This window comes from Chryseobacterium sp. RLHN22, assembly GCF_051011795.1.
Classification (GTDB): domain Bacteria; phylum Bacteroidota; class Bacteroidia; order Flavobacteriales; family Weeksellaceae; genus Chryseobacterium; species Chryseobacterium zhengzhouense.
In genome coordinates this window covers 1-56,877 of the sequence record NZ_JBPCHW010000012.1, presented here as the reverse complement: position 1 = coordinate 56,877, position 56,877 = coordinate 1, and the positions used below count along the sequence as shown (strand labels likewise).

Genomic DNA, 56,877 nt, shown 5'->3' with positions numbered 1-56,877 from the left:
AATTTTATGACAGAACTCACTAACGATATTGAAAAAGAATTGTTGAAAGCTATGGACGATTACAAAACCATTGCTCAATTGCTTATTGATAAGCTAATTACAGAAACAGACCAACCTGAAAAAGCAGAAATTCAGGCAGGACGTTATTTTGAAATTCAAAATGCAGATTTGTTCAATGGACAAGAACATCTATCAGACAATTGGTGGTTTGATGTTCACGGCGAACATTGCCTGTTTAGAAATTTGATAACAGGACAAACTCTTGAGGTTTCACTTGGAAATGAAGAAAGTATAGCCAATCTCGATCCTTATTTCTTCTATAATTTTCTTGAAACAACGGAAAATTTCAGACATCTGACAAAATATTTCAAAAATCCATTTAACGACACTTTGAACTTGTTTAAGAAATTGGAAAAGAAACAAAAAATGGTAAATATTTATGATGTGAATTTCAGGAAAATATAATCCCAAACGATAGAAATTAAAGATGAAATTGTTAGTTAATTTATTTAAATCATTGTTTGACAGTCCTTTTGTAGCTGGCTGCAGTTTGAATAATGAAATAATAACACTGGAGGTGTCTTTTAAGGATAAAAACTGTGGCTATATAAATATATCAAATGAATATGTTAAGTTTTTAATCTCTTGTGGAATTAAAAGTTTTAAGGGAAATACGGAAAGAAAAAATGTATCTTTTAATTATGAAAATCGTAAGCTGGAAATAACAAATACAGTAACGAATAATGTCATTTTAAAGGTAAAATGCTCTTTAGAAATTTATAGAAAAATAAAACAGGAACTTGACAGGTAGAATTTATAGTTTCATTGGAAACGTAATTGACACCAGCTAATTAAGAGAATACTAATGATTAAAATATCTTTAATATAAGTAACTTCAATATTATTTACTTAATGATATAATCGCCAAACTTAAATAACTATGAAAAACAAAGCAATTATTATCGGATTATCATTGTCGCTCTGCCTCTTTGCCTTTCTGATTAGAGATTGGTTTTTATCGTTTTTTGTAGCTGAAATTACGGGTGAAAATATTTTGTTTAGTGACAGTTCAAACGTAGCTCATCAGATTTTCCCGATGCTGATTTTTATTTTCTCATTTGGAATAATTCCTTTCTTATACCTGATTGCCAAAAATTATTGTAAAATCTATTCGGGTAAACAACAATTATTTTCTCTACTCATTATCATAATTTCAGGATTTCTATTTTTGGGATTGAGAGTGATTTATCTAAAATTTAAAGTTGCTCAAATCAACGACATTTTAAGAAGAGCCGAATTTACTTCCGAAGCTGATATTCCCAGAATTAATTTTCAGGATATGTATTTGGAATATTATCTGTTGGCTGGTTTGGTAGTTGGAACAATACTTTGTATGATTATTTTTAAAAAATCTTCAAATAGTGGAATTAAAAACTAAATTCAAAGAAACTTCTGTATGAAAACATTAGAAAACCGAATATTAAGCTTTGACAATTGGGAGCAACCGTGGACATTTCGTGAATTAGTATTTCAGGATAAAACATTAAGTGATAATGAATTAAATTTATTCAATGAAATCTGGACAAAAGGCGGCGCCTTCGAATTATGGAATGATTACGATTTGGTTTTAGGTTGTAAGGCAAGTCATTCATTTATTGCTGAAAATTACAATTTGGCAGATAAAGCCATTGCGAATATTGTTCGGGCGCTGTCTTATGAGTGGAAATAATATAAAATCAAAAGGTTTTTACATAGATATTAAAGAAAGCATTGAGCAACATTTCGGTTTCCTCGAAGCGTTTGGTTTATAATTACATTCTACTACATCAAAAATAACATTTTATGAAATTAATAAATGCCTTTCCAAAACTAAACGAAAAGTTATTAGCCAAGGTTGAAAGCACCTTAGAGCAGCGATTTGGCTATAAAAACATACCAACCGATTATAAAAATTTTCTGTTAAACAATAATGGTGGTTATGTTTCGCCGGGATATATAGACGATACGGATGACGCTGAACATACACAAGAAGTTATATTTGAAACTCCTTTAAAATGGGTAAGAATGAACAATGCTTCAGTTGAGCCTGCTTTGATTTGCTTTTTTGGAGTTTGGCTGGAAGATGATATGAATGAAGATGAGGTTGAAAATTGGGATTTGCCCGAACTTATTTTATCCAACGTAAATTCTAAGGAAGATTTTGATGTTTTGCCAGATCATATGATGTCGATCGCAAGTTGTCAGCATCCTGATGCTTCCGACATTCTTTGTATTTCGTTAGACGAGCAAGACTATGGATCAATCTATTACAATTACGGTATGTGCGACCATCCTTCAAAATTTCACGACGATTTTTATGAAAAAGCTGTAAATATCGTTCTGCAAAAGCATCATCTATCCAATGAAGATACTTATAATTTAGACGAAGAAAATCCAAATGACAGAAAAATAATCAACGAACTGAAAAGGGCTACTTTCGTAAAAGTAGGAAATTCATTTACCGAGTTTCTGGAAAATTGCAAGATTATTGATGTAGAGCCGGCTTAAAGATTTTGACGAGGAAGAACTTACTAGTGATTTTAAAAACACAAAATATAGAGTTCCGGATTGCTATATGAACTAAATCCATCCAAAATAAAAACAACAAACTATGAAAGAACAGACCATAAAAAAAGTCGCCGATACTTATTTAGATAAATTAGTTAAAGATGAGCTTAACGCATTGCTTATCCATATCGAGCCCGAAATGGCTGGTCAAAGTCTGGATGATGACGACGAAGAGTGGCAAACCTGGATTCTAGAATAAAAATAGGATAGTTGCTTGAGTAGACTTGCCACTTATGACATGAAAAATGTGTTGAAACGTATTCTGATTTTATTAAAATAATTAGATTTCCAGAAACTAATTTTGATTAAAAATCTATTTTGTAAGCAATGATTATCCTGTATTCTGATGATAATAGATGAATTTATATTTGTTGAAGTTATTTTTTATCATAGAGTTGGAAAATATAATTGATCAGATTTAATTATTTGAAAATTAATGTTTTAAAATTCCATTACCACGCTGTTTTTACGAATTTTTACGTCATTATTTATAAATGATTCCAACATAAGCTTGCCAATGAAGTTTTGTGATAATATATTTGACATAGATAAAACAAGATACCAAATCATTATATAAATAATTTTCATCATTCAGTTTTCATGTAGAACATCAGGGTTCAGACATCTAGGGAATGAACCCTGTTCTCTACAATTAAAGAAAACATTTGAGTGAATCTGAAATTAAAATAGACACCAATATTTACATTCTATTAATAGAAAAACAGAGTCTTCTTGAAGACTCTGTTTTCATTTATGATATAGCTGTAAAATAAAATTTTAATTTGGACATTCTATACCTATCACTTTTCTTAAATTATGATCTAATCATAAACAAACATATTTTTAGAATTTTTATACACTAATTAATAAATTTATTATAGAGGAACATTGGCAGGTAACCACAGGATACGAGAATTTCTCATTAACTATACTTTTATAAAAAATAAAACAAAGAATGGATATTGTCATTCTTTTCTTATTGTTTACTCTGATTAATTAGAGATGTATAAAAGTAAAACTAAATTTTTTAAACCAATCACAACGTATAAATGAAAAAGACGATAATTACGCTTGGTCTTTTAATGGGTACTGCAGGTTTTGTCTTTGCACAGGAAAAGCAGACCAATGGTACGGCTAAAGATAGCACGAATAAGACAAAAGATATTGAGGAAGTGGTCATTATTGCTTACGGAGCTCAGAAAAAAGGGGAAGTTACCGGTTCTGTAGGAAGAGTAAGTGCAGAAAGCTTTAAAGACCGCCCGATCGCAAGAGTGGATCAGGCATTAACAGGCCAGATTGCAGGAGTTAAAACCCGTTCTACCACAGGAAAGCCTGGCGAACCTTTAGAAATCAGAGTCCGTGGTTCAGCTTCTATCTCTGCGAGCAATTCTCCGCTTTATGTTGTAGACGGAATGGTTGTAGATGATATGGCAAACGTTTCTCCGGATGATGTGCAATCGATTGAAGTACTGAAAGATGCTGCTTCCACAGCAATGTACGGATCCAGAGGTTCGAACGGAGTCGTGATCATCACAACCAAAAAAGGAGCATCAGGAAAACCCTCTTTCACTTTCTCGCAATACTATGGTGTACAAACCATCGAAAAAAAGCTCGACATCATGAATAGCGCAGAGTGGATTGATTATGCCACAGAAGCGATCAACAAAAGATGGGAGGCTCTTGCTCCAGGTCATTCTGCATCCGATAGTTATGAGACAAGAGCGAATTATTTTAATTTAGCAAATACTTACGATTACAATCTTGCGAACATCACGTATATGATTGATCCGAGATGGGGAACCAATCAGGTTGCGTATATCGATTGGCAGGATGCTTTTTATCGTCCGGCAGCAATTCAAAATTATCAGTTGGCGGTAAGAGGCGGTAATAAAAATATGAAATATGCCATTTCAGCGGCGTACTTTGATCAGGAAGGTCTGGCTTTAAACACAGGTTTCAACAGATTTAATCTAAGCGCAGCCATCGATGTTAATATTTCGGATAAATGGAAAGCCGGTATTACTTTACGACCAAGTTATTCCCAAAGCTACGGAGCTGCAGTAGACGGAAAAGATAATGCAGCGCACAAAATGCTTTCAATGGTTCCTGTTGCAGAATTGTCGGCAGGACTTTACACCAATTTCTGGAAAAATCTGCAGTACAGATGGGCCGGCTCTACACAAAGTCCGATCGGGATTTTAGAAAATACAACGAACGATACCAACGAATTTCGCTTATTGTCAAGCTTATATATGTCGTATGACATTACCCCGGATCTGAATTTCAAAATTTCAGGAGGTGCAACAAATAATTTTAATACAAACAATGGTTACACTCCGACATTTAATTTAGTAACAAATATTCCTGGGCAGGTAAGTATTGCGAGCCGCAGAACGATAAATTATAACCGATATTTAGGGGAGGCTTTATTGAATTATAAAAAAACGGTTGGTAATCATAATATTGCTGCTCTTGCGGGCTATAGTGCAGAAAATTACAGAACGACGTCACAATATAACCGTAATAAAGGTTTTGCCAACGATGATCTGAAAACCTTCAACTTTACACAGTCTGCATCAGTATTGAATTCAGAATATACCGCTTCAGAATGGATGTTGCTTTCGTATTTTGGTCGTGTAAATTATGATTATAAAAAGAAATATATGCTCTCGGCGAGTATTCGTAGAGACGGCTCCTCCAGATTTGGCTGGAATAATCTTTGGGGAACGTTCGCAGCATTCGGTGGAGCGTGGAAAATAGATGAAGAAGAATTTTTAAAGGATAAAAGCTGGTTAAGCAACCTAAAACTTAGATACAGCTGGGGAGAAAACGGGAATAATTCTATCGGAGAGTATAGGGCTTTCGGAACTTTGGCGGGAGGAAATTATTCTTTTGGCGGAAATTTATCAAACGGTTTAATCCCGAATACGATTGAAAACCCCGACTTAACCTGGGAAAAAACGCAATCATCTGATTTCGGTCTTGAACTGGGATTGTTCAACAGAATTAATTTTACAGCAGATTACTACATCAAAAAGACCAAAGATCTTCTTCTGCAGGAGCCGATACTTGCTACAACAGGGTATACAACGATGTGGAGAAATGTAGGTTCTGTACAGAACAAAGGTCTCGAATTAGAATTAAATACAAAAAACTTAACGGGGGCGTTCAGATGGAATACCTCAGCAAATATTGCTTTTAATAATAACAAGGTACTGCAGTTGGGAAATAACAATAAATCTATTCCTACAGGTTTTAGCGACCTTACCAATATTATTCAGGTGGGAGAGGAGTTGAATTCGTTCTATCTTTACGAAGCGATTGGTGTACTTTCTACGGCAGACATTAATAATGCAGGTGTTGCAAAAACAAATGGAGCCATCGCGGGAGACGTAAAATACAGAGACTATAACGGAGATGGAAAAATTGACGAAAACGACCGTCATATCGTTGGAAGTCCTACTCCTGATTATTATTGGGGATTCACCAACACATTTTCTTACAAAGGATTTGATCTCTCATTATTTTTCCAGGGTCAGAAAGGAGGTTACAGTTATGCATTGTTAGGTCGTGCAATCGATCGCACCAGTATGGGAACTACGAACAATGTGATGGGAAATTGGGCAAACCGTTGGCGTTCCGACGAAAATCCGGGTGATGGAAAGACTCCGAGATTAGACGGAACTACAGGAAGTCTATTGGATACAAGATGGTTGTATGACGCAACTTACATTCAGCTGAAAAATGTTACGCTGGGTTATAATTTTCCTCAGGAATTGGTAGAAAAGCTAAAAATTTCGAATCTGAGACTTTATGTGAGTTTAGAAAACGTATGGCGAAAAGATCATTATTACGGAGGTTACAATCCCGAATCTGTACAATCCGACGGTACCGATTACGGAGCATATCCTAATGCAAAAGTGTACATGATGGGCTTAAACTTTAACTTCTAATTTCTAATTAAAAATGAAAACAACTAAAATAAATAAATACCGATTTCAATTAAATTTAAAAAACCTTGGGAAAGCTCTTATTTTCGGAGCATTAACTTTAGGTACTGTAAGCTGTGAAGACGATCTGATGCTTGAGCCGGAAAATAACATAACGCAAACTTCTTTTTATACGACAGAACTACAGATTCAGCAAGCTGTATCAGGGGTGTATTCAGCGATGATTAATTCATCGTCAAGAGGAGGTTTCGATGTTAATTTTTATTTATTGGCTTCTGAAGTTCGTTCTAATAACTATAATGCAATTTCACAAAACGGGAATAGAGATTATTTTGCAATCAACCGTTTTCAGGATACCTCTTCAACTGAAGAAATGTCGATACTTTGGGAAGATGCCTATCAGATGATCACTTATGCGAATAAAATTTTATCGAGAATTGATGAAGTTCCATTTGCTGATGCTGCAGTAAAAGAACAATACCGTTCTGAAACCCGGTTTTTAAGAGCTTATGCTTACTTTGAGCTGATGCGTAATTTTGGTAAAGTTCCTTTGGTTACAAAGCCTGTGAGTCCGGAGGAAGCAGCGCAGATTCAGAGAACAGATCTTACAACACTTTATGATTTCATTACTTCCGAAATTGAAGCTTCTGTTGGAGGTTTAAAAAATATTTATGATAATGCGAATAAAGGCCGTGTTACAAAATCTGCTGCACATGCGATGTTGGGAAGAATTTATCTTACAGGATCGGGCTATCCTTTAAACAACAGTTCTTACGTTGCCAAAGCTAAAGATCATTTGTCTACCGTAATTCAGGGGGAGGGTCAGTTTGTAACTTTTGCACCTACTTATGCCGATTTATTTAAAAGTGCAAATGATAATAAGTACCATATTTTTGAAATACAGCATATCAGTGGTGGTTTATCGCAAGGTTCTTATTTGCCGAGCTATGTTTCACCTAATTTTGGGACTGCAGATCCGTTATACAATGCTCAGAGCAGTTTATACAGCTCAAATGAATTAGGTGTTTCACAATCTTTGATTAATGCTTACGAACCCGGAGATTTAAGGAAAAATGTTACTGTTAAAACCCAATTTATAGCAGCAAACGGACAGCCGGATAATTCCAATTATTTTATAAAATTCCGCGAACCAGGAAAAGTAATTACAAACAGATACGACTGGCCGATAAACTTCCCGATCATCAGATACGAAGATGTTATTTTGATGTATGCTGAAGTATTGAATAATCAGGGAAGTACAAGTGCTGCGGTTCCGCATTTAAACAGAATCCGCCAGAGAGCAGGTCTTGCTCCGCTTTCAACATCAATTTCGGCAGCCGATTTTACAACAGCTCTTCGCAAAGAAAGAAGAGTAGAGTTTGCAGGAGAAGGAGTTTACTGGCACGATCTTGTACGTTGGAATATCGCTGTAAGCGTTATCAATCAGGCTGCAGCAGAACTTAATTATAATTATACCATTACAACGAATGATTATCTGTATCAGATTCCTCTTTCACAGGTTCAGTTGGGGGGATATGAACAGAATCCTTAGAATTTTACAGTTATTTTAAAATTATATTTTCAAATCTCAGGAAATCTTCCGTAACGGAGGGTTTCTTGTTTTTTTCCCGTTATAGTGTAAAAAATTCATGATATTTTTTTAAATTTAAATGATAATAATCTGCACTGATTAAAAAATTCATTCTTATTTCCATTTTAAAAACATGGTTGTTTTCAACAGCCATTTCTATACTGTTTCTTTATTTATATCTGGATTCGATAAGAAAACCTGTGGATGAATATCGTCATATGTGTGATATGAGTGGTTTGGCTTACGGATTAATTATTATGTGGATTTTATTTTTAAGCCTTTTTTCTTTTTCTTCTTTATTGAGCTGCAGAAAAACTTTTCAGAAGCCTGTTTCAAAATTTTTGTGCTGGTTTTTATTACCGATTACATTCTGCATTGCCTTTTTTATAGCCTTTTCTGAAGGTGGTTTAGATAAAGAAAATTTTATCCTTTCAATAATTTCATGTTTGCCTTGGTTTTCCTTTTGGGGATTTTATTATAATCAATTCAATAAAAAAATTATGTGATTTTTGTAAGGCTATAAAACAGGTTGATAACGAAAGCAAAGATGGGCAAATGATGCAAAGAATCCATTTGGAAACATTATTTCATGTCTAATTAAGCTTAATTCAAATTTTAATGAATTATTACGGGTGTATAATTCTTTATTGTAATAAAAGATATTTTATGTAGATTTAGTCAGGACTTATAAAACTAAAAAAAACGAAACCATGAAAATTTAGGTCTGATATTTGTAAGTCTATATCAAACTCAAATGAACCATCGTACTTATGAAAAACATGACTTTGAAAAGATCAATCATTTACACTTTATTTTTCACATTGCTGCTTACTTCATGTAAAAAGGATGAGGTATCGAACAATGATCAGCAACAAAATCAATCTTCAGAAGAAATTGCTAAAAACGCTGCTGATCCGGATTCTATCAAAACAAAACCTGTAAAAGAATCTGCACCACCCATTATGCAGGAAAATGGTTTCTACAATGCTTTTGCCATTCCGAAAGATAAAAAGCTGAGAGATTCGCTGTATGCAATTTTCAGTAAAAAATATAATGAAAGAGAGCGATATGCAATTTTAGCATTAAACCGTTTAGACTCAAAAAGCAAATGGAACTCTGATACATTGGTAGTTCCCGCAAAAATAGATACAACTTTAATGGCGTATTCACCATTTCCGTTACAGCTTGATGTCTTAAGTGATGTAAAGAAATTTGTCATCTTTTCATACCCGATTCAGGCTTATGCGGTTTATTCCAACGGGGCTCTGGTAAAATGGGGACCTACAAGTATGGGTAAAAAATCGGCCCAGACAGACCGGGGGCTCATGTTTGCGAACTGGAAAAAGAAATTAGCAATTTCCACCGTGAAAAGTGAATGGAAACTGCCTTATAATTTCAATATTCATAATACGCACGGAATAGGATGGCATCAATATGATCTTCCGGGTTATCCCGCATCGCATTCTTGTCTAAGATTATTAATGAAAGATGCAATCTGGCTGTACAATTATGCCGATACATGGATTTTGAATCCGGGTGGCGCAACGACGAAGGCAAAAGGAACTCCGGTAATGGTTTTCGGTGATTATCCCTGGGGAAAAAGAAAGCCTTGGAGAAATCTTCTGAATGATCCTAATGCCAATAATATTTCTGTAGAAGAAATGACTAAAATGATTCAGCCAAATGTTGAAAAAATGATTTTTGAACAAACCAATCGTGAGAAAGTTGCTGACTCTATTAAAGCAGCAAAAGCTCAACAGGCAGCAGCTGTTCAGGAAACTGAAATTACAGAAAATTAAATTGTTTTTTCAAATTTTAAAGTAGATTCCTCCGCAAATTTGCGGAGTTTTTTCATTTCATCTTTTGCTTTACTTTGCCCGAATCTTGCGGCAGCATACGTTGCAGCAATAAAAATCAGCATCAGAAATGAAGCATTTAACGCCCATGGATATTCGTTGCTGCTGATCTGATTTTCCACATAATACATCGTGAAAAAAGTCATCCACAAAATGGTGAAAAGGAAATAAAGAAACATGAAGAAAGTCCATACTGCTGAGCTCGGTCCGAAAACTCCCCTTATTACGGTAATGTCTTCATCAAGCTCAGTTCGAAGGGCTAAGCATGGCTTCCAATAATGATCATCTTTAGTCAGAACAGAAATTGTTGCCACCTCTTTATTCACATTTCCTATAAACTCATCTTTATGTTCAGCCAGATAATTTTTCAGATTTTCTGCATATGATTCTTTGCTGAGATGAGTGTACATTTTAAATCTCGGGCGGTTTCTTATTTTGTCTAAAGTAGTTTCCTTGGTTTCCATATTTATTCTTGATAAGGGATCGGGTCTTCTAAAGTAAAGGAGAGTTTCAGTTCTACCCCTTTTCTATCAATAGTCATGCTAATTGTTTTGCCTTCTTCTGATTTCATCATCTCCATTATTTTGTTTAAAGTCATATCTGAAGTTTTCTTTCCGTTGATGACGATTAATTTATCATCTTTTTTCAATCCTGCTTTGTCAGCAGGAGAATCTTTTCGTACTCCCGCAATTGAAAATAGAGGTTTCAAAACAAATTTATACTGCAGATTACTGTTATAAGTTTCTATATTCCCAGAAGTAGACTTTTCATTTGCTGTTCTGAATGTTAAATAATCTTTTTCCCATTGGAGCCCGTCCTGTTTAAAATCAAGTCCGCTCATATTAAAATGGAAAGGATCATCATAGTTTTTGTTTTTTCTTAAATATAATTTTTCGTTCTGATAATCAAAAGCAACAGTGAATCTCCTCATAATATCTCCTCCGAGAGAACCTTTCCTGTCTTTCACAAGACTAAGGTGTTGAATCGAATATTCATCCGGCATTGCGGTTAATGGCTTTTCAAATTTATAATTACCAAGATAAAAATTATGAATACGGCTTCGCTTTCCATAAATATCTCCGTTGAAACCTCTTCCCAGAAAATCTTCAATATTCGGACGGTTGTAAACAAAATCTTTTATCAGTGTAGGAAATAGCCATATTGCATCACTGTTGCCAAGATCGATCAGAAGTTTTGAGGTTTTCTTTTCCTTGGTCATTTCTACTTCTGTTTCAATGTAAGGTTTGTTTTTTTCTACAGAAATAGGGAGTTCATCAAATTTTTGAACTTTTTTTAAAAATAACTCACGGTCTTTGAAAACAGTGATTTTCTTTGAACTGTAATCGATAATTATAGGATAATCTTTAAAAAAATGATACCCTAAAATACCATTAACGGGAATTCCTACATGCGGAGAAATATTAAAGTCCTCATCGAGAATGATGTAAAGCATTAGTGAATAATTGACGATGTGGCTTCCTATTTTTCCTATATTTCGGTCAGATTTAAAACCTTCTATACTGGCGTTTCCTCCAAGTCCTGAAAATTTCATTTTTTCCATTGAACTGAGTGTCATTTCTTTATCTTCCAGACTAAATATAGTGTTTTCTGCTACTCCGGTATCAAGAAGAAACGTGAGTTGCACGCCATTTACGGTCATCGGAATAAAGATCAGGTTGTTGATAAATTTAAAGGGAATGACAACTTTTTTTGCATCTTTAATTTCAAAATTATTCTGGGCATTCATAAAAATGCTTAAAAGTAAAATTGATATTAAAAACCGAAATTTCATTTACTGAATTTAGCAAATTAAATGATATACAACAAAAAAAACATTCTGATGAAAGAATGTTTGTTATTTTAAAAATTAAATAAAAAATTATTTTGAGAAAAATTCCATCAGGTCGATATAGTTTTTCTGATTTACCCCGTGACCGCTCATATATTCTCTGAATGTAAAATACGTGCTCAAATCATAGAGTAAATCTGCAGCTTTTCTTCCCCACTCAAGAGGAATAATGGCATCATCAGTTCCGTGAGAAACAAAAAAACGGAGATTTTCTAATCTCTTTTTATCTTTTACAATATTTGTGAGAAGTTTTTCTTCAGGATAACTGCTTAGGCAGGCAACTTTATTGAATAAATCAGGATATTTTAATGCTAAAACATAACATAAAATTCCGCCCTGGCTGAAACCACAAAGATGTGTTTTGCCTGTAGTAAGACCATAATTATTAACAATTTTCATGATGTTTTCGGTAACCGCAGTCAACGATTCTTCTGCCTGATCAATATCTATAAATTTTTCCGGATTATTAAAATCAATGTCATACCACGAATATCCTTCAAACTGAGTGGTTTTAGGAGCTCTGAAACTTACAATGATCCAGTCTTCCGGAAGGTTTTCTCTGAAGCTGAAAAGATCCTGCTCATTGCTTCCGTAACCGTGAAGCATAAATAAGATGGAAGTATCGGGCGTAATATTTTCAGGTTCTCTTACAATGTAATCTAAATTCATACAGCAAATATAATTATTAATGAGTGATTTTAACTGATAATTTTTAAGTCTGAAGTTTATTAAAATGAAGAAAATAATCCTGTGTGGAATGACGTTAATAAGCAATAAATCTCTTTTGTAGATTTGATATTATTTAGAAATCTTTATTGGAAAATTTGCATAAAAGTTGTTTTTATATTGATAAAAAACCTATATTTGAAACATTAAAAATCTATTTGGAGAAATGAAGCAATTTTACAAATCAAAAAATTTACTTAGACTTTCATTTTTAGCAGTGATATTACTTTCAGTAGCTTCTGTTTTTAATTCTTGTAAAGATGATGAAGAAGATGAGTTTCAGGATCACCTGGTACAGTTTGAAGCAAAAATAATTAACGGAGGTACGGCTCCAACTCCTCCTGTAAGTACATTTAAAACTATTGTCAGTCAGGTAGGAATCAAGCAGGAAACTTTATATGACTCTCCTGGTTTGATATGGACGAGCGGTGAGTTTTTTGTAAATTCAAGCCAATCACAATTAAATCTGGCTGCAAATGCAAACCTTCTGAATTCTGATTCTAAACTGATCGTATCAATTTATATTGATGGCGAAATTGCGGAGACAGATACAATAGAAGGTAGCGGAACCAAAGAAGTCGCTGTTGCGCACAGCTTTCTTGAATTATAATTTAAACTGAATTCTAAATATTGAGCCTTCGGATTTCCGAAGGCTTTTTTTGTTTAAATACTTTCTTTGTGCATCGTTCCCCATTTTTCTAATTCTTGAATAACAGGTTTTAATTTGTACCCTATTTCTGTCAGCTCGTACTCAACTCTCGGTGGAACTTCGGCGTAAACTGTTCTCGTGATAATTTTATCTTCTTCCAGTCTTCGTAATTGCAGTGTTAGCATACGTTCCGTGATGTTCCTCAAGCTTTTCTTTAATTCACCAAATCTCATTTTTCCGTTAATTAAATAGCTGCAAATGGCAAGAGACCACTGTCCGCCGATCAGCTGAGACGCATACAATTCCGGGCATTCATCTGTGAGGGCTTTTTTATTCGCATAATTGGTAGAGGTTTCTTTTATTTTAGTCATTACTTACATTTTTTATAGTACCATACAATCGGTCGCTAATATCGGAAATGTAAGTTACCCCATTTATTTTTGTAAAAGAAATTTAAAAGTATGAAAACACTAATTATTGTAACCCATCCCAAAATGGAAGAATCTCTAATCAACAAAAGATGGGTGGAAGAATTAAAAAAATATCCTGAAAAATATACAGTTCATGAATTGTACAAAAATTATCCTGATGAAATAATTGATGTTAAAAAAGAGCAGGAATTGGTTGAAGCTTATGATAAAATTATTTTTCAGTTTCCGTTTTACTGGTTTAGCAGTCCGCCGTTGCTGAAAAAGTGGTTTGATGAAGTTCTTTTGCACGGATGGGCTTACGGAAGCAAAAGCGGATATAAAGTGAGTGGTAAGAAGGTTGCCTTGGCAATATCTGCAGGTGTGGATTACGAAGATTTCACTGCTGATGGAAAGTATAGACATACGGTGATAGAGTTTACAAGACCGTTTGAACTGAGTTTCGAATACGTAAAGGCTGATTATCATAAACCTTTTGTTTATTATGGCTTAGAGCATAATGTTTCTGCAGAATGGATTGAAAGAAGTGTTCCGCTTTATTTAGATTTTATTGATAATTTATAAAAATTAATGTAAAAACAAACTGCCGGTAATCATTTGTCGGCGGTTTGTTTTATTATCTTTGTTTCATTTTAAACCACTAAAAAATCCGCTTTACTTGAAGAGTCTGAAATATTATTTAGCTGCTATTTTTGCTTTTGCCACATGGGGAACTTTTAGTCTGGTTTTAAAACCATTACATAATTATGCTTCATTGGATATACTCTTTTACAGAGTTTTCAGTTGTGCCATTATCATGTCTTTGGTGACTGTACTTTTCAGAAGAGTTAAATTGAAAGAAAATTTAAAGTATTTCAGAAATTTTGGTAGTAAGAACAAGAAGAAAACAATTGCTTTAAATATTCTGAGCAGCATTTTATTGACGGGAAACTGGTTTTCATTTATTTATGTAATGAACCATATCAGTGTAAGAGCAACTTCGGTAGCGTATCTTGTTTGCCCGATTATTACAACAATTCTTGCCTATTTTATTCTGCGTGAAAAGCTTACCAAGTTACAATGGCTATCAGTTTTCCTGAGCGGACTTGGATGTGTTTTGTTATCTTATTCCAATCTTCTGGATATGGTTTACAGCAGTATTATCGGTTCTACTTATGCCTGTTATCTGATTATTCAGAGTGCCAATTCTAAATTTGATAAATTTTTGGTGCTGAATTTCCATATGATTTTAGCGTCATTAATTTTGTTACCATTTTTTCCAATGTATTCTGGATCGGTTCCGGTAGATTTTAGTTTCTATCTGTATGTTGAAATTATTGCGGTAATGTACACCATTGTTCCTTTGTTGCTGAATCTTTATGCCTTATCGGGAATTGCATCTTCCAAAGTCGGGATGATTTTAAACATCAATCCGATTATAGCTTTCATTTTAGCGGGTGTGGTTTTCCACGAAGCATTGGGAGGCTTGCAGATTGTATCGTATTCTATTATTTTTTTTGCAGTAATTGTTTTTAATGCGAAAGAAATTTTTGGTTTAAAAAGGGTGGAAACCGTTTAAATTTTTGTTTGACCAATCAATTAGAGCGTCTTTGTATTTCATTCTTAAAAGAAGTGGTTTTTGTTTACCTTAAATTTCATCATGTTTAAAAAAGCTTTGCCTGACTTTGCGTTAAAAGGTATCAGCCTACAAATTCTCCTGACAGACAGTTGTCAGTAGTTTATAGTATCTTTATTGCAAAATTTGTTACAATGAGTTATTGTTTAGCAATCGAAAGAATGCAACCTGAAAGCAGAAAGGAATTACATAAAAAATATCATGACCATCATTATGGATTTCCTATTCACGATGATAATGAACTGTTCGGAAGATTGATTATGGAAATTAATCAGGCTGGACTGAGCTGGGAAACTATTTTAAGAAAAGAAGACAGTTTCAGGAAAGCATACGATAATTTTAATATTGAAAAAGTGGCAGCTTATTCAGAAAAAGATCGAGAAAGATTATTAAACGATCCCGGAATTATCAGAAATAAATTGAAAGTAAATGCCGCCATTGAAAATGCAAAAACCATCATTGAATTACAAAAAGAATTCGGTTCTTTTGAAAAATGGCTCGAACATCACCATCCCAAAACATTACCGGAATGGATGAAACTTTTCAAGAAAACGTTCAAGTTTACAGGCGGAGAAATTGTAAATGAGTTTTTGATGAGCATTGGTTTTCTAAAAGGTGCCCATACAGAGGATTGTGCTGTGAATCAGGAGATTTTAAAGCATCGTCCTATGTGGAGAAATTAGGGTAAGGATATTCTCTGAATAAATTTCTGAATTTATCTAATTCCAGAATTTATAATATGAAGTTTCGGCGGCGGCTTAGCCGCCGCCGAAACCCTGAATCTATCTTAAACTTCTTACTGTAACATCAGGTTTTTCTCCCTGTGGAACAATAAAAATTGCATTATCACTAATCGTATCTCCTGAATCGAAATAATAGCTTCCAATCACCGGGAGAATACTCGTTGTCATTTTCCCGGATTTATCATAAGCTGAATACGTCACATTAATCATCTGCGTTTTCATTTTCAGCTGAATCTTTTTTGAAGTAAGCTTTGCTCCTGTTGCATTAATGCAGTCGAGTTCCACAATTCCGGTATTGGTGACGATCTGTGGGTACGATGTTAAACGGATGTTGTAAGATTTTTCGGAAGTATTCTGTACGGTCGCTGCAACTTTATAGCGATCAAATGGTTTTCCGCCAACTTCCACACTTTCTTTGTTGGCGATATTAAAACTGACTTTCATGCCGTTGATATCAATACTTTCACCGTCAGAAATTTTTTGGGCATTTAAAAATGATGTGAAATTTAAAAAAGACAGAATGAAAAATAAGAATGCAGATTTTTTCATGGTTTAAGTTTTTGTGATTGTATTGTAAAGATAATGAAACTGTTTCTTATTTGATATTAAATTTATGGTTGCTAAGTATCAAATAAATATCAATTTACGTTAAATTTTAGCATATGGTAATCACTCAAACATTTTCTTTGTAGCATGAGGAATGATGAAATATAACGTCTCACTCTCTTCTCCATTTTTCATTTCCAGCATATCTATAAAATATCCGTTTTTATCTCTCCCAGAACCCATCTTTCCGATTTTTGCTCCGAAAGCCTTTCTTATTAAATCTTGTCCGTCCGCAGGATTTAAGGCAAACATCGGGGAGTCAATAGACTTTCCGTCTCCGCTGTAAATCATCGCTTTGAAAATCATTTTAGCCTTTTCTAGATAAGAATCTGCAGCAGGCTGGTTACCTTTCTTATGATAAGCGTATGATAACTCAAATAAAGTTTTTAAATCAAATGGATGATGGGCAATAAACTGGTTGCCTTCTTTTATAGCTTCGTCGAATTTTTTGTCATCATTGAGCTGATATAAACTTTTTGTAAATTCCAAATCTTTGTAAGGCTTATAATAAATATTATCGGTAAATCCGATGAGCAGCGACAAAACCTGTCTGTCGGTAAGAGTTGTATCATTTTTAGTAAATCTGACTAACAATTTTTCGTAGTTAAGATCCGAATTTTTATCCTTGGATTCTTTTAGAATATTTTCGAAATCTTTTTTATATTCAAAATTTGCCTGACTGAAAAGAAGAATAGGAAGTAGCAGAAACAAAAAGGAAATATTTTTCATTGCTTTATAATTGTTATCAAAAATAAAAGAAATTTAGATAATAATGGTTTTTATATGCCAAATTTAAACTTAAGAGCTCATTTGCATGTAAACTAATACTTTTAAACCCAAAATCACCCCACCGTCGGCGTATCCTCTTCCTTCAGAATCTTTTTCTCTTTCATGGCAACCATCATTCTTTCGTATTTATATTTCTTCCAGTCGAATTGATTGAGGAAATCGAGGGCGGCAACAAATCCGGCATTAAAAAGCTGTTCTTTTTCTTCTCTTTTCATAAAGAAATTCAGCCAGCTGCTGGTTCCGCAGTTGACGGTTTTAATGCTATACAAATTGTAGAATGAATATTTGGTGAGGAAAGATTTATCGTTAAATCCTTTTAAAGTTTCAATAATATTTCCAGCGTAGGAAAGGGGAGTTTTAAGAATTTGTTGGCTGGTTTTACCTTTCTCTTCATTAATAGTTGCGTCACTTGTCAGTTGTACCCCAAACAACGGAACTCTCGGATAGAAAATATCGGTCACATGAAAAAGGTCAATTGGAAAGTTTGAAATACTTCCGCCATCAATAAAAATTCCTACCGGATAAATGTTTTCTTTCGTGGTGTTCATCCAGAATTTCCAGGCATATTTTACCGAATCATCGTCTTTGTTGATGACCTTTTGCATCGGTTCAAAAAAGAAAGGCACAGACATCGAAGCACGTACAAATTCTGCAGGACTTATGTGTTTCAGTTCTTCTTCAGACCAATACAAATTGGCCATAGTTGGCAACTGTACTTTTATTTTGGCGTTGATGTCGGTTGTGACGACAATATATTCAGATGTAAGCTGGTAAAACGGATTGTTTTTGTAATAATCATTGTTTTCGACGCTTTCAAAATAAATTCTGTAACGGGTTTCATCGATATGTTCGAGATTATTCATTTTAATTTCTTCAATTCCGTTTAAAGCATTGGTGTAAAATTCCATTCCGTTGCCATAACGATAATTGAGATTCAGTTGATTTTCTTTCTGAATGAATTTTTTGTTGAGCTCAGCCACTGTTTTAATACCGAAGTCATCAAGCACTTTTTTCATTGTTTCTTCAAAAACATTTCCGGGATTCAGTCCGCTGTTGCTTTTCGTGAAATTATGATATAACTTTTTGAGAATTAATAGCAGAATAATCAAAGGAATAAGTGGAATCAGAAAGTAAAGTTTGGCTTCACGGGTAGTTTCCGAAGATAAAATAAAGGGTAAACTGATCAATCCGACGGTAAGAATGATGGCAATAATGAGATTGATTTTAAAGAAATTTTTATTGTTGAGCATTGCATGAATGGTGCTTTTTACATAGCTTTTTCCATCCATAAAATCTGCAAAATTCCAGTTGAAAAGAATCTCTTTAATGATTCCGCTTTTGGCTTCTTCTTTGGTTTTACAGGCGGCAATCAGCATGGTGTTGATGGCTCCTGCGCTGGTTCCGGCAACTTTCAGAAAACGAATTCCGAAGATTTCCAATCCGTAAAGATAACCCACCAAAGCACTTCCCCAAACTCCGCCTCCTTCCTGCACAAATTCTATATATTGATTTCCTTCAGCATCTAATAGATCAGAAAATTCTTTTTGTGAAATATTTTCATGCAGTGCTTTCAGTTTTTCTTTGGATTCCTGGGAAAGAATGTCTTCTTCAAGAATTTTTTGGAGGGTTTCGGGTTTCATGATTTTGGTTTGGTGTTTTGTTGGTGTTTTGTTGGTCAAGCGCAAAGGCGCAAAGTTTTTGGTGAAATTATTTTGTAAGGCGCAAGAAAATCAAAAATTTTCAAAATATTCTCAATCAATTTTATCAGAGATAAAATCCTTGCGCCTTAATAGTTTTAAGTTTTATAAATTTCCTTGCGACTTAGCGTTTAATCTATATAATTTTTCTCTCGCAGATTTAGCAAATTAAGCAGATTTCTCATTTATTAATCTGCGAAATCAGCTCAATTTGCAAGAGAGTTATTACCATTGCTTTCTTCTCGCATAAATAAATGTAATAACTACAATTAATAGCATTACGCCTAAAGTGTAAAAATATCCGTGTTTTGTATGAAGTTCAGGCATATTGTCGAAGTTCATTCCATATAAACCGGCAATAAACGTAATCGGTAAAAAGTAAACCGAATAAATCGCCAAAACTTTCATGACCTGATTCGCTTTCTGATCCGATAACGCCAAAAACATCGAAATAAGGTTGGTGATCTGAATATTCAAATGATCAAAATCGGCAACAACATCTTTATGTTTATCTTTTAAATCGACAAATTCAGAATCGGCAAGATTGAGCAATTTAAATTTATCAATAGCGTCTGTAGAAATCGTTAAAACTCTCGAGTTCAAACCTGATTTTCTTTTCAGTTTGTAGAGCCTGCGAATCTGATTGGTGTGATTGGTGTTTTTAAGAAAAATTTCGTTTTCAATATTGTCCATGGTTTCAAATAAACTCAAAGATTCATCATCAAAGCTTTTCATAATGACCAAAGCTATTTTCAAAGCAACTTTTTCGGGAGAACAAACTTCCTGATGTAATGAAAGTTCTTTTTTTGTTTCCGAAATACTTTTAGCCTTCATTCTGTGCACTGTGATAATTGTATTGTCCAAAAGAAAAATTCCGATTTTGGTACTGATATCGCTTATCGTGTTAAGGTTTTTTCTTTCCAGCTCGGTACTTTCGCGCAAGAGGAAAAATTTCACATTTCCGTCTTCCTCATATTTAGGTAAGTGATTGGGATCTAGAGTATCTTCAAGAAGGAGGTTGTTGATTTCATATCGCTCATGAAGATATTTCATGTCTTCTTCAGTAGGGGCTTCCACGTCTATCCATTCGCAACCGGAATCTCTGTAAATTGTATCTATTGGCATAAAGTAAATTTACTGTTAAATTTGAAATAGTATGTATTAAATAAATTTTATCTTTACCAAAATTAGAAAAATCAATATGATTAAAAGTACAATAAAAGGAATTGGTTTTCATGTTCCCGACAACGTTGTTACCAATGATGATTTAGCGAAATTAATGACCACCAATGACGAATGGATTACTGAACGAACAGGTATCAAGGAAAGAAGGTACCGCATCAACCGAAACGACTCTCAGGAAACTACTGCTTATCTTGGTTTCAAAGCTTCTGAAAAAGCAATTCAACACGCTGGTTTAACAGCAAAAGATATCGATTATATTATTTTTGCGACGCTTTCTCCGGATTATTATTTTCCTGGATGTGGCGTTTTATTACAGGACATGTTGGGTTGCGACACCATCGGAGCTTTGGATGTAAGAAACCAATGTTCGGGTTTTGTTTACGCGATGAGTGTTGCGAATGCTTTTATTAAATCAGGAACTTATAAAAATATCTTGGTTGTAGGCGCCGAAATTCATTCTTTCGGACTTGATTTTTCTGATGAAGGGAGAGGGGTTTCCGTTATTTTCGGAGATGGAGCAGGAGCGATTGTACTTTCTGCAACGGAACATGAAAATGCAGGAGACATTTTAGCGATGAACATGCATTCTGAAGGGAAATTTGCAGACGAATTATGCACTCAGTTCCCTGGCTCTAAATTCGGATGGAGTGACAGAATGAGGCTGGAGCCGGAAAATGTGACTAACAAAGAAGTTTACCCGATTATGAACGGAAATTTTGTTTTCAAACATGCGGTGACAAGATTCCCTGAAACAATGCAGGAAGCTTTGAATAAAGCAGGAAAAACAATTGATGATCTGGATATGTTTATTCCGCATCAGGCGAATTTGAGAATTGCTCAGTTTATTCAACAAAAGTTTGGTTTACCGGATGAAAAAATTCATAACAATATTCAGAAGTATGGAAATACAACAGCTGCTTCGATTCCGATTGCTTTATATGAAGCAATAGAATTAGGAAAAATCAAAAGAGGGGATCTGGTTCTTCTTTCTGCTTTCGGAAGCGGTTTTACATGGGGCAGTGTTTTGTTTGAATATTAATTGATTCTTTTCTTTTGTCTTGAAACAAAAGAAGCTAAAATTCAAGACTGGAATTCCGGCTAAAATAAAATTTGCTCGCTAAAAATTCTTAACTCATGCGAGTAGAGATACATTTATTTTCAAGATTTGACTTGCACTCTAACATAAGAATTTTTTTAACGTTCATAAAGTTTATCTTATTAACGCTTCCATTTCTTAATCAATAAAATGAAAATTCCGCTGAAAATACTTTCAGCGGAATTTTTTGTATTTTAAAACTAAAGATTAAAGGCTCTTCAATAGTTTTTCAGTATCTGCAGTATCTTCACCTGCTGCTTTACCAAGCTCAATTGATTTTTGTGCCCAGATTTTAGCATTTTTCTTGTCTCCTATTTTATTGTAAAGATTTGCCAAAGTATCTGTATTGGCATAGCTTTCTTTTTTATTTACAGATTCCTGTGCCCATTTTACAGCAGTTTCTAAAGAAGATTTTGTAGTGACATTTTCAAAGAAGTTCCAAGCTAAAGAATTAAGCTGGTCTGCATTTAAAGCAGAAGTATCCTGATTAAGCTCCAATGTCATTTTCTCGTATGTCGCAATATCTTTGTCTTTTAAAGCTCGGTTTGCTTTCGCTCTTTTCAAGATTTTTTCAGATTCATCTTTTGTAAGGAATTTTTGGCTTTCAGAAAGAAAGTAAGCGTCATCCCATTTTTTGGTATCGGTATTGTAAGCTTTTGCCATCACTGCATTGATTTTTACGTTTTTATCAATGGCAGCGTATTGCTGTTCAGGAACCAATTTGATAATGTCGGCTTTTCTTTCTGTGAAAATTTTGTAGGGAGCGCCTTCCGTACTTTTCATTGCCTGAAAAAGAAGTCCTAAATTATCTTGATTAAATTCAGGCTTTGCAGCAAAATAGCGTTCAATCACTTTATTAGAAAAATCTACATCATTATAAATGGTAAGATTGGCAAGATTTAATAAAAATTCAGGGTCTTTTTCGCCTTTTTCGAATTTTTGTTTCAAAGCAGTCAATCTTTTATTCGGATCTCCTGCATCCATTGCAAACTGGATGAAATCTTTTTCTTCTACGTAACCAATTGTTCTGTGAACTTCTTCACCGTCACCGTTAATGAAAAGATAAGTAGGAAATACCTTAACATTGTATTTTTTTGCCAGCTCAATTCCTTCCCCTTTTTCCATATCGATTTTTGCATTTACAAAATGCTCATTGTAATAATCACCAACAGGTTTTAACGGAAAAATATTTTTTACCATTAATTTACATGGTCCACACCAAACGGCATAAGCATCGATAAAAACAAGTTTGTTTTCTTTCTTTGCTTTTGCTAAAATAGTTTTGAAGTTACTGCCTTCTTCAAATTTAATTCCCTGTGCAAATGCAAGTGCTGCAACGAACAGGAATGATAATATCGCTGTTTTTTTCATGAATTTTTTTTGTTGGATACAAATGTAATAATTAAGTTAAATAATTATTCTCTTTTTAATGAAAATAAGTATAAAGCATTGGAAATTAACCAAAAATAAACCCGTAACGTTATGCTACGGATTATTTGATTATCTTGAACCTCCTACTTTAGTGTTTGGTTTTGTTTCTTTGCTGCTGTAGTCTGTTGGTGAAGCTGCAGTGTCTTTTAAACTTTTCGGGGTGTCGGTTTCAGGAGTTGTTGCTTCAGAATTGGCTGCGGCAGAATCTCCCTGATGATTCCTTAGTGAATCTTTATTGTGCTCTGCTTTGAATTCTTCTCTGTTTTCTTTCTTGTCGGCACAGCTTCCTAAAGTTATTAAAGCTAAAACAACTCCTATTCCTAATTTTTTCATAGTAAAATGTATTTGTTGGTTAATCAAATATAAAAAATCTGCCGAAATTTTTCAGCAGATTTTGTGTTATTCAAAGAAAATTGCCTATTTCATGGGCGTTGTCGCTGTATCAACAGGTATTTTCATCGTATCCGGACTTTGCATAGGTGTTGAAACTGCCGTTGTATCAACTGGTGTAGTTGTAACGTTCATTGAATCTTTATCTGATGACATTGATGGTTCTTTTGAACCACAACTGGTCGCGATTAAGCCTAATATAAAGACTGTTAACATTAATTTTTTCATAATATTTTATTTTTTGGTGTGATTTAACAAACCCAATTATCATTCCAAAAAACGCCATATTTTTATTAAAAATGGATAAAATTTGTTAAATTACTCTTCCTATAATTGATGTATCGTAGTTTTACGACATGAAATCGTAGAATTACTACAAATTTTTAAATTTTGAGCTTAAAACGTAAAATGTATTTCCGCAGGTTCTATCTTTGGACTATAAAAATCAAACAAAAATACTAACGAATTAAAATTTACAAATCATGGCAGCAAATTCAAGAGGAATTTTAAAATTCAACGGCGGCGAAGGACAGAAATTATTAAAGCTGAACTATAGCGTTTCAAGATCTACGGATGTTTCCGGAAGAGTAGCATCCGATCCATCGAATGCGATTATCAAATTAACAGTTGAGGCAACAGAAAAATCTGACATCCTTGAATCATTATTAAACGGAAAATACAAGCCAACTACGGGTGAAGTGACGTTCAACAAATCTCATGAAGAAGGAACATTGATTACTTTAACCTGGGAGAACGGTTATGTGATCCAGCACGAGGTGGAATTTGACGCAGTAGACGAAAACTCAATGCTGATCAGCTTTGTAGTGAGTGCAGAGAAAATCAACTATGGAGGCGGAGCTTACGAAGGACTTTGGCCATCAAGCTAAAATTATTAAGCTTTTAAATATTTTTATACAAAGTAAAGGTTGTCTTTTTTAGGCAATCTTTTTTATTTTAAATTATGAACTCAATCAATAAGACTAATCTCCCCTTGTTAATTTTCCTTAATTTTTTCCTAAAGGGTTCTTAAATTTTATTCGCGCATTTGTGAGATTTTTGTTTAAAAAATTATTAAACCTGTTATTAATAAAGGGATTTAAGGTGTTTTGTTTCCTAATCGTAGTTTTACTACATCAAATCGTAGTATTACTACAAAATATGAGATTTCCCAGATTTGTTCGTCTAAAAGAAATCAATGGCTCTATCTTTGAATCATACAAATCACAAAGTATTAATTTAATTAAAATTTATCATTATGGCAGCAAACTCAAGAGGAATCTTAAAATTCAACGGAAGCGAAGGGCAAAAATTATTAAAGCTAAACTATAGCGTTTCAAGATCTACGGATGTTTCGGGACGTGTCGCTTCAGACCCTTCCAATGCAATCATCAAATTAACTATCGAAGCAACAGAGAAATCTGACATTTTGGAAAGCTTGCTTAATGGTAAGTACAAACCAACTACAGGTGAAGTTACTTTTAACAAATCTCATGAAGAAGGAACTTTAATTACTTTGAACTGGGAGAATGGTTATGTGATCCAGCACGAAGTAGACTTCGACGCAGTAGATGAAAATTCTATGTTAATCAGCTTTGTAGTAAGCGCAGAAAAAATCAATTATGGAAATTCTGCTTATGAAGGTATTTGGCCGGGAGTATAATTTCCTGCTATGATAATGCATAATGTGTATGGGTATAATTATTCATACACATTTGTATTCTACAGCAATTTCTTTCTTAAAGTTAATTTTTCACTACTCAAAGCTTTATTCATGAATCAGAATGACGTTCAAGAATTTCTCGATTTTGGTGCGTTTAAATATGCTTGGTACAGAAATGGAAGATATTCTGTAAATGTGAAGTCATACCTCACTTTAGGCAACGGAAAGGCCAACGAAACGGAAACTGAAGAAATCTGGGAAATCGTTCCCGGAGAATACAGACACCTCGAGATTTTTATTTCAGATAAAAAGTATATTCGTTTTGATTCTCAGATGAAACCTTTTTATGAAATTATCGATCAGGTGAATTCTGCAACAAGTCATCTTTCTGTCTTTTTAGAAGAAGATAAAACCATTGAAAAAGTAGAAAATGAAAACGAAATTACCGAAAAATGGGAGGAGATAAAACGCAAAGAACTGCGTTTTTTGCAGCTGGTGAAAGATTCTTATAACGAAATTATCAGCATTTATGATAAAGAATTCGAAAGAATTGAAGATAATATTAAAGCAAATCTTCTTTATCAGATTATATTTTATCCGTTTCCGGAAGCCGGAGTTAATTTTAAAAATGAAGATGAATTTAAAGAAAGAGAATTTCTTTCAACACTTTTTCCGGGTGAGAAAATTGTTTACAGTTCAGATTATCAGTTTCTGAATGATAAAGATCATTACCGGATGAATGTAAAAGGAAAAGTAAAAAGCCACACCGGAGATTTTGAAGAAATTTATGCTTCGAAATATCAGAAAGCTTTAGATATTCCTTTGGATTATGATTTGATGATGGAAGGAGAATATCATTACAATCATGATTCGGTTTTATCAGAAGTTATTTTTCATGTGAAAGAGAAGCTTAATGATAAAATGTTGTATGTCTGCAGATATCATATTCAATTAATACAATAAATATGAGCCAACTGTATATCGCACAAGAAACTCCGCTGATGTGCACAAGCGGAAGAAGGCTGATCGGAATTGGGGTCAGCTCACAATCCACTGTTTATCTGAAAGGCGGTTCAAAATTGGTAGCTACCGAAGAAGACCGTTTCAAAGATAATTTTATCTGTCCGCAAATGATGGTGGCCGGAGCTGTTGCCGGAATTGGTATCGCTGCAGCTTTTGGAGGAGGTTTGTTCGTTCTTGCGGCGGCAGCATGGGCCGGAAGCGCATTGATTGATGATTGTCTCAATATTTGTTCGTTTCTTACTAAAGGAAGCGACTGGAGTAATACCCATCCGAAAGTAAGAGTAGAAGGCAAAAAACCGCTCCTTCAGAATTCTACGTTAAATTGTTTTTTAGGGGGAACGGTAAAGTTTCATCTTCCGACGGCTGAACAGATAGAAGAGCTGAGTAATGCTGCAGCAATGGCTCAGGATTCTTATAATGAGAACCCGGTTTCGAAAGATAATGAAGAATCCGTAGCTGTACAAATCGGTGACTACACAAGAATCAATACAGATAACCAGGAGGAGCTAGATGCAATTTTTGGTGAAGGGAATCTTAAAACAGAGGATTTTGATACCAATGAAACCGACGGATTCTTTGCATCTCTTTATTATAATGAAAAAACAAATAAATATTTTGTTGCTTTCCGGGGTTCTGAGCCAAAAGGAGCACAGTTTTATCACGACTGGTTTATAGAAGATGGCGGACAGGCATTTGGTTTTCAGACTCCCCAAATTCAAAAAACAATGGATTTAGCCGACAAAATGGATACAGCTACCAACGGAAATGTTGCCTTCACAGGACATTCTCTGGGCGGAGGAAACAGTGCAATGGCTTCCTACTACACAGGATTGCCGGCTTATACTTTCAACACGAGAGGCGTTCATGATAATACGCTTAATTATTTAGATGAACATGGTGCTGTAGGATCAACTTCAAATATTACAAATTACAGTACTAGTAACGATATTCTTAATGCTCTTCAGAACAACAGAGAAGGTCTGTTATCCACACTTGCAATTTCAAGAATTCCCGGACTGAATAATTTAGCACTTTTCGGGGGCTTGACAGGCGCAGTTCCTCGTGCATTAGGAGAGCAAAACGAAATTTTCGGATACATTCCGGATAATGAAGGAATGAATCTGAAAACCTTCGGAAGCGGTCACAGTGCATATGCAGATGCCGTTGAAGCGATGATTGCGACAATTAATATGAATGTAATTGCAACAAACTCATAATTCATGAAAAAAATAATTTTTTTAATCTTTTTTACCATGACCTTATTTTCCTGTCAAGACACCAGATCGAGAAAAACTCAAAATAAAGAGCAATATCCTCCACAAAAATTATTTGAAGGTGCACAACTTGATGCTGCTCAGAAAATTTTTAATGAAGATAATTCTGGTTTAGGAAAGGAATTAAAAGATAATCCGAGTGTGGTAAACCAACTGAGTGATGTGAAAAACTACGGATATACTCTGCTGATGTACGCATCTATTCTTGAGAATCTCGAAGCAATGAAAATTCTTTTAGATAATGAGGCTGACCCGAATATTGTTATTCCTCATCGTTTTATGACTCCGTTATCACATGCCGTGGGAACAAATAATTATGAAATGGCAAAATTATTATTTAACTATAAGGCAAATCCTAATCCAGCAGTAGGTAATAGCCCGCTTCGAGCCGCAATGTTTTTGGGAAATGAACAAACAGAGAAAAAAATGATTGATTTTTTGCTGGATAATGGTGCGGATATTAATCATATTTCTTACTTGGGTGATAATATAATGGAAGCCGCTGCAAGAAGTAATATCGAAACTGCACAATATTTGATGGAAAAAGGAGGTAGCCCGAAAATAAAAGGTACTGAATTTTCTCCGATGGCTCTTTATCTGGATTCTCAGGATAAGAAAGGAACCAGAGTGAAAAATTCTAAAAATGCATCTTATTTTGATAAGATTTCATTATTCAAAAAACAGCTTACAGAAAAATACAATATTGTTTTTCCTGTAAAAAGAGACGAAAAAACAGAAGCAGAACTTAACGTAAAATTATATGAAAATCTGAGCGAAAAAGATAAAAAAACAGCCAATTTTAATAACAATTATGGTGAAAACCGCTATAAAAAAGATAAGGAGATGGCAGCTCAGTAATGTTATGAAAATTAATTAAAGATAATCGTAGTTTTACTACAAAAATTAATTTTAGGATGATTTAATTTTTACGAAAACATCATTATTATTAAATTTAAGATATATAAGATGAGAATGTTAAAGGATTTCGTTTTTTTAAATCGGATTCTGTTGAACTAAAAAATGTCAGAAAAAAACCTCATTCACAAGTATAAAGAAAATTATTATGTTTCAGGATAATACTACAACACCGAAAATGCCGCAAGACGTAATGTCGAATGCTGCGCAGAACCTAAAAGAAGAAGCAACTTCAAACGTTGTAAGCAAATCGACTGAGAAAATTAAGGAAGCTGGGTCTAAGATTACAAAGCCCATGAATTCGGTAAAAGATTCTTCAGGAATGTTTATGAATCAGGTTGCTCAAACAAACAATCCGTCTTTAGTGGAAGATAAAGTCTGGTCAAATCAGCCTACCTCAAAAATTCATAATGCATTAGCGATTGCGACCAGCCAGATTTTAGGCATCAACAGAGTTGTAAAGCTTGATGTGATAGTAGAGGGAAAAGAAATTAAACATTTTAAACATTTTAAACTTCATCAAAGTGCCACAAAACATCATGAATTCAGCATTACCCTTGCTCATGATACTCTTGGCGCACCTGAAAATCATAATCTTGAAGAAGCTCAAAACTTTTTAGGAAAAAGACTTACGGTTATTTTCAAATACAAAGATGTGATCGACGGCCCTGAAAGAAATTTCGTGGGAGTGATTACAGAAGTTGGATTCAGTCAGGAAAAAGGGAGCTTGGGAAATATTGTTTTAAGTGGTTTTAGTCCGACGATATTATTAGATGCAGCACCACATATTCAGAGTTTTGGTGGAGCACAGCCAATCAGCTTAAACAGTATTGCCGATCATGTGATAAAAGAAGGATTAGGCGGAAATAAATTCGATTTCAGAGTTGATGCTCAATACGGGAATGTTTCATATAGTTCTCAATACGAAGAAACACACTACAATTATTTAGCAAGAATTGCCGAAGCTTACGGTGAGCAGTTTTTCTACGACGGTGAAGTTCTCCATTTCGGAAAACTTCCGCCAGCTGAACAACCTGTGAAACTTACTTATGGAAGCAATGTAAGCGATATCAAAGTAAAAATGAAGGCACAGCATGTGAATCCGTCATTCTATGGCTATAACAGCAGCAAAAACGAAAAGCTCACAACAGGAAGTTCAAAAATTACCCATGCTTCAGATATTGCAAAACGGGCTTACGAAATTTCAGAAAAAACATTTACCACGCCATCTTTAAGAGTAGCTCCGATAAAAGCAGCCTCTTTTATGGACATTGACGCTTCACAAAAAGGAACAGCGGGAAGCAAAGCTTCTCAGGTTTTTATTACTTCGGGAGAAACGACGGTTCCGTTTCTGTATCCGGGATGTACGGCAGATGTAGAAATGAGAAAGGCAGATACCAATCAGACCTCTTATTTTACAAAATTGATGATGGTAGAAGTAATCCATGAAGTAGATGCAAGAGGCTATTATACTGGAAATTTCGAAGCAATTGCAGCAGACAGCGGCTATATTCCACGTCCCGAATTTGAAAGCCCGAAAGCTGAAGCTCAGTTTGCAAAAGTGACTGAAAATGCCGACCCTTTAAACCAAGGAAGAGTAAAAGTTCAGTTTGACTGGCAAAGCGGGCAGGATACTTCGGAATTTATCCGTGTAATGACTCCTGATGCAGGAAGCAGTGATAAAGTGAATAAGAACCGTGGATTTATGGCAATCCCGGAAATTGGAGATCAGGTAATTGTCAATTTCGTTCATCAGCATCCCGACAGACCATTTGTGATGGGCGGAATGTTTCATGGTGGAGTCGGCGGCGGAGGCGGAGCTGGAAATAACATAAAAAGCTTATCCAGCAAAAGCGGTAATATCATCTGTCTGAATGACGGAGCTGGAATTGAAATTAAAGACAGGAACGGAAATCATGTTACTCTAAGCGGAACGGGAGATGTTACAACTTTTGTGAGTAATGATAATAAAGAGGATATTGGGAATAATCATACAACAAATGTTGGAACCAAAACTATCATTAATGTAGGTAAAGATCAGAGTATATTGACGATGGATAACGCCGGAAATATTTCTCTGGAAGGAAAAACACAGATCGAACTGAAAGTCGGCGAAAATAAAATTACCATAAAGCAAGACTCGATTACGATTTCTGTAGGTAGCGGAATGCTGGATATGAATTCTCAAGATAATGCATTGCTTGTTACCCAGAATAATCTTAGTCTGCACAGTAAATCAAATACATCGATTAATGCAACAGGTAACACTTATGTTACAGGAACACAAGTGGATATAAATTAAATATGAAAGCTGTAAAATATAAAGTTGAAAAGGGAGAAAATTTAAAATCTATTTCAGAAAAATTTAAAGTAGATGTAGAAAATTTAAAATCATTTCATAACTCGCGTTCGGGTATGTCTAATCTGATCGTGTCTGATGAGTTGCCACTTCATTTAGACAGTATTTTTATCAATCAGAATATTTTTGAAAAAGAAATTATTGAAAACAAGAATTTTGAAAAAACGATGCTAAAAAATTTGGCAAGATACCGCTGTGAGCAACTAAATATAAGTAGAATAAACAATGAAATAATAACATTATCGGCAAACACCTATTCAGAGTTTCTTGTCTCATATTTAGATCATACGAGAATTTTGGGTTTTGACATGACGGACTTTACGTTTTCTGTAGATCCGGTTGTATATGAAAAGGGGGTTTTATTTGCTCAAAAATTAGAAAAATTAAAGCTACCTATTACTTTTAATGTTACAGAAGAAGGTTTATCCGGAGAAATTCTGAACTTCGACGAAATTGGTAAACGGTGGATTAAGTTCCGTGATTTTGACTTAAAAAACGAGGAGATATATCAACAATTATTATCTCAAGCACCTAAACAGGCTGAAGATATTATTGCCACAGGAGATAAAGAATTTTTAGAGAAAAATAATTTTTCGAAAATGCTTGATAAAAATTTGTTTTTTCATGTTTTCCTAAGAGCATATGCCGGCGAAAGCTTACAGAATTATGAAATCACTCAATTTTCTCAACTCTTCCCAAACATAAATCTTAAAACTGATGTAGTGAAAAGTAAAGTGAGTGAAGATTCAGAATTTGTTACTTATAGATTGGTAGGAACTCTTGATAAAAAAAATCTCTCAGAAGAACAGCTGAAAAATATGTATGATACAATTTATAAATCAACCATAAAATATAACTATACGGAGTTTGATTTTATATATCGAATTACTTACACGATTGAAAAGAAAACAAATCTGCTGCAACAAGGAAAAGCCTCTATTGCAGAGAAAATTAAAAATAATTTTGAAGTAATTACAGAATATAATATAAAGAAAGTTGAAGTTTAAAAAATTCTGATGGAAAAAAAGTTTGAATTTAGACAATTTAGCATTTTAGCCTGGGCGGTGACATTGTTAATGTTTTTTGCGGCACTAATCGTCTTTATCAGCACAGATTATATTTACAGCATGGTAAACAGTACGACCCAGCAAACCTACCTTGTAATTTTTGGCTTATCGATGTCGTTGTTTATTATTGTAGGAATCAATTTGTATTTTTCTAAAATAATTTCAATAGCCGTAAAACAAGATTCAATTGTAATTGATGATACCAAAACTAAAACAAATACAATATTACAAAAGAAAAATATTGAAAATTATAATTTTAATATCACCCGAAAAGGAATACTTGATATTTTGAGAATCAAATTAGATAATAGGAATATGTGTTTTTGGTTAGCTGGTATTAGCTTTAATCAGGAAAATAAAAAAGATATCAAAAATAAAGGAAATCTTCGGCAAGAACTCAAAACCCACTTACCAAATAAGAATATAAAAACCTCTTCAGATCACATTATAGTGTTTTTTGCTAATAAATTTCCATTTATTATGCTTTTTGTAGCATTGGTGATTTTCATTTTGGGATTGATTTATATAATTAATTTATGATTAACGATTATTTATGAAGGAATTTTGAATAAAACATAAACTAATTTCTTTACAATAAATTACTGAAAAATATGATTAAAGATACAATTACAATATCTGTATTCAATACAAAATATAGTTTATGGGCTGCAATAATTACAATATTTTTTTTGTTGCCTGCAACTATATTATTTATTAAATTTTTAGATATAAAATATACTACCAATCAAACTCAATTAATCATTTTATGTCTTTGTTTGATATTTGGTTTTTTGATTATCGTAATGAAAAGTACCATGCAAAAAATAGATATTTTAAAAGAAGATAATAATCTGTTGGTAAAGTATGATAGCGGAGAGAAATTATTATTATCACAGAATTTGAATTATAATATCTACAATTACAATTCTAGAAAAGCTTTTATGATAAGAATTTCAGATGGCGAAACAACAAAATTTTTTTTGTCTCCGGATATAAATTTAAAACCAGAAGTTGAAATTCTTTTTAATGGCTATATCAAAAAGAAAAATACGAAAGATTTTAATGCATTAGCATTTCCAATAATTATGTGTTTTGCTTACTTTATAATCAGTGTAGTATTTGTACTATTTATTCCTAAATTTTAAAATTATGGCAGTTTCATATATTCCAGAAAATAAAGTGTTTGCTGTATGTACTTTTCAATTAAGCTCTAAATCTCAGAAATTTTCTCATAGCAGAAGTGCTTTTAATGTATATTATGAGAATAAAAAGCAGCCAGTGCTTACTGTGGATGATAAAAATATTATGGTGGAATTTAAGTGTAAATCTCCTGCAAATATGATAGGTTCTCTATTGGCATTTGGTGCAGGTTTACTCTTATTTGCTACTGGACCTATTGGATGGGTAATTGCTGCTGCTGTTGCAGTTGTTGTTGTAGGTGTAGCTATTGCAATTATTACGCATAAATGTACGGATCCACTGAACGGTGGGAATTGGTTTTTAGCACATAATTCTGTTAAAATCAACAAAGCTTCTGCCATTACTAGATCCTCTATCTTAAAATGTGGTAATCAGGGGATTCTTACACCTTTTTTTGATGAAGCTTCAGCAAATGCTGCTGCAAGCTCTATTGCGAATAAAAACAGATGGGAATTAGGAATCAACATTGTAGCTTCTTTTGGAGCTGGATATTTTCTTCCAAGTTCTTTCGCAAAATGGGGTACAGCATCAGTAGCCGGAAAAATTTGGATGGCGGGTGGAAGATTTATTGCCGGATTTGCAGTTTTTAGTGGAATTAATTATGCATTTAGAGGAGGTATTAGATGGGGACACGAAAACATGGGTGATGTAAGCGATAATATTACGTATGATCGAATGAATAACCACAAAGAAAATGTCATTAATCAGGAAACAGGAAAAGTTGAAGAAAAAGATATTGACCAAAATAGCTTATTTGGCGCTCCTTCAAAACCAGATGATTTTGTACAGGATTCGGAAGATATTATTGAAATTAAAAAAGAAAGTGGGCCATGGTATAAGATTACTTCTTATAAAAGAGGTACTGTTGCAGGTAAAATTACCAATATTGTAGAGTCAAGAAGAGTGCATGTTGATAACGTTAATTTTCAGCGACAGTTGGAAAGCTTAGATGGCCTTAACCGACAACAGTTACGAACTAATCCTTTAGCAAGACAATTATTAAACGATCTCAATAGCGGAAGATATCCGGAATGGCGAAATGCTGCTACACATTACAACAGTGGAAGGATGAATCCCAGTATGATTGATGATGGGAGAACTGTTGCTGCTGAAAATGCAAGAAACAGTTTAAACAGTTTAAAGTCTAATTCAGTACAGGGCGCATTATTTCTAATACCCTTTATAGGAACCATTTTTTCGGAAGAGGCTCGGGTAGATTTGGCACAAGGAATGGCAGCGGATTTAGCAGCTGAGCCTAACGGAAGTAAACTTGTTGCCACTACTCCTGTTGATTAATTTAGTATATATGATCCGTTGATTATTAATTACAGTTGAGAATTATTTCTTCCTCATTCTTATCCTCTAAATCAATAATCTTTTCTGGAATAAGTTTATTGGGCAATAGATTTCCGGCAGGTCTTATCCATTCTTTTACGCCAAAAAGAAAATCCAGTTTTGTATGTGGAGTTTGAAAACTGATGAGTTCACCAAAATGATTAGGATGACCTTTACTTGGGATTTCACCTACAACTTCTGCCAGTTTGTTGTCTAAAACCATTACGCCAAACATCATAGCACTTGAAAATGTATTTTTGCCAACAACAACGTAGGTCTTTCCTTTAAAGCGATTCTTGTTTTCAGAAGGTTTTATATTGCGGGATCTTATTGAATAGTAATCACCATTTCTAATCTTTTCATACTGAAGATCAGTTTTGCCCATCCCTTTTAGAAAATCTGAATATTCTTGGCTCTTTTTGAATTTCCCTTGGTAACTTTTGTATGGCTTATCAGAAAAATAATCAATCAGAAGATTTGCTATTGCAGAATTTCCTCCTGAATTATTGCTTACATCAATCACTAATTTTTCGACATTATCGTTTTTGATCTGCATAAAAATACTGTCAAGTTTTTGCTTCCATTCTTTTAACGGGAAACTCCTGCCTTCATTAAATGTATTTACGCTCAGATAGGCAGAATTCTGAATTTTTTTGTATTCTAAAGGTCCTGAATTTTTGTTTTGAGAAGACGCTTTTTTTTCAGCATCTTTTTTCTGAAGTTCCTGAATTGAAAGACTTTTTATAGTGGTTTTCATTCCACTTTTAAATTCGAATAGATAATCATCTTTAAAGAAATAACAATATTTACTGATAACGGCCCAAAACCGGTCAACCGCTATTGAAATTCTTTCCTCTTTTGTTCCCGGAATGTTCTTCGCACAGTTTTCTAAAATCTCCTTGATGGGAATACTGTTTAAAGCAACAACTTCATCTCCGGTTTTCAGATTTTTGTCGGAATAATCTTCCGTCAAAATCATTTTTTCATTTTCATATTTAAATTTTAATGGCAGTACCTTATTGTTCTTTTTTATGCTGTCTGTTACACAAAAATCACTCATACTGCTGTGTTCATCATTTAGAGTAACAATTAAAGGCTTTGCTAGATAATAAAAATCCCTTTGTGTCATCCCGTCTTTCAGGGAATTTCTGATGTAGGTATATTTCTTTTCGAATTCTTCTTTTGAAATTTCGGTAAACGGACTTACATGTGCATTCAGAATTTTTTCTTTTATAAAATCAACATCCTGATCAAGCTGTTGTTTAGTGAATTTCTTATTGTACAAATCATTGCAGACTTTTTGTGCAGAAATTATATTTATAGTTAGTAAACAAAATACAACAAACGTAGTTTTCATCAAGAGCAATTTCAGATTAATCTTGCGAAAATATAAAATTTGATTTGAATACCAATAAATAAATCTATTTTTAGTGATTTAATTATATCAGGTAAATATTTCTGACCTTAATTTTTCATTCACAAAATTGAAATACGAAACCTTTTCCTTGAGCTTGGTAATCTTAAAATAAACGCCGGGTAGTTTATTATATTGGCTTTATTACTTCAAAAAGATTCATTTTCATAGAAGAATAATCAATTTGTTTTTTAAGGATCATACCATTTTTTATAGCAACATTCTGGGAACTTTTGTTGTTGGGATGAATAATTGAAATTAATCGTTCATGGAAATTATTTTTAAAAGCAAAGTCTTTGCATTTGTTGGCGGCTTCAATTCCGAAACCTTTTCCACGAAACTCAGGAAGAATAGAGTAGGCAATTTCCAATTCAAATTGATTTTCAACTTCACGAACCAATAAACCACATTGACCAATGAGTTCATTAGTCTCTTTTAAGACTAATGCATTTTGTCCGCCAAGATTGTTTTCATAACGATGAAAAGTCCATTCAAACCATTTTTCGCAACGTTCTTTTGGTCTTTTGTAATTATCCATTCCGAGCATTTTTGTGGTGTGTTCGTCTTTGAATAATTCAAGCCAGCTTTCAAAATCCGAATGTTCTAATTTTCGGAAAAGAAGTCTTTGAGTTTGCTGATTAGTAAGAAGGTATTTCATTTTAAAAGAAGCTATTGATGTGACGACAAAAATTTTGATGGAGAGTAATTATTACGAGGCAGTTTTTTAGTTAAAATTGTAAGGATATCCAATTTCGTTCAGGTCTTCTTCAAGCTGTTTCCAGTCTTCAAGTTCTTCAACGATTGATAAAACCATTTTTTTTGTTAAAGTTTTTCCATTATAAACTTCTGTCACCGGTTCCAATGCTATTCCAGTTCCTATGGCGTTTTCATGATAATATTCTGTCGCCCAATCAATATAGGTTTGCGGGTTTCCATCAAAAATATTCAACATTTCTTCTGAATTGTCGTTGTAGTTTTCTACTTGGCCAGTTTTCCATTTTTCATTTTCGGTTGTCCAGATACAAAAAGTTGTTCCGATAGTTTTTACAGGTTCTCCAAAAATAAATTCATTAAAAATTGAAGGTAAGTTTTTTGTTAATTGCTGCTTTTCCTGTTGCGGATATTCATGAGCAAATCCATTGATTACACAACCATCTTGTCTGAATAAAAGTAGTACAAATGCACAATCGAAGCACATCCAGCCCCGCTTTTGGTAAGAACTTGTTATCTGTAGGCTATTTTCACTTCTTTTCTAATTCAACGTCATCATATGATTTATATTCATTTCCAGTTTTGTTTATGTAAATAAGTTTGTCATTTAAAATAACAGATGCGATTCCGTTTGAAAAACTTTTCTCTATCTTATCATATTTTAATTGAATAGCTTCTTGACCATCTCTGTTTACAAACCCATATTTTCCATTTAATTCAACTCCAACCAAATCGTCTGAAAAATAAAAGTTAATCCAATCATATTTTATTGGGATAATGGCATGATTGTTCTTATCGACATACCCATATTTATTATTCAATTTCACTCCGGCAAGTCCATCAGTTAAATACATTGCTACCCAATCGTACTTAATTGGAATCATTTCTCGTCCATTTTCATCAATATATCCATACTTGTTATTTAGTTTTACTTTAGCAAGACCATCTTTAAAACACTCAATTCCATCGTATTTTTCAGAGGAAATAGTTTTTGCATTTGCTAATTCAATAAATCCCCATTTATCTTCGGAGTTAACTTTGAAGTACGTTTTTTGAGAGTTATCAATGTCACAAGTCAAAATTTGCGAGTATTTGACAGGAAAAATAATTTTTCCGGAATTATCAATAATTCCATACTTTCCATTTTTTTGAACAAAAGAAAAATTATTGTCAATCTTGGTAATTTTGTCGTATTTTGATTTTTGTGCGAAACTATTTAGCGTTGATATTATCAAGATAGTGTTCAAAATTTTTGTCATCATTTTTATTTTTTTTTATTTTTTATGTGGCTTTCAAGTAACGTTTCGGGGCTTGCCAAAGGCGGAGATTTTTAGAACAGAAGCTCAACCGAAGAACTTCAGCCCCGCTTTTGGCAACCTTTGTTATATGCCTTTTTTTAGGTCCCTTGGGTAAACATACAAACGATATTTGATTCAGGTTCAATGAAAATATACAAATCAGCTCCAAAAAATTCCATTTTTTCAAAATAGTTTTTATTCCAATCACTTGCAGGAACTATATTACTTTTTTCTGTTTGTGAACCATTATAAATTTGACAAACGAATTGCATTCTTTTTCCTGATTTAGGACATTTAGGAATATAATGCCCTTGAATCCAATTTGGAATTCCTGAGTTGATTTCCAAACAATAATTATTACTTGGTTGAAAATTAAAATTCTGAGGAATAAAGCTAATTTCTGAATTAATATCAACTTCATCTAAAATAGGCGAACATTTCAAAAGCTCATCTAAATTAAATAATTTAGGTTTTTTGTTATCTGAGTAATCTAAAAATAAAATTTCTGCAGCTAAATAAATTGGATAGGTTAGATGTAATTTGTACGGAAGCCAAGAAAAAGTTGGGTCTTCGTTATTTATGTAACCTAAATACTGAAAAGAAGTAGATATTTTTTCGCTTGGTCTATAGAAGTCGTCAGAAAAATCGCCACCAATCTGATGTAAACCACTTGTGCTTATTATCGATTTTAGTATCGATTTCGGTTGGTAAATTGGCTTTCTATAGTTAAGTTCATTTGGGGCGATTTCCCTTTTTCTTCTATAAATGTCTCTGTTGTCTTCATAATATTCATAGACTTCAATTAGTTTTTCGTTTTCAAAAACAATTTCTGTTCCTCTGCCAAGTTCAATAAGTGTCTCCTGATTTGTAATTTGCGTTTCAATAATTTCTTCATAGTACGAATCGCCTGTAAAGTCTAAGGAGTTTTCAGAAATGTAAAAATGTTCTTTTGTCATCGTGTGTTTTTAAAATAGCATATAACGTTCCGGATATTGTCGAAAGCGGGGATTTTTAGCACTAAAATTCAATCGAAATACGAATGTTGAACCTTGCATAAATGCCCAATCGAAGCCGTTCAGCCCCGCTTTTGGCAATATCTTGTTAGCAGATGTGCACTTCCTTATGTTATTTCAAACATTCACAGCTTCTTTCTCGTTCTGTTCCAATGCCTTCACCCATGAGATACACTTCATCTTGATAACCAGAACCATCATAATCTTGGTTAAAATTATAAGTATCATAATAGCATTTCCCGTTTTTTGAATAACCAATGTATGCTTCTACATATCTCCTTAGTATTATTCCGTATTCATTTCGTATTATATTCCATTTTTTTGAAACAATTCTTACTTTTTTAGGTTCTGCTTTAAACCCTTTTGCTTTAAAGGCTTTTAAGATTTTCCCTTCAAGAATTTTATCGTTCATTTGTGCTATTGGCAAACATACATCGGGGTCGTTTAAGTCTATTTTTCTATCTTTTACAATCATATCAATTTCTCCAACAGCAATGCTTTTGTATTGATAATCACTATCGTATCCAGAAGAAGAAGGTGTGAATTCTAATTTCAATTTATGCTTTCCAGGAGTTAATAAATCAACTTTGTTTTTCAGTTCTTTATAAAGAAGTTTGCCAAAATTACTTTCACTTTCATCATCATTTAAAGTTTCATTTATAGATAATGAAGAAATTGCATGTAGTGTCTCCGGAGATTCTGAAGTACGAGTACTTAGAATATAGTTTCCATCTAAATATAATTTCAAGAAATATCTATTATCCAAATGTTCTTTATCCCAATAATTATATTTCATCTCTTTTACTGTTTTACCAGTTTCAACTATACTTATTAGCTTACTATTTAAAATAGATCTAGGAAAAAATCCTCTGACATGTAATTTGTCGCCAAATGTATAGGTTGTAATGAATTTTGATTCAGGACTTTCTCTAGTTATTACTGAATTCGAAAACACTACTTTTCCTACATATTTTCCATGGAGTGTAGCAAAATCGCCTGTTAATTTTTCTTCTTCAGCAAGTGTTAATTTCGATTTTTGTTTCTCAATATCTTTTGAATCTTGAGCTTGGCTAATTGAGAATGATAGTCCAAAGACTAATAAAAGTAGATGTGCAAATTTCATATATTTATTTAATTTAAATTTATTTTTAAAGTTATGTTAATTTAAAATTCTATTTATACCAAGTTTATTATGGTTGCAAGATTTTTCTGCATATTTGCTAACGTTTCGGGGCTTTGCGTTCGGGCGGGAAATCGAAGCACAAATCTCCAATTTTGCACAAAAGTTCAATCGAAGAACTGTCGTTGAACTTTGCAGTTTAGCCCAATTATTGCAAAACCCTTGTTAGCGGTAGTTTTATTCATTTACAAAAACAATGTTGCTAATAAGTTTTTTGCTTGTAAAAGAATGCTTCGAAAGATAGTCAAATTCAACAACTCGGCGGTTCAAATTTTCAATCCTATTTGTGAGATATTCACTACTAGCTTCAAGTTCTTTAATTAAATTATGCTGTTCTTTTAGGATGTTGTTATTTTCAATCATTTTCTCTTGACTTTGAAGAAGTTTTAATCCTTCTTCTACACTTTTTATTTCTAGTAAACTTTCCGCCTTATTAAATTTTGACATCACTAGATTATAAACTAATTGTAAACCAATTTTTTTCCCTTTCATAGGGCACAATCCTTCGTCAGCATAACGCTGAATACTCATTTTTTCTATTCCTTTTGGTGGAATTACTACTATGTCTTCTTCAATATTCAGTTTTTTAAAATAATTGGAACTAGGAATTATTTCATAGACAAATCTTCCCCCACATTCTTTAGCAAATTTTTCAATTGAATTTTGGGTTTGAATTATTTGAAATGGTTTTTCTTCTAGAAAAGGTTCTACAAGTCTGGTGAACAAATAAATTGTATCTTTTGTATTGTTTTTAATTTCATATTCAATTTCAATAATCCCTCGAACTGAAACTCCATCGCTATTTTGGCTTAGAATTTTTCTATCGAGGGTTGCTTTATTTATTGTTAATGTCTGTCCAAACAATGTTATTCCTATTAGAAATAAAGGAATAGTAAAAATTATTTTTTTCATCTTGTATGTTTCAGTTCGGTTTAAAATTTCTGCCAACGTTTCGGGGCTTTTGCAATGGTGGGGCAATCGAAGCAAAAATCTTCAATTTTGTACAACAGTTGAACCGAAGAACTACCGTTGAACTTTGCAGTTTAGCCCCACTATTGCAAAACCTTGTTAGTGGCAGTTTTATTTATATAATTTCTTCAAATAGCATTGCCTCTTCAAATGAAATTTCTTTTGTTATAAAAATATCTTCTATTCTCACAATTATTTTTATTCTTTCAATAACTTGTTCTGTTTTTTCGCTCAGTCTATTGTTTGGTAAAATTTCCTCATAATAACCAATCGCATTGTGCCATTCATTCACAAATTGCAGGTCTTTCAAATTGTTAAGTTTGATAAAAAGGTGGTGATTATTTTCACGAATTATGTTTGAAAGCAATTTTTTAGTGCCGTCCTTTTTTGCCATCTCTATATCATTGTAAAGTTGCTTTATCGATCCTGTAATTCCCGGACAAAGATTTGTAAAGTCCCAATCTGAATTTTTTATTGCATTTATTTCGCTGTTGCTCCAAAAGCTATCGTTGAGTTCATTGATATAAAAACTGTCGTTAGTTTTTCGTATAAATGAATAAAAAGGAAAAGGGAGAAGGTTCGATAATTTAAGTACTTGTTCATCAGTTGCATTTGAAGGTAGCCAGGATTCGGTTTTGAAGTCCAGTTGAAATTCTTGTAGATAAAATACAGATATTCTCTCAAGCAATTCTATATCTTTTGTATAATCGTTATTTGAAAAAATAAAGTCTTTTATATTTGGATTTTTATTTCTTAAAAAATCAATAGTTAGCTCATTAACTTTACTTTCAGCTTCTGAAACAGATGAAAATTTGTCAATTAGTTGCCCAAAGCCACCATATTTGTATCCATCTCCTTCCCAAAATAAGTATGATTTTCGTATTATTATTTCCATAGTATAGTTGTTTAAGCGGTTGGTATAAAATTACCGCCAACGTTTATGGGCTTTGTGTTCGGGCGGGTTTCGGAGCACAAAGCTTCAATTTATTGCTAAAGTTTATTAGAAGTACAAAACTCCAAGTGATACGTCAGCCCGCCTGACGCAAAACCCTTGTGAGCAGAGTTTTTTAAAAGTCTCGAATTTCATCAAACCAATTATTGGTAGTTTCGTGAGATATATTCAGTTTAGAAGTCTCAACTAACTGGATAATTGCAGTTCCTGTATCTTCTCTTTCAACTGTTTCTATGTTCGGTAATTTATTTATGATTTCTACAAGTCCAACAATTGATGTTTTGACTTCGTTTTCTGTCTTAGCTTTTGCAATTTCTTTTAAAGCTGTTTTGTATGCTTTGGTGGCAATTTTTGCATTTTTGGTTTCCCAATTTGTAAATGGAATTCCATATTCTGTTGTAAACCAAATAGAACTTCTCAATTTAGAAACTGAAGAGTAATCTAATTCTTTTTCCTTTGTTAATTGCTTTAATTCTGCATTTAATCTTTTTCCTGTTATCTCATCAATATTCCAACCGATAAAAGATTTAAAATTATCCCAAGAACTTAGAGATGGAAAATTTTCCAAGTTTGGTGCATATCTTATTCCCAAACGCTTTATGTTTTTGAAGTCCTTTAAACAATTTACGTTTGTAATGTTTCCTGACAAGTTTAAATTTTTTAGATTAGGGAATTGTAACAAACCTTCACAATCAAAAGCTCGTCCTAAAGGTTCAATCGTTATGTCGAGCGAAGTAATTGTATCTAAACTTTTTAAAACGGGTAGTTTATATGGCAATTCTGTTTTTCCCTTTTTCGTACTGGGGTTAATTCTTATGTATGGATTAGAATTATTTGATACAATCTCAAAATTTTCGATATTCCCTGATAAGTTAAGTGATTTCAAACCAAATTGTTTGTCGATATTTTGATTATCCAAAATTAGCTTTATTCTATTTTCGTTTGCTTTAATTGAGAAGCTCCGAATTTGGACATTAGTTAAATCAATTGAAATTTCATCAGTAGGGAACCAAAAGAAATCCTCTATTGCTCTCTTTTTTGACCATTCAATAAAACCAATATCGTTTCCATAATAATAAAAAAATCTTGGCCAATGTCCACCTGCTGGTGTGGTAAATTCATCGAACGCATTCCAATTGATTGGTAACTTTTTTTCGACAAGAACATCAAATTTCTTTTTGTCCATACCAATTTCGCCAATTGAAAAACTTCCTTGTCCAAGTGGGATTTTAAAAATGTGGCTATTTGTACTTGTCAATGAAATGTTTATTGGTTTTTCTCTGTCCATATTAGTCTGTTGTTTGTTGTCCGTTCGCTCCTTAAAATTACTGCTAACGTTTTGGGGCTTTGCGTTCGGGCGGGATTTCGAAGCACAAAAGCTGTTTTTATTACTAATGTTTAATTGAAAAACTACTGTTGAGTTTTGCAATTTAGCCCGCCTGACGCAAAACCCTTGTTAGCTGCAGTTTTTATTTGAATATTAGTTTCCCATAAAATATTGGTCGTAATAATGTCATCCATATTGCATTTGAGTTGTTTATACCTTTTATTTCACATAATCGATTATTGATTTTGTAAAGCCCAAAAAGGCGTACAAAAGGAATTAGTAAAATAAAAATCCAAGTAAAAGGCATTTTGCATATTTTGAGTACTGTGATGTCATTCAGAATTGGAATAAAACTCAAAAGTGGATTTCTGTCATTTTCTTTGAATAACATAAACAAACAGAATCTGAAAAACAGAAAGAAATAAAAAATATAGGGTGAAAATAAAAGTCCAATAAAATATGAATATTCTTTATTAGAGAAAATTTGTTTAAGACAAAAAATAGGAAATTCAATGTAAGGGAAAAAGTCAAATTGAGTTGGATAAGAGCAAATATTGTTCTGCATTTCATTCAGTAAACCAGTCAGACCTTGGTTGTTGCTTTCAGTAGGTATTTGTGGACAAAAATGAATAAATATGTTTCCTAAAATGATTTGTATTATTTGTATGAATATTGGAAATAGCAAAACTATCAAAAGAATAAATCCAAATTTTATTTTGTGTTTATACAATCCTTTAAGCAATAAGATAAAAAATATAGCCCGAACTATTGTAAAAACATAGGAAAATTCAAGGTATTGAATTTGAGCGGGAATGACAAGTTTTAAGATGTCTATAAATAATTCAAATATTAAAAGTATAGTTAAGAATTTAGTTATTGTGTTTTTTAATTTCATCATAGGTTTAATTTTGAACTTTATGTTATGTATTTGTCAAGTTAATATTTGATATTCGGTTTTTGTAAAATTGCAGCTAGCGGTTTTGGGCTTGGCGTAGTGGCGGCTTTACAGCACTACCGTTGATACGAAACACCAAAGTTCAAATTTAGCACAAATCTTCGTACGAAGCACTTCGCCCGCCATTACGCCAAACCCTTGTTATGTGCTGCCTTTCTTTCCTTTTGTTGTTAGTGTCGTAGGCTAAACAACTTAATGCACAAAGGTATAAGTCCAATAGAAACGGCTACAAAAATTGCTACTCTTACATAGTTAAGTGTCTGCCAAAGAGAAGTTCGGTTAATTAGGTCTTTTGCAAGAGATGGATTTTCAGCTACTTTTTGAAAGTCTAAAATGTTTGGTGCAAAATAGGAAAGTGTCCAAACCCTAACTGCAAAATGCACAGCAAATAAAATCAACAGCCAATTTCTTACCGGGTCAATTTTCCAACAAAAAACAATCGCAAGTATGAAAGTGATTTCGTGTAATGAATGAAAGACAATCCAAAAAATTTTCAAACTTGTTCCTTGTCCGTCTAATAAAAGTTTGAAATTGTCAGGCGGTGAAGTTGTCCACTTAGGAACAAAAACAAGCGTTTCAAAAATCTGTGCTCCATTCATTAAAAAGTAAATGAGTGTCGTGATACAAAGCCATAGTTCGGCTCTTGTTATGTATGATGCTGTTATGTTTTCCATTTTGTTCATTTTATTTGTTGTTTAAATTGTCGGTTGTTTCGTTCATAATGGTTGTTGCTTCTGTAAAATACCGTTCAATTATTTGAATTTCTTTTTCTGTAAACGAGGCAATGAGGTCAGTCGTTTTTTGTTGTAGTTCGCTGAAAATAGGTTGCAGGAGTTTCATACTGTTTTCAGGATTGGGAATGATTATCACTTTACGTCTGTCGTCTTTGGTAAACTGTCTTTTTAATAGTTTTTTCTTTTCCAAACGGTCTATTAAACCCGTAACTGCACCTGTTGTCAGTCCTGTAAGTTTAGAAATGTCGCCTGCTGTTAGTTCTTTGTGTTGAAGTATAAGTCCCAAATACTTGTGGTCTGCACCCGATAAACCTGCTTTTCGGGCAATGGCTTCGTGCATAAAAATAGAAGCGTCAGAATACTGTCGGCTTGTAGTTCTGAACTTGTCAACTAAGTTGTTTGATTGTTTATTGCTCATCGTCTAAATATCTTAGTAACAAAGATAAATAGTTTCTAAACAATAATCCAAACGCTTTGAGTAATTTTTTTTAGAATGTCTTAAAATTGTCTGTCGGTTGGAAGTTAGTACGCTGTTCGGTCAAGGTTGCACATAACTCCCAAATTTACGCATTGCGTCAATCCAAACTATATATCATTCGGAAAGCCAATTAAAAAAAACTACTGTATTTTCCTTTGGGGTGTTGATTTATAGCTGTTTATGAATAATTTTTACAAAAATATTTTATGGATTGGCGAATGTTTATTATTTTTGAATAAAACATATATTGATGAAATATTCTCAAATTTTCAGACAAAAGCTCGAAGTTGCACGGTACAGCGAATCGACAATAAAAACTTATATTGCTACTTTATCATCATTTTTCAAATCAATTAATGATACTGCTATTGAGGAGGTAGACGAAACTACTGTTGAAAAGTACTTGTATCGTGAAATAAAAGAAAAAGATATTTCTCAGTCATTTCAAAAACATATTTTAGGAAGTTATAAAATTATTTTATGAAATGATGTTCAATAGAAAATTTTCATTGTCACACTTATACCCGAAAAGAGTAGAGTATTCATTGCCAAAATATCTCAGCAAAGAAGAGATTTTAAAAATGATTGAGCTAACTGAAAATCTGAAGCATAAATCGATGATTAGTCTTCTGTACGGATGTGGTTTGCGGGTAAGCGAATTGATTAATTTGAAAATTACAGATATAGATTCAAAATCAGAAAGGATTTCAATAATTCAGGCTAAAGGAAAAAAAGATCGCTATGTAATGCTGCCAAAATCTGTTTTACCATTGCTTAGGGAATATTTTAAGAAAAATTCGCCCAAAATCTACCTCTTTGAAGGCGGTAGTAACGAAAAATACTCATCGAGAAGTGTTCAGCAGGTCGTAAAACAAGCAGCAATAAAAGCAAAAGTACAAAAACCGGTAACGCCTCATATTCTGCGTCACAGTTTCGCAACACATCTTATAGAAAATGGCACCGATATCAGATATATTCAGGAGTTGTTAGGTCACAAGAGCGTAATCACAACTCAAATCTATACGCATGTAACTGATTTAACGGTAAGAAAAATTCAAAGTCCTCTAGACATTTAAGTGTAGAGGACTTTGGATTTGAATTTAAATTGTTTTATCCAAACGCTCTCTTCAGCAAACTCTCCACTTTTGGCTCACTTCCTCTGAAATTTTTATACAATTCCATAGGATCTTTTGTGCCACCGGAAGAAAGTAGAACTTTATATTTTGCAGCAATTTCAGGATTGAAAATTCCATTCTCTTTGAAATATTGGAAGGCATCGGCATCCAGAACTTCCGCCCACTTGTAAGAATAATATCCCGCAGAATATCCACCTTGGAAAATATGCGAAAAACTTGGGCTCATCGCCGTTTCAGGATTTGCCGGATATAATTGTGTCGCTTTCGTATAGTTATCCTCAAACTCCTTCACACTCAAACCCTCCAACTCTCCGACTTGTGTGTGGTAATTCATATCCAACAATCCAAAACCGATCTGTCTCAACGTCTGATACCCTTCCATAAAGTTTTTCGACTGTGCAATTTTCTCGATTTTTTCGTCCGGTAAAACTTCACCTGTTTTGTAATGTTTGGCGAAAGTTTTTAAAAATTCCGGCTCGTAGCAGAAATTTTCCAAAAACTGAGACGGTAATTCCACAAAATCCCATTTTACAGAAGTTCCAGAAAGCGTTGGATATTGAGTGTTTGCCAGCATTCCGTGAAGGGCGTGACCAAATTCATGGAACAAAGTCGTTACTTCCTGGAACGTCAATAAACTCGGTGTATCTTTTGTCGGTTTGCTGAAATTACAAACAATCGAAATATGCGGACGAGAATTTTCACCATCCTTTTGATACTGATTTTTATAGCTCGTCATCCAGGCTCCGGCTCTTTTGCCTTTTCTCGGAAAATAATCTACATACAACAAAGCTTTAAAAATTTTTTCAGGATTGTTACTCCCATCTTCCATCTTCCCACTTCGTACTTCAAAAACTTCATACACTTTTACATCTTCATGATATTTAGGAATGTCATTTCTCTCTTCAAAAGTCAATCCGAAAAGTTGGTTTGATAATCCGAAAACAGCTTCCTGAACTTGTTCTAACGGGAAATAAGGTTTTAATTCCTCGTCATTAAGATCATATTTTGCTTTACGAAGTTTTTCGGCATAAAAAGCGTGGTCGTAAGCTTGCATTTCATCGATTCCGTCAGCTTTTGCCAAAGATTTTAATTCTTCAATTTCTTTGTCTGCATAAGGTTTTGCTTTCACCAAAAGTTCATTTAAAAAATCTAAAACTTTTGTAGGAGATTTTGCCATTCTTTCTTCCAGAACATAGTCTGCGTAATTGGTGTAGCCTAATAATTCCGCTTTTTGTTGTTTTAAATTTAAGAGTTCTTTAATTAAATTCTGATTATCAAATTCTCCGCCGTCAAAAGACTTTTTACCGTTTGCCAACGCAATTTCTTTTCTTAATTCACGGTTTTCAGCATAAGTCATGAACGGAATATAGCTTGGATACTGTAAAGTCACAACCCAACCTTCCAGATTTCTCTCTTTTGCTTCTTCGGCATATTGTTCCAGAATGGCTTCCGGAATTCCTGCCAAATCTTCTTTGTTGGTAATATGTTTAAAGTAATTATTCGTTGAAGCCAATACATTTTGCCCGAACTGAAGAGATTTCACAGACAAAACCATATTGATTTTCTTCAGTTTTTCTTTGTCTTCTTCATTTAATAAAGCACCGCTTCTCACAAAACCTTTATAGGTTTCATTCAAAAGCATTTGCTGTTCTTCATTCAGATTATATTTCTCTTTTTCGTCGAACACTTTTTTGATCTTATTGAAAAGCGCTTCGTTTTGAGAAATTTTTGAAGAATATTCCGTTAAAATAGGAGAAACTTCCTGAGCTATTTGTTGTAATTCATCACTCGTTTCGGCAGAATTTAAATTGAAAAATATATTAGAAGCCACATCCAGTTGCTCTCCTGAAAAAGCCAACGCTTCGATTACGTTTTCAAAAGTTGGTTCTTCTGCATTATTCACGATAGCATCGATTTCTGCTTCTGACTTCCGAATTAATTCTTTAAAAGCAGGAAGGTAATCTTCTTTTTTAATTTCGTTAAACGGTGCAGCGTGATATGGTGTGTTGAATTTTTCTGTTAAAATATTCATGTGGTATTTTTTATTAATGTAAATTTAATTATTTGATTGATACAGATTCTCAATTCACAAAAACAATGCCTTCACCACTGTTTATGACAAAAATGCCTCTCGAAAATTATTCTTGTCATATGAAAAGATGAAATGTGAAGAGAAATATTAATTTTGACAACAGATTTTTAATTTGAATCTATTATTCAGTATAATAAACACAATAAAATTATAAACTTAACGCATCTAAAACTATGAAAACTTTTTTAAAAATTATCGGTGGAATTATCCTCTTATTTATTATTTATGCCATTATTGCAATGTTGGTTTTCGGAGAAAATTATCATTATGAAAAATCAGTTGTTTTGAATGCTCCGAAAGAAAAAGTCTGGCAACAGATCAGTACGATGAAAGCTTTCAATGAATGGAATCCATGGATGAAATTAGACAAAAACATGACAATTACTTATAGCGGAAATCCCGGTGAAGTAGGAGACAGATACTGTTGGGACAGTAAAAATGACGATGCAGGAGCCGGATGTCAGGAAATTAAAGAATTGGTAGTAAATGAAAAGCAAAAAACAGAGATGCTTTTTAAAAGGCCCTTTGAAGGACAGGCAATCTCTGATATTGTTCTGACTTCAGAAGGGAATTCTACAAAAGTGACCTGGAGCATGGATACAAAGCAGGAAACCTGGATGAAAATCATGCACCCAATGATGGATTATCAAATGGGAAAATCTTATGAAGATGGTTTGGATAATCTCAAGAAATTGGTAGAGTAAATTTTGTTGATGAACATTTGGCTTTTAGCCTTAGCTTAATTATAAAAGAATGACTGTTTTTCGATTTGAGAAACAGTTTTTTTTTTGAATTTAAATTAAAACATTATCTTTATGTAAAAGATTACGATGTATGCGGAAGGCGATATATAATAAAAATGATGTACGGATTTTTGTACGAGATATGATTTCTGGGAAAGTAAAAACATTAGAATTTTATTTAAATTTTACTTTGGAAGCCAGTCGCGAAATAAAAAAGACCTCTAAATACGATTCTATTCGGGAAGAAATGCAGGATGAAATTTACCATTTAGATAAGCAGATGGCAAATTTGAAAATGATGCAGATGCAGATGAAAAAGGTTTTGAATACTGAATCAGATCGAGTTGTTTTGGGGTCTTTGGTCATCACCAATAAAGCTCGTTTCTATATTTCCGTTTCTTTGGGGGAATTCTTTTTTGAAGGCGACCGTTTTTATGCCATTTCCCCGGAAAGTCCGATGGCAAAAAAGATGATCGGTATGAAATCTGGTGAAGAATTTACACTGAATAAAATTCATCAGAAGATTGTAGAAATTATTTAAGAGTCAAGTAAAAAGTAAAAAGTAAAAAGAACAAAAATAAGTTGCCACAAATACACGAATAAAATTTTTAAACTTAAAAAAATCGTGCATTCGTGGCATTTTAATAAAATTCACAAAAAATTACCACAAAAATCTTGCGTTAAAAAATTCTCACTTTAATTTTGCTACGCATCCCGCATCCCGCATCTCAAATTCTCCACATTTTCCGTAATTTTGTCTGTATGAACAAAGCAGAAGTTTTAAAAGAGATCATAGAACAGAGAAGAAGTATCTTTCCAAAAGATTACTCAGACACCAAAATTCCACAGGATATTATCAACGAAATCCTTCAATCGGCAACATTTGCCCCAAATCATAAGCGTACAAAACCTTGGCGTTTTAAGATTTTTAAAGGCGAGGAAAAAGCAAAATTGGCTTTAGAAATGCAGGAGATTTACAAGTCGGTTACCGCTCCACAGGTTTTTTTAGAAAAAAAATACAATGATATTGGTTTTAAAATCAATAAAGCGGATACTGTGGTTTCGATTGTTGTTAATTTCAGTGGTATGGTTCCTGAATGGGAAGAAATCGCAGCCGTTTCTATGGCGGTTCAGAATATGTATCTTACGTGTACTGCGAATAATGTCGGCTGTTACTGGAGTTCTCCGAAATTGGTTGACCATCTGAAAGATTCTTTGACGATTGAGGAAAATCAAAAATGTCTTGGACTTTTTTACATGGGAAATTTGGATGATGTAGCAATTTAACAATGTAACAGTTTACCAATTTTGGCAGTAAAGAAAAATTGTGATTTGCAAACAAAAATCATAGCCCTGATTGCAGCGACATCCTTTTGCAACGCAAAAGATACAGCGGAAAGCAGGTTCCCGGCTCCTAAAAATTCAAAATTTCGTATTCATCATTCTATGTTTTAAAATTTTGAATATTAAGTCTTGAATATTGAACTTTTTTGTTATCTTTGCACACTTAAATATTTAATCGGGACGAGTTCCCATAAAATTCAAACATTATGTCAGTAAAAATCAGATTACAGAGACACGGATCAAAAGGAAGACCTTTTTTCCATATCGTGGTTGCAGATTCTAGAGCGAGAAGAGATGGTAGATTCATCGAGAAAATCGGAACTTACAACCCAATTACTAACCCTGCTACAATTGATTTGAACGTTGATTCTGCTGTAAAGTGGTTAAACAACGGTGCTCAGCCAACTGATACGGCTAGAGCGATTCTTTCTTACAAAGGTGCTCTTTACAAAAAACACTTACAAGGTGGTGTTGCTAAAGGTGCTTTCGATGAGGCTGAAGCTGAGAAGAGATTCAACGCTTGGTTAGAAGCTAAAGAATCTAAAGTACAAGGTAAAGTAGAAGGTTTAGCTACTGCTAAAGCTGATGCTAAGAAAGCTGCTTTCGAAGCTGAAGCTAAAGTAAACGAAGCTAGAATCGCTGCTGCTGCACAAGCTGAAGCTGATGCGAAAGCTGCTGAAGAGGCTGCAAATGCTCCTGCTGAAGAAGTTGCTGAAACAACTGAAGAGCCAACTGCTGAAGCAGAAGGAACTGAAGAAACTCAGGCTTAATTCTTTAAAAGAAATATAAATAAAGGCACGATTTTTTCGTGTCTTTGTTGTATAAAATAAATTGATTTCGATTCACATTTTTTAGATTTTTATTATGAAAAAAGAAGATTGCTATTTTTTAGGAAAAATTACCAGAAGGCATGGTCTTGCTGGAAATGTTATTCTTAAACTGGATACAGATCAGCCTGAACTATATAAAAAACTGGATTCTATCTTTTTAGAAATCAACGGCTTATTGGTTCCTTTTTTTATTGAAAAATCTTCATGGAGCAAACTTGATGCTCTGAATATTGCTTTTAAAAATTCTTCAGAAGCTTTGGTAGATCAATCTTTAGGTAAAAGTGTTTACTTACCGCTGACTTCTTTGCCTAAACTTACCGGAAAGCAATTTTATTACCATGAAATCATCGGTTTTGAAATTTTTGATGAAGAAGATAACAACTGTGGAGTAATCAGATCGGTAAATGACCAAACTGCACAAAATTATTTTGTAACCAATTTAGATGGGAAAGAAGTTGTGATTCCGATTATCAAAGATTGGATTCTTGAAGTAAATCGTGATGAAAGATTCATCAAAATGCAACTTCCGGAAGGGTTGATTGATGTGTTTTTAGTGCCTTCGAAAAAGGATGAGTAATTAAAGTTTTTCTTCCCATTTGTAAAATCCGAAAACAACAATTTTGTCTTTAGCAGGAAGTATTTCGTAAACGATAAGGTATCCTTTCACAACTAAATCACGAATATTCTCGTCTTCAAAAAATATCGATTTTCTGTTGATTTTAGGATTCACAGAAATTCCTCTGATCTTGGAGAAGATTGATTTATTAAATTTTTTAGCAGCTAAAGGTTTGTCTGAATAAATGTACTGTACCTGCCTTTTCAGTTTATTTCTAAACTGTTCCGTAACTTCAATCTTCATTTCTTGAGATTGAATTTTCGATATTTTTTTCAGCTTCTTCGACGTCGATTAAAGCAGATTTTCCTGATCTGTATTCGGTGTAATCTTCACGTATTTGCATTTTCAATTCATGAGGGTATTGATTATCTTTTATGTCTAAAACACCGTCTACATACCCTAAGACCCGCTCTAAAACATTTTTAGGAGCGTCTTTCAGTTTATCGGTAATTTCCTTATAAATAGATTGTTCTGTAGTTGTCATTTTTGGAATTTTATCAAAGTTAGAAATTAAATTTTAAATATTTTCCAGATTAAATTTTAAGTTTTTCCTGTAAATTATCAATCTGCTGATACATCTTATTAAAAAATACTTTCCGCTCTCTGTTTCCTGAAGTGTTTAACGATTTTGAATTTTTTATTTCATGTTCGAAGTAAATAATGGTGTCGTTACAGGTGTTTTCATCATTTGTCATCATGTATCCAAACATATTGAAGGGAATAAAAAATGATGATTGATATTCATTTTTAAACAAAATATTATTGCTTAAAATCACCAGATCGTTCACGTAAAAGCTGAAATTAGGATTATGTTGAATTTTATATTCAATATTTTCTAAAACCTTTCTCACTTCATCCAAAATCAGCACAATATCTTTATACTTCAAAAGTCCCATTTCTGAATAAAAATTAACCTGCATCAAAATACTGATGATCGTAGTGTCATTCCAGACTTCGGTTACATTTTGACTTTCATACAAATCTTTCAGCATTTCGTTTTTTGGCGAATGATAGGGCAAATCAAAATCTTCAAATGGACCGAGAAATTTATCTTCATTCAGTAAATTCATCCAAACATAAAATTTAAATCGGGAAAGAATAGTATCTGAAATCGTATAAAAAAACGGAATGTCTTTCGCAGAATAATATACTTTTGACTGGTTAATGCTTTGAAAAACATTCAGAATCTGTAATGAGCTTTCAAAAAAGTGCAATAAATCTTCCTGTGTTTTTACAGGTTGAGTTCTTTTTACCACCAATTGATTTTCTGCTCTCAAAAACTGATCCAGAGAAATCTGATAATATTTTGCCAATTCCAATGCTTCTTCAAAACTGAATTTGGCTTTTAAAGAAGTTCTTCTATGCGCTGCATCATAGCTTATGTTGAGGATGTTTGCAATCTCATCATTCAGAGATTTGTCGCCGATTTTCTTTCTGATTTGTTTTAGTAAAACTTCCTGATACATGGTTTTTGCGATTTTCACAAATGTAGAAATTTATTTTAATTTTTTTTCGCATTCAGAAAAGCGGTTTTCATAAATAGTTTTGAATTATAATTTTAAAACCATGATTATGAAAAATTTAATACTAGTTACGTTGCTTTTGTCCTCTTTCTTATTTAAATCTCAAATTGGAAGTGAAAAAGACTGGAAAATTATAGGATTAATATTGAGTACAAGAATCGAAGCGACATCAATTGATAATAAAGCATTCTTTTCTTTTGGTCCTAAAATTCCTATTAATGAAAATAATTATGTGAGTTTACGCGGTTATTTTAATTGGTGGGACTTACCCGATAGAAAATTTATTGTTATTCCGGAACTGGATTATTTTCGAAAAGTGGCAACATTTGAAGGAGATAAAAATATGATAAAGCATTTGTATGCTGGAGCCGGAATTACACCAAATACAGTTTCACCAAAATTCGGTATCAATTTCTACTACTTTTTTACCGCTGAATTAGGATACAATTTCGAATATAAAACGTACAAATATTTTCCTACAGAAGGTTTTCGGTTTTCTTTCGGAGTTAATCTCGTTTTTTAATTTTTAAAATTTAAATCATGAAAAATATACCTTATATATTAATAGCAATTCGATTCCTTTTGGCTCCAATTATAATTTTAATTTCTTATTTAAATGGTGCCGAATTAAGATTTATAATTCTTACTTTAATGTACATAGGATTATTTACCGATATTTTCGACGGAATTATCGCAAGAAAAGTTGGTGTTTCCTCCGAAAAATTAAGAAGACTCGACAGTCAGGTTGATTTGGTGTTCTGGTTATCATTAGGTTTTGCAGCTTATTTTCTAAATCCGACTCTAATAAAAGATGAGTGGCAAAGCATTTTATTAATTTTTATCATGGAAGCGCTTTGTTATATGATCAGTTGGATAAAATTTGGTAAAGAAACCTGTACTCATGCATGGCTTTCAAAATTATGGGGATTGAGTTTATTGCTGGCTTTTACTTTTTTAATAGGATTCCAGCAGATCGGTTGGGCATTTTATCTAACAATTGCTTTAGGCTTCATTTCTCATTTAGATGTCATTCTCATTATTTTGATTCTTCCTAAATGGACTTATGATGTTCCTAGTTTTTATCACGCTTGGAAAATCAGAAACGGAATACAAAGAAAAAAGACAACTTTTTTTAATTAAAATAATTGATTTTTTAGAATTAAATGTGATTTTTAAATCGAACAGCGTAATATCTAAAATTTACGCTGTTTTTTGTAACTTTGCGGACATTAATTTTTTAGACAAAAATTTTATTCATCAACAAATGAAAAAGCAGACCATTAAAGAAGTCCTTCAGGACTACAAAAAAGTATTACATCATGACATTACAGTTTACGGTTGGGTAAGAACTTTCCGTGCAAATCGCTTTATTGCGTTAAATGATGGTTCTACGATTAATAATTTGCAGATTGTAGTTGATTTTGAAAATTTTGACGAAGAAATTATCTCTAAAATCAGTACAGCCTCTTCTTTAAAAGTAGTAGGAGAGGTGGTAGAAAGCCAGGGAGCAGGACAAGCCGTAGAAATTATCGCTAAAAAAATCATTATTTTAGGAGATAACTTCACAGAAGAAAGAGACAAAACAATTCTTCAGCCTAAAAAACACTCGTTGGAGGTTTTAAGAGAGCAGGCGCATTTAAGATTCAGAACCAATTTATTTGGTGCAGTTTTCAGAGTACGTCATGCAGTGAGTTTTGCAATCCACTCTTTTTTCAACAAAAACCAGTTCTTTTACATCAACACGCCGATTGTAACCGGAGCTGATGCAGAAGGAGCGGGCGAAATGTTTGGCGTAACCAATTTTGATTTAAACAACATTCCAAGAGACGAGCAGGGAGATATTGATTTCGGTCAGGATTTCTTTGGAAAAAAGACAAACTTAACGGTTTCCGGACAGCTTGAAGGAGAAACTGCAGCAATGGGATTGGGAAGAATTTATACTTTCGGTCCGACTTTCCGTGCAGAAAACTCAAACACAACCCGTCACTTAGCTGAATTCTGGATGATTGAGCCTGAAGTTGCTTTCAACAACCTTGAAGACAACATCGATTTGGCGGAAGATTTCCTGAAATATGTGATTCAGTATGTTTTAGATAACTGTAAAGATGATTTGGATTTCTTAGACAAACGTTTTGCAGAAGAGCAAAAATCAAAACCTGAAAAAGAAAGAGCAAAAGAAGGTCTTATTGAAAAGTTAGAAAATGTAATTGCTAAACGTTTCAAAAGAGTTTCTTATACCGAAGCGATTGAGATTTTATTGAATTCAAAAGAAAATAAAAAAGGAAAATTTGCTTATCCGATTGAAGAATGGGGTGCAGATCTTCAGTCTGAGCACGAAAGATTCTTGGTTGAGAAGCATTTTGAGTGTCCTGTCGTTTTATTTGATTATCCAAAAGAGATCAAAGCATTCTACATGAAGCTGAATGATGATAATAAAACGGTTGCCGCAATGGATGTACTTTTCCCTGGAATCGGTGAAATCATCGGTGGTTCAGAAAGAGAAGCAAGATTAGATATTCTGAAAACAAAAATGGCAGAAATGCACGTTGACGAGCACGAATTGTGGTGGTATCTTGATACGAGAAAGTTCGGATCGGTTCCACACGCAGGTTTCGGACTTGGTTTGGAAAGACTTGTACTTTTTGTAACAGGAATGACGAACATCAGAGATGTAATTCCTTTCCCAAGAACTCCGAAGAACGCAGAATTTTAATTCTCAACTTAAAAGATATGAATGTCCTTGAATTTTTTCAGGGACATTTTTTATTGTTCATTCTGATAAAAATCTCTGAATACCGACTTAGGTTTTTGTGAGGAGCTATTTCCAGCTCTCCACTGTATCTTTTGCTCTTCGTTCCTCATCGCAAAAGGATGCCGTTGCGATCTGGGCTAGGGTTTTAGCTCTCCAAATACTGGGTATTCATTCGCCAACAATTTATTCCACACAACTCAAATTTAAATACACATTAAATTTGCTGAACAGTCTATTCACAATATGTATTTACAATATGCAGATTTCCAATTAGCTATTGTCTCCTATTCTACTACTAATATTGAGAAACCTTTGTATCATTCCCATCCACTGGGATTTCATTTTTTTGAAACAAAATGTAACTGTTCCGCACTCTAACCCTTAATGTGGATAACTCAATACTGTAATATAACTACTTGTAAAACAATTTATTACTGTTATTTATTCCGCACAATGATAAAATTTATCACTTTGGCATTTGCTTTGTATTGAAAATCCGTCTTATCTTTGCCGCACTGAAAAACGAGAGAGGTTCAGTAAGCGCAGAAGAGCTTTTAGATAAGCAGATAACATTAAGGAATCACTTTTATTAGAGATGAGAATATAAAATATAACACATCAGATAATAAAGAAACGAATCGAAAAAAAAACTTTTAATTTTCAGAAATAAAAGTTGTGAGTTTTAAAAAGATTTGTATCTTTGCAGTCCGGTAAAACGGGAGCAGGAGTGAGGTTGAGAGAATGGAAACAAGAATTTAAGGTCATCAAA

61 protein-coding genes are annotated in these 56,877 nt (G+C 33.4%); 34 read left to right on the top strand and 27 right to left on the bottom strand.

Annotation, left to right across the window (positions count from 1 at the left end; translation table 11 throughout):
* The first annotated feature begins 6 nt into the window (after positions 1-6).
* The 9 genes from ACR1PN_RS12960 (at position 7) to ACR1PN_RS12920 (ending at position 9,947) form a co-directional block, all read left to right on the top strand.
* Positions 7-465: a DUF6896 domain-containing protein gene (locus ACR1PN_RS12960; protein WP_433980377.1), complete on the top strand. Its 459-nt coding sequence runs from the start codon at positions 7-9 to the stop codon at positions 463-465.
* 22 nt (positions 466-487) lie between these two features.
* Complete coding sequence (locus ACR1PN_RS12955; RefSeq protein WP_433980376.1) at positions 488-811, top strand: hypothetical protein; 324 nt, start codon at positions 488-490, stop codon at positions 809-811.
* A 129-nt stretch (positions 812-940) separates the two neighbouring features.
* Complete coding sequence (locus tag ACR1PN_RS12950) at positions 941-1,438, top strand: hypothetical protein (protein WP_433980375.1); 498 nt, start codon at positions 941-943, stop codon at positions 1,436-1,438.
* Positions 1,439-1,456: 18 nt separating this feature from the next.
* The gene (locus ACR1PN_RS12945; protein ID WP_433980374.1) at positions 1,457-1,729 is read left to right on the top strand and encodes a hypothetical protein; all 273 of its coding nucleotides are present in this window, start codon (positions 1,457-1,459) and stop codon (positions 1,727-1,729) included.
* 113 nt (positions 1,730-1,842) lie between these two features.
* Positions 1,843-2,547: an SMI1/KNR4 family protein gene (locus ACR1PN_RS12940; RefSeq protein ID WP_433980373.1), complete on the top strand. Its 705-nt coding sequence runs from the start codon at positions 1,843-1,845 to the stop codon at positions 2,545-2,547.
* Positions 2,548-2,650: 103 nt separating this feature from the next.
* Positions 2,651-2,806 (top strand): hypothetical protein, encoded by a 156-nt coding sequence (locus ACR1PN_RS12935; RefSeq protein ID WP_433980372.1) that lies wholly within the window; start codon positions 2,651-2,653, stop codon positions 2,804-2,806.
* Between the two features lie 850 nt (positions 2,807-3,656).
* A complete protein-coding gene (locus ACR1PN_RS12930) occupies positions 3,657-6,560 on the top strand; it encodes a SusC/RagA family TonB-linked outer membrane protein (protein WP_433980371.1) in 2,904 nt (967 codons plus the stop codon).
* A gap of 13 nt (positions 6,561-6,573) precedes the next feature.
* The gene (locus ACR1PN_RS12925) at positions 6,574-8,109 is read left to right on the top strand and encodes a RagB/SusD family nutrient uptake outer membrane protein (protein ID WP_433980370.1); all 1,536 of its coding nucleotides are present in this window, start codon (positions 6,574-6,576) and stop codon (positions 8,107-8,109) included.
* Positions 8,110-8,918: 809 nt separating this feature from the next.
* Complete coding sequence (locus ACR1PN_RS12920) at positions 8,919-9,947, top strand: L,D-transpeptidase (RefSeq protein ID WP_378183568.1); 1,029 nt, start codon at positions 8,919-8,921, stop codon at positions 9,945-9,947.
* On the opposite strand, the gene ACR1PN_RS12915 is transcribed toward ACR1PN_RS12920, so the two are convergent.
* The 3 genes from ACR1PN_RS12915 to ACR1PN_RS12905 form a co-directional block, all read right to left on the bottom strand.
* Positions 9,944-10,468, bottom strand: coding sequence for a hypothetical protein (locus tag ACR1PN_RS12915; RefSeq protein WP_433980369.1), 525 nt, complete (start codon positions 10,466-10,468; stop codon positions 9,944-9,946). The two genes, ACR1PN_RS12920 and ACR1PN_RS12915, sit on opposite strands and share 4 nt — an antisense overlap.
* 2 nt (positions 10,469-10,470) lie before the next feature.
* Positions 10,471-11,751 carry a PDZ domain-containing protein gene (locus ACR1PN_RS12910; RefSeq protein ID WP_433980368.1) on the bottom strand — a complete coding sequence of 427 codons (1,281 nt, stop codon included), beginning with the start codon at positions 11,749-11,751 and terminating at the stop codon, positions 10,471-10,473.
* Between the two features lie 132 nt (positions 11,752-11,883).
* A complete protein-coding gene (locus ACR1PN_RS12905; RefSeq protein WP_433980367.1) occupies positions 11,884-12,522 on the bottom strand; it encodes an alpha/beta hydrolase in 639 nt (212 codons plus the stop codon).
* 223 nt (positions 12,523-12,745) lie between these two features.
* Here ACR1PN_RS12905 and ACR1PN_RS12900 point away from each other — a divergent pair, with 223 nt between their 5' ends.
* A complete protein-coding gene (locus tag ACR1PN_RS12900; RefSeq protein ID WP_433980366.1) occupies positions 12,746-13,189 on the top strand; it encodes a hypothetical protein in 444 nt (147 codons plus the stop codon).
* A 53-nt stretch (positions 13,190-13,242) separates the two neighbouring features.
* Here the strand turns inward: ACR1PN_RS12900 and ACR1PN_RS12895 are convergent, their stop codons facing one another.
* The gene (locus ACR1PN_RS12895; RefSeq protein WP_378183553.1) at positions 13,243-13,599 is read right to left on the bottom strand and encodes a winged helix-turn-helix transcriptional regulator; all 357 of its coding nucleotides are present in this window, start codon (positions 13,597-13,599) and stop codon (positions 13,243-13,245) included.
* Between the two features lie 90 nt (positions 13,600-13,689).
* Between ACR1PN_RS12895 and ACR1PN_RS12890 the strand changes: the two genes are divergently transcribed.
* The 3 genes from ACR1PN_RS12890 to ACR1PN_RS12880 all read left to right on the top strand — a co-directional run bounded on the left by ACR1PN_RS12890 (position 13,690) and on the right by ACR1PN_RS12880 (position 15,954).
* Positions 13,690-14,220 (top strand): NAD(P)H-dependent oxidoreductase, encoded by a 531-nt coding sequence (locus ACR1PN_RS12890; RefSeq protein ID WP_433980365.1) that lies wholly within the window; start codon positions 13,690-13,692, stop codon positions 14,218-14,220.
* Positions 14,221-14,314: 94 nt separating this feature from the next.
* Positions 14,315-15,214, top strand: a complete 900-nt coding sequence (locus ACR1PN_RS12885) for an EamA family transporter (RefSeq protein WP_433980364.1) — start codon at positions 14,315-14,317, stop codon at positions 15,212-15,214.
* A gap of 191 nt (positions 15,215-15,405) precedes the next feature.
* Positions 15,406-15,954, top strand: coding sequence for a DNA-3-methyladenine glycosylase I (locus tag ACR1PN_RS12880; RefSeq protein ID WP_433980363.1), 549 nt, complete (start codon positions 15,406-15,408; stop codon positions 15,952-15,954).
* Positions 15,955-16,053: 99 nt separating this feature from the next.
* Here the strand turns inward: ACR1PN_RS12880 and ACR1PN_RS12875 are convergent, their stop codons facing one another.
* The 4 genes from ACR1PN_RS12875 to ACR1PN_RS12860 all read right to left on the bottom strand — a co-directional run bounded on the left by ACR1PN_RS12875 (position 16,054) and on the right by ACR1PN_RS12860 (position 20,231).
* Positions 16,054-16,563 carry a hypothetical protein gene (locus ACR1PN_RS12875; protein ID WP_433980362.1) on the bottom strand — a complete coding sequence of 170 codons (510 nt, stop codon included), beginning with the start codon at positions 16,561-16,563 and terminating at the stop codon, positions 16,054-16,056.
* 120 nt (positions 16,564-16,683) lie between these two features.
* The gene (locus ACR1PN_RS12870; protein ID WP_433980361.1) at positions 16,684-17,349 is read right to left on the bottom strand and encodes a DUF4919 domain-containing protein; all 666 of its coding nucleotides are present in this window, start codon (positions 17,347-17,349) and stop codon (positions 16,684-16,686) included.
* A 113-nt stretch (positions 17,350-17,462) separates the two neighbouring features.
* Positions 17,463-19,049 carry a patatin-like phospholipase family protein gene (locus tag ACR1PN_RS12865; protein WP_433980360.1) on the bottom strand — a complete coding sequence of 529 codons (1,587 nt, stop codon included), beginning with the start codon at positions 19,047-19,049 and terminating at the stop codon, positions 17,463-17,465.
* Between the two features lie 282 nt (positions 19,050-19,331).
* The gene (locus tag ACR1PN_RS12860; RefSeq protein ID WP_433980359.1) at positions 19,332-20,231 is read right to left on the bottom strand and encodes a magnesium transporter CorA family protein; all 900 of its coding nucleotides are present in this window, start codon (positions 20,229-20,231) and stop codon (positions 19,332-19,334) included.
* A gap of 76 nt (positions 20,232-20,307) precedes the next feature.
* Between ACR1PN_RS12860 and ACR1PN_RS12855 the strand changes: the two genes are divergently transcribed.
* Positions 20,308-21,330: a 3-oxoacyl-ACP synthase III family protein gene (locus tag ACR1PN_RS12855; protein WP_433980358.1), complete on the top strand. Its 1,023-nt coding sequence runs from the start codon at positions 20,308-20,310 to the stop codon at positions 21,328-21,330.
* Between the two features lie 264 nt (positions 21,331-21,594).
* On the opposite strand, the gene ACR1PN_RS12850 is transcribed toward ACR1PN_RS12855, so the two are convergent.
* The 3 genes from ACR1PN_RS12850 to ACR1PN_RS12840 form a co-directional block, all read right to left on the bottom strand.
* Positions 21,595-22,758 (bottom strand): thioredoxin family protein, encoded by a 1,164-nt coding sequence (locus ACR1PN_RS12850; protein ID WP_433980357.1) that lies wholly within the window; start codon positions 22,756-22,758, stop codon positions 21,595-21,597.
* A gap of 129 nt (positions 22,759-22,887) precedes the next feature.
* Positions 22,888-23,151: a hypothetical protein gene (locus ACR1PN_RS12845; RefSeq protein ID WP_378183524.1), complete on the bottom strand. Its 264-nt coding sequence runs from the start codon at positions 23,149-23,151 to the stop codon at positions 22,888-22,890.
* An 84-nt stretch (positions 23,152-23,235) separates the two neighbouring features.
* Positions 23,236-23,436 carry a cytochrome C551 gene (locus tag ACR1PN_RS12840; protein ID WP_433980356.1) on the bottom strand — a complete coding sequence of 67 codons (201 nt, stop codon included), beginning with the start codon at positions 23,434-23,436 and terminating at the stop codon, positions 23,236-23,238.
* 254 nt (positions 23,437-23,690) lie between these two features.
* On the opposite strand from ACR1PN_RS12840, the gene tssD (ACR1PN_RS12835) reads away from it, so the two are divergent.
* The 10 genes from tssD (ACR1PN_RS12835) to ACR1PN_RS12790 all read left to right on the top strand — a co-directional run bounded on the left by tssD (ACR1PN_RS12835) (position 23,691) and on the right by ACR1PN_RS12790 (position 34,002).
* Entirely contained in the window at positions 23,691-24,095 is a 405-nt protein-coding gene (tssD, locus tag ACR1PN_RS12835) for a type VI secretion system tube protein TssD (protein ID WP_378183518.1), read from the top strand.
* Between the two features lie 368 nt (positions 24,096-24,463).
* Complete coding sequence (gene tssD / locus ACR1PN_RS12830; protein WP_378183514.1) at positions 24,464-24,868, top strand: type VI secretion system tube protein TssD; 405 nt, start codon at positions 24,464-24,466, stop codon at positions 24,866-24,868.
* Positions 24,869-24,979: 111 nt separating this feature from the next.
* Positions 24,980-25,831: a hypothetical protein gene (locus tag ACR1PN_RS12825; RefSeq protein ID WP_433980355.1), complete on the top strand. Its 852-nt coding sequence runs from the start codon at positions 24,980-24,982 to the stop codon at positions 25,829-25,831.
* A 2-nt stretch (positions 25,832-25,833) separates the two neighbouring features.
* Positions 25,834-27,108, top strand: coding sequence for a PAAR-like protein (locus tag ACR1PN_RS12820; protein ID WP_433980354.1), 1,275 nt, complete (start codon positions 25,834-25,836; stop codon positions 27,106-27,108).
* Positions 27,109-27,111: 3 nt separating this feature from the next.
* A complete protein-coding gene (locus ACR1PN_RS12815) occupies positions 27,112-28,023 on the top strand; it encodes an ankyrin repeat domain-containing protein (RefSeq protein WP_433980353.1) in 912 nt (303 codons plus the stop codon).
* A gap of 205 nt (positions 28,024-28,228) precedes the next feature.
* On the top strand, positions 28,229-30,382 hold the full coding sequence (locus ACR1PN_RS12810) for a type VI secretion system Vgr family protein (RefSeq protein ID WP_433980352.1): 2,154 nt from the start codon (positions 28,229-28,231) through the stop codon (positions 30,380-30,382).
* A 2-nt stretch (positions 30,383-30,384) separates the two neighbouring features.
* Entirely contained in the window at positions 30,385-31,446 is a 1,062-nt protein-coding gene (locus tag ACR1PN_RS12805) for a LysM peptidoglycan-binding domain-containing protein (RefSeq protein WP_433980351.1), read from the top strand.
* 9 nt (positions 31,447-31,455) lie between these two features.
* Positions 31,456-32,046 (top strand): hypothetical protein, encoded by a 591-nt coding sequence (locus ACR1PN_RS12800; protein WP_433980350.1) that lies wholly within the window; start codon positions 31,456-31,458, stop codon positions 32,044-32,046.
* Between the two features lie 71 nt (positions 32,047-32,117).
* On the top strand, positions 32,118-32,651 hold the full coding sequence (locus ACR1PN_RS12795; RefSeq protein WP_433980349.1) for a hypothetical protein: 534 nt from the start codon (positions 32,118-32,120) through the stop codon (positions 32,649-32,651).
* Between the two features lie 4 nt (positions 32,652-32,655).
* Positions 32,656-34,002 carry a hypothetical protein gene (locus tag ACR1PN_RS12790; protein WP_433980348.1) on the top strand — a complete coding sequence of 449 codons (1,347 nt, stop codon included), beginning with the start codon at positions 32,656-32,658 and terminating at the stop codon, positions 34,000-34,002.
* Positions 34,003-34,027: 25 nt separating this feature from the next.
* Here ACR1PN_RS12790 and ACR1PN_RS12785 read toward each other — a convergent pair whose 3' ends face one another.
* From ACR1PN_RS12785 to ACR1PN_RS12730, 12 genes are all read right to left on the bottom strand, one after another.
* A complete protein-coding gene (locus tag ACR1PN_RS12785; RefSeq protein ID WP_433980347.1) occupies positions 34,028-35,398 on the bottom strand; it encodes a S41 family peptidase in 1,371 nt (456 codons plus the stop codon).
* A gap of 187 nt (positions 35,399-35,585) precedes the next feature.
* On the bottom strand, positions 35,586-36,113 hold the full coding sequence (locus tag ACR1PN_RS12780) for a GNAT family N-acetyltransferase (protein ID WP_433980346.1): 528 nt from the start codon (positions 36,111-36,113) through the stop codon (positions 35,586-35,588).
* A gap of 66 nt (positions 36,114-36,179) precedes the next feature.
* Complete coding sequence (locus ACR1PN_RS12775; RefSeq protein ID WP_433980345.1) at positions 36,180-36,653, bottom strand: hypothetical protein; 474 nt, start codon at positions 36,651-36,653, stop codon at positions 36,180-36,182.
* Positions 36,654-36,696: 43 nt separating this feature from the next.
* Positions 36,697-37,428: a WG repeat-containing protein gene (locus ACR1PN_RS12770; protein ID WP_433980344.1), complete on the bottom strand. Its 732-nt coding sequence runs from the start codon at positions 37,426-37,428 to the stop codon at positions 36,697-36,699.
* A gap of 134 nt (positions 37,429-37,562) precedes the next feature.
* Positions 37,563-38,420 (bottom strand): hypothetical protein, encoded by an 858-nt coding sequence (locus ACR1PN_RS12765; protein WP_433980343.1) that lies wholly within the window; start codon positions 38,418-38,420, stop codon positions 37,563-37,565.
* A gap of 169 nt (positions 38,421-38,589) precedes the next feature.
* Complete coding sequence (locus ACR1PN_RS12760; RefSeq protein WP_433980342.1) at positions 38,590-39,600, bottom strand: hypothetical protein; 1,011 nt, start codon at positions 39,598-39,600, stop codon at positions 38,590-38,592.
* 234 nt (positions 39,601-39,834) lie between these two features.
* Positions 39,835-40,569, bottom strand: coding sequence for a hypothetical protein (locus ACR1PN_RS12755; protein WP_433980341.1), 735 nt, complete (start codon positions 40,567-40,569; stop codon positions 39,835-39,837).
* 172 nt (positions 40,570-40,741) lie between these two features.
* On the bottom strand, positions 40,742-41,521 hold the full coding sequence (locus tag ACR1PN_RS12750) for a hypothetical protein (protein ID WP_378183625.1): 780 nt from the start codon (positions 41,519-41,521) through the stop codon (positions 40,742-40,744).
* A gap of 172 nt (positions 41,522-41,693) precedes the next feature.
* A complete protein-coding gene (locus tag ACR1PN_RS12745) occupies positions 41,694-42,866 on the bottom strand; it encodes a hypothetical protein (RefSeq protein ID WP_433980340.1) in 1,173 nt (390 codons plus the stop codon).
* Between the two features lie 181 nt (positions 42,867-43,047).
* Positions 43,048-43,803 (bottom strand): DUF5684 domain-containing protein, encoded by a 756-nt coding sequence (locus ACR1PN_RS12740; RefSeq protein WP_433980339.1) that lies wholly within the window; start codon positions 43,801-43,803, stop codon positions 43,048-43,050.
* A gap of 227 nt (positions 43,804-44,030) precedes the next feature.
* Complete coding sequence (locus ACR1PN_RS12735) at positions 44,031-44,534, bottom strand: transposase (RefSeq protein WP_433980338.1); 504 nt, start codon at positions 44,532-44,534, stop codon at positions 44,031-44,033.
* Between the two features lie 10 nt (positions 44,535-44,544).
* Complete coding sequence (locus tag ACR1PN_RS12730) at positions 44,545-45,012, bottom strand: MarR family winged helix-turn-helix transcriptional regulator (RefSeq protein WP_433980337.1); 468 nt, start codon at positions 45,010-45,012, stop codon at positions 44,545-44,547.
* A 310-nt stretch (positions 45,013-45,322) separates the two neighbouring features.
* Here ACR1PN_RS12730 and ACR1PN_RS12725 point away from each other — a divergent pair, with 310 nt between their 5' ends.
* Together ACR1PN_RS12725 and ACR1PN_RS12720 are read left to right on the top strand one after the other, a co-directional pair.
* Positions 45,323-45,556 (top strand): phage integrase N-terminal SAM-like domain-containing protein, encoded by a 234-nt coding sequence (locus ACR1PN_RS12725; protein WP_433980336.1) that lies wholly within the window; start codon positions 45,323-45,325, stop codon positions 45,554-45,556.
* 1 nt (position 45,557) lies between these two features.
* Positions 45,558-46,148, top strand: coding sequence for a tyrosine-type recombinase/integrase (locus ACR1PN_RS12720; protein WP_433980335.1), 591 nt, complete (start codon positions 45,558-45,560; stop codon positions 46,146-46,148).
* Between the two features lie 34 nt (positions 46,149-46,182).
* On the opposite strand, the gene ACR1PN_RS12715 is transcribed toward ACR1PN_RS12720, so the two are convergent.
* The gene (locus tag ACR1PN_RS12715; protein ID WP_433980334.1) at positions 46,183-48,240 is read right to left on the bottom strand and encodes a M3 family metallopeptidase; all 2,058 of its coding nucleotides are present in this window, start codon (positions 48,238-48,240) and stop codon (positions 46,183-46,185) included.
* Between the two features lie 233 nt (positions 48,241-48,473).
* On the opposite strand from ACR1PN_RS12715, the gene ACR1PN_RS12710 reads away from it, so the two are divergent.
* The 5 genes from ACR1PN_RS12710 (at position 48,474) to rimM (ending at position 51,794) form a co-directional block, all read left to right on the top strand.
* Positions 48,474-49,004 carry an SRPBCC family protein gene (locus ACR1PN_RS12710; protein ID WP_433980333.1) on the top strand — a complete coding sequence of 177 codons (531 nt, stop codon included), beginning with the start codon at positions 48,474-48,476 and terminating at the stop codon, positions 49,002-49,004.
* A gap of 130 nt (positions 49,005-49,134) precedes the next feature.
* Entirely contained in the window at positions 49,135-49,584 is a 450-nt protein-coding gene (locus ACR1PN_RS12705) for a hypothetical protein (protein WP_378183608.1), read from the top strand.
* Positions 49,585-49,805: 221 nt separating this feature from the next.
* Complete coding sequence (locus tag ACR1PN_RS12700) at positions 49,806-50,330, top strand: nitroreductase family protein (RefSeq protein WP_433980332.1); 525 nt, start codon at positions 49,806-49,808, stop codon at positions 50,328-50,330.
* 263 nt (positions 50,331-50,593) lie between these two features.
* Positions 50,594-51,157: a 30S ribosomal protein S16 gene (locus ACR1PN_RS12695; protein ID WP_433980331.1), complete on the top strand. Its 564-nt coding sequence runs from the start codon at positions 50,594-50,596 to the stop codon at positions 51,155-51,157.
* Between the two features lie 94 nt (positions 51,158-51,251).
* On the top strand, positions 51,252-51,794 hold the full coding sequence (gene rimM, locus ACR1PN_RS12690; RefSeq protein ID WP_433980330.1) for a ribosome maturation factor RimM: 543 nt from the start codon (positions 51,252-51,254) through the stop codon (positions 51,792-51,794).
* Here the strand turns inward: rimM and ACR1PN_RS12685 are convergent, their stop codons facing one another.
* The 3 genes from ACR1PN_RS12685 to ACR1PN_RS12675 are packed head-to-tail and all read right to left on the bottom strand — an operon-like array spanning position 51,795 to position 53,317.
* Positions 51,795-52,076 (bottom strand): type II toxin-antitoxin system RelE/ParE family toxin, encoded by a 282-nt coding sequence (locus ACR1PN_RS12685; RefSeq protein WP_433980329.1) that lies wholly within the window; start codon positions 52,074-52,076, stop codon positions 51,795-51,797.
* Positions 52,066-52,317 carry a hypothetical protein gene (locus tag ACR1PN_RS12680; RefSeq protein WP_433980328.1) on the bottom strand — a complete coding sequence of 84 codons (252 nt, stop codon included), beginning with the start codon at positions 52,315-52,317 and terminating at the stop codon, positions 52,066-52,068. Before ACR1PN_RS12680 ends, ACR1PN_RS12685 begins: the two co-directional genes overlap by 11 nt.
* A gap of 49 nt (positions 52,318-52,366) precedes the next feature.
* Positions 52,367-53,317 (bottom strand): XRE family transcriptional regulator, encoded by a 951-nt coding sequence (locus ACR1PN_RS12675; protein ID WP_433980327.1) that lies wholly within the window; start codon positions 53,315-53,317, stop codon positions 52,367-52,369.
* An 88-nt stretch (positions 53,318-53,405) separates the two neighbouring features.
* Between ACR1PN_RS12675 and ACR1PN_RS12670 the strand changes: the two genes are divergently transcribed.
* The 3 genes from ACR1PN_RS12670 (at position 53,406) to asnS (ending at position 56,069) form a co-directional block, all read left to right on the top strand.
* A complete protein-coding gene (locus ACR1PN_RS12670; protein WP_433980326.1) occupies positions 53,406-53,879 on the top strand; it encodes a hypothetical protein in 474 nt (157 codons plus the stop codon).
* A 17-nt stretch (positions 53,880-53,896) separates the two neighbouring features.
* Positions 53,897-54,496 carry a CDP-alcohol phosphatidyltransferase family protein gene (locus ACR1PN_RS12665; protein WP_433980325.1) on the top strand — a complete coding sequence of 200 codons (600 nt, stop codon included), beginning with the start codon at positions 53,897-53,899 and terminating at the stop codon, positions 54,494-54,496.
* Positions 54,497-54,620: 124 nt separating this feature from the next.
* Complete coding sequence (asnS, locus tag ACR1PN_RS12660; RefSeq protein WP_433980324.1) at positions 54,621-56,069, top strand: asparagine--tRNA ligase; 1,449 nt, start codon at positions 54,621-54,623, stop codon at positions 56,067-56,069.
* Positions 56,070-56,877 lie beyond the last annotated feature (808 nt).

Excerpts from the sequence above, each read along its gene's own strand:
- rimM (WP_433980330.1), top strand. The coding sequence starts at position 51,252 with ATGAAAAAAGAAGATTGCTATTTTTTAGGAAAAATTACCAGAAGGCAT.
- ACR1PN_RS12670 (WP_433980326.1), top strand. The coding sequence starts at position 53,406 with ATGAAAAATTTAATACTAGTTACGTTGCTTTTGTCCTCTTTCTTATTT.
- ACR1PN_RS12820 (WP_433980354.1), top strand. The coding sequence starts at position 25,834 with ATGAGCCAACTGTATATCGCACAAGAAACTCCGCTGATGTGCACAAGC.
- ACR1PN_RS12685 (WP_433980329.1), bottom strand. The coding sequence starts at position 52,076 with ATGAAGATTGAAGTTACGGAACAGTTTAGAAATAAACTGAAAAGGCAG.
- ACR1PN_RS12890 (WP_433980365.1), top strand. The coding sequence starts at position 13,690 with ATGAAAACACTAATTATTGTAACCCATCCCAAAATGGAAGAATCTCTA.
- ACR1PN_RS12850 (WP_433980357.1), bottom strand. The coding sequence starts at position 22,758 with ATGAAAAAAACAGCGATATTATCATTCCTGTTCGTTGCAGCACTTGCA.
- ACR1PN_RS12870 (WP_433980361.1), bottom strand. The coding sequence starts at position 17,349 with ATGAAAAATATTTCCTTTTTGTTTCTGCTACTTCCTATTCTTCTTTTC.
- ACR1PN_RS12765 (WP_433980343.1), bottom strand. The coding sequence starts at position 38,420 with ATGACAAAAGAACATTTTTACATTTCTGAAAACTCCTTAGACTTTACA.
- ACR1PN_RS12955 (WP_433980376.1), top strand. The coding sequence starts at position 488 with ATGAAATTGTTAGTTAATTTATTTAAATCATTGTTTGACAGTCCTTTT.
- ACR1PN_RS12810 (WP_433980352.1), top strand. The coding sequence starts at position 28,229 with ATGTTTCAGGATAATACTACAACACCGAAAATGCCGCAAGACGTAATG.
- ACR1PN_RS12845 (WP_378183524.1), bottom strand. The coding sequence starts at position 23,151 with ATGAAAAAATTAGGAATAGGAGTTGTTTTAGCTTTAATAACTTTAGGA.
- ACR1PN_RS12705 (WP_378183608.1), top strand. The coding sequence starts at position 49,135 with ATGCGGAAGGCGATATATAATAAAAATGATGTACGGATTTTTGTACGA.
- ACR1PN_RS12725 (WP_433980336.1), top strand. The coding sequence starts at position 45,323 with ATGAAATATTCTCAAATTTTCAGACAAAAGCTCGAAGTTGCACGGTAC.
- ACR1PN_RS12930 (WP_433980371.1), top strand. The coding sequence starts at position 3,657 with ATGAAAAAGACGATAATTACGCTTGGTCTTTTAATGGGTACTGCAGGT.
- ACR1PN_RS12825 (WP_433980355.1), top strand. The coding sequence starts at position 24,980 with ATGAATCAGAATGACGTTCAAGAATTTCTCGATTTTGGTGCGTTTAAA.
- ACR1PN_RS12750 (WP_378183625.1), bottom strand. The coding sequence starts at position 41,521 with ATGGAAATAATAATACGAAAATCATACTTATTTTGGGAAGGAGATGGA.
- ACR1PN_RS12910 (WP_433980368.1), bottom strand. The coding sequence starts at position 11,751 with ATGAATGCCCAGAATAATTTTGAAATTAAAGATGCAAAAAAAGTTGTC.
- tssD (WP_378183514.1), top strand. The coding sequence starts at position 24,464 with ATGGCAGCAAACTCAAGAGGAATCTTAAAATTCAACGGAAGCGAAGGG.
- ACR1PN_RS12710 (WP_433980333.1), top strand. The coding sequence starts at position 48,474 with ATGAAAACTTTTTTAAAAATTATCGGTGGAATTATCCTCTTATTTATT.
- ACR1PN_RS12665 (WP_433980325.1), top strand. The coding sequence starts at position 53,897 with ATGAAAAATATACCTTATATATTAATAGCAATTCGATTCCTTTTGGCT.
- ACR1PN_RS12805 (WP_433980351.1), top strand. The coding sequence starts at position 30,385 with ATGAAAGCTGTAAAATATAAAGTTGAAAAGGGAGAAAATTTAAAATCT.
- ACR1PN_RS12915 (WP_433980369.1), bottom strand. The coding sequence starts at position 10,468 with ATGGAAACCAAGGAAACTACTTTAGACAAAATAAGAAACCGCCCGAGA.
- ACR1PN_RS12795 (WP_433980349.1), top strand. The coding sequence starts at position 32,118 with ATGATTAAAGATACAATTACAATATCTGTATTCAATACAAAATATAGT.
- ACR1PN_RS12840 (WP_433980356.1), bottom strand. The coding sequence starts at position 23,436 with ATGAAAAAATTAATGTTAACAGTCTTTATATTAGGCTTAATCGCGACC.
- ACR1PN_RS12905 (WP_433980367.1), bottom strand. The coding sequence starts at position 12,522 with ATGAATTTAGATTACATTGTAAGAGAACCTGAAAATATTACGCCCGAT.
- ACR1PN_RS12880 (WP_433980363.1), top strand. The coding sequence starts at position 15,406 with ATGAGTTATTGTTTAGCAATCGAAAGAATGCAACCTGAAAGCAGAAAG.
- ACR1PN_RS12770 (WP_433980344.1), bottom strand. The coding sequence starts at position 37,428 with ATGATGACAAAAATTTTGAACACTATCTTGATAATATCAACGCTAAAT.
- ACR1PN_RS12895 (WP_378183553.1), bottom strand. The coding sequence starts at position 13,599 with ATGACTAAAATAAAAGAAACCTCTACCAATTATGCGAATAAAAAAGCC.
- ACR1PN_RS12855 (WP_433980358.1), top strand. The coding sequence starts at position 20,308 with ATGATTAAAAGTACAATAAAAGGAATTGGTTTTCATGTTCCCGACAAC.
- ACR1PN_RS12730 (WP_433980337.1), bottom strand. The coding sequence starts at position 45,012 with ATGAGCAATAAACAATCAAACAACTTAGTTGACAAGTTCAGAACTACA.
- ACR1PN_RS12780 (WP_433980346.1), bottom strand. The coding sequence starts at position 36,113 with ATGAAATACCTTCTTACTAATCAGCAAACTCAAAGACTTCTTTTCCGA.
- ACR1PN_RS12815 (WP_433980353.1), top strand. The coding sequence starts at position 27,112 with ATGAAAAAAATAATTTTTTTAATCTTTTTTACCATGACCTTATTTTCC.
- ACR1PN_RS12735 (WP_433980338.1), bottom strand. The coding sequence starts at position 44,534 with ATGGAAAACATAACAGCATCATACATAACAAGAGCCGAACTATGGCTT.
- ACR1PN_RS12960 (WP_433980377.1), top strand. The coding sequence starts at position 7 with ATGACAGAACTCACTAACGATATTGAAAAAGAATTGTTGAAAGCTATG.
- ACR1PN_RS12755 (WP_433980341.1), bottom strand. The coding sequence starts at position 40,569 with ATGAAAAAAATAATTTTTACTATTCCTTTATTTCTAATAGGAATAACA.
- ACR1PN_RS12945 (WP_433980374.1), top strand. The coding sequence starts at position 1,457 with ATGAAAACATTAGAAAACCGAATATTAAGCTTTGACAATTGGGAGCAA.
- ACR1PN_RS12785 (WP_433980347.1), bottom strand. The coding sequence starts at position 35,398 with ATGAAAACTACGTTTGTTGTATTTTGTTTACTAACTATAAATATAATT.
- ACR1PN_RS12935 (WP_433980372.1), top strand. The coding sequence starts at position 2,651 with ATGAAAGAACAGACCATAAAAAAAGTCGCCGATACTTATTTAGATAAA.
- ACR1PN_RS12940 (WP_433980373.1), top strand. The coding sequence starts at position 1,843 with ATGAAATTAATAAATGCCTTTCCAAAACTAAACGAAAAGTTATTAGCC.
- tssD (WP_378183518.1), top strand. The coding sequence starts at position 23,691 with ATGGCAGCAAATTCAAGAGGAATTTTAAAATTCAACGGCGGCGAAGGA.
- ACR1PN_RS12695 (WP_433980331.1), top strand. The coding sequence starts at position 50,594 with ATGTCAGTAAAAATCAGATTACAGAGACACGGATCAAAAGGAAGACCT.
- ACR1PN_RS12900 (WP_433980366.1), top strand. The coding sequence starts at position 12,746 with ATGAAGCAATTTTACAAATCAAAAAATTTACTTAGACTTTCATTTTTA.
- ACR1PN_RS12745 (WP_433980340.1), bottom strand. The coding sequence starts at position 42,866 with ATGGACAGAGAAAAACCAATAAACATTTCATTGACAAGTACAAATAGC.
- ACR1PN_RS12920 (WP_378183568.1), top strand. The coding sequence starts at position 8,919 with ATGAAAAACATGACTTTGAAAAGATCAATCATTTACACTTTATTTTTC.
- ACR1PN_RS12740 (WP_433980339.1), bottom strand. The coding sequence starts at position 43,803 with ATGATGAAATTAAAAAACACAATAACTAAATTCTTAACTATACTTTTA.
- ACR1PN_RS12875 (WP_433980362.1), bottom strand. The coding sequence starts at position 16,563 with ATGAAAAAATCTGCATTCTTATTTTTCATTCTGTCTTTTTTAAATTTC.
- ACR1PN_RS12715 (WP_433980334.1), bottom strand. The coding sequence starts at position 48,240 with ATGAATATTTTAACAGAAAAATTCAACACACCATATCACGCTGCACCG.
- ACR1PN_RS12790 (WP_433980348.1), top strand. The coding sequence starts at position 32,656 with ATGGCAGTTTCATATATTCCAGAAAATAAAGTGTTTGCTGTATGTACT.
- ACR1PN_RS12860 (WP_433980359.1), bottom strand. The coding sequence starts at position 20,231 with ATGCCAATAGATACAATTTACAGAGATTCCGGTTGCGAATGGATAGAC.
- ACR1PN_RS12950 (WP_433980375.1), top strand. The coding sequence starts at position 941 with ATGAAAAACAAAGCAATTATTATCGGATTATCATTGTCGCTCTGCCTC.
- ACR1PN_RS12775 (WP_433980345.1), bottom strand. The coding sequence starts at position 36,653 with ATGTGCTTCGATTGTGCATTTGTACTACTTTTATTCAGACAAGATGGT.
- ACR1PN_RS12720 (WP_433980335.1), top strand. The coding sequence starts at position 45,558 with ATGATGTTCAATAGAAAATTTTCATTGTCACACTTATACCCGAAAAGA.
- ACR1PN_RS12680 (WP_433980328.1), bottom strand. The coding sequence starts at position 52,317 with ATGACAACTACAGAACAATCTATTTATAAGGAAATTACCGATAAACTG.
- asnS (WP_433980324.1), top strand. The coding sequence starts at position 54,621 with ATGAAAAAGCAGACCATTAAAGAAGTCCTTCAGGACTACAAAAAAGTA.
- ACR1PN_RS12700 (WP_433980332.1), top strand. The coding sequence starts at position 49,806 with ATGAACAAAGCAGAAGTTTTAAAAGAGATCATAGAACAGAGAAGAAGT.
- ACR1PN_RS12865 (WP_433980360.1), bottom strand. The coding sequence starts at position 19,049 with ATGAAACCCGAAACCCTCCAAAAAATTCTTGAAGAAGACATTCTTTCC.
- ACR1PN_RS12760 (WP_433980342.1), bottom strand. The coding sequence starts at position 39,600 with ATGAAATTTGCACATCTACTTTTATTAGTCTTTGGACTATCATTCTCA.
- ACR1PN_RS12925 (WP_433980370.1), top strand. The coding sequence starts at position 6,574 with ATGAAAACAACTAAAATAAATAAATACCGATTTCAATTAAATTTAAAA.
- ACR1PN_RS12800 (WP_433980350.1), top strand. The coding sequence starts at position 31,456 with ATGGAAAAAAAGTTTGAATTTAGACAATTTAGCATTTTAGCCTGGGCG.